This window comes from Magnetospirillum moscoviense (assembly GCF_001650635.1).
Classification (GTDB): Bacteria; Pseudomonadota; Alphaproteobacteria; order Rhodospirillales; family Magnetospirillaceae; genus Magnetospirillum; species Magnetospirillum moscoviense.
In genome coordinates, this window is the sequence record NZ_LWQU01000104.1 from 1 (window position 1) to 57,671 (window position 57,671).

Annotated in this window: 51 protein-coding genes (1 of these 51 running past the window's edge); 45 read left to right on the forward strand and 6 right to left on the reverse strand. The window is 66.0% G+C overall.

Going from position 1 to position 57,671, the window contains the following annotated elements; translation table 11 throughout:
* Nucleotides 1–135: 135 nt before the first annotated feature.
* Nucleotides 136–1,086 (reverse strand): glycosyltransferase family 2 protein, encoded by a 951-nt coding sequence (locus A6A05_RS04715; protein WP_172822191.1) that lies wholly within the window; start codon nt 1,084–1,086, stop codon nt 136–138.
* A gap of 174 nt (nt 1,087–1,260) precedes the next feature.
* Between A6A05_RS04715 and A6A05_RS04720 the strand changes: the two genes are divergently transcribed.
* The 6 genes from A6A05_RS04720 to A6A05_RS04745 all read left to right on the forward strand — a co-directional run bounded on the left by A6A05_RS04720 (nt 1,261) and on the right by A6A05_RS04745 (nt 7,476).
* A complete protein-coding gene (locus tag A6A05_RS04720; protein ID WP_068497973.1) occupies nt 1,261–2,433 on the forward strand; it encodes a DegT/DnrJ/EryC1/StrS family aminotransferase in 1,173 nt (390 codons plus the stop codon).
* Between the two features lie 119 nt (nt 2,434–2,552).
* Nucleotides 2,553–3,491 (forward strand): NAD-dependent epimerase/dehydratase family protein, encoded by a 939-nt coding sequence (locus A6A05_RS04725; protein WP_068497974.1) that lies wholly within the window; start codon nt 2,553–2,555, stop codon nt 3,489–3,491.
* Nucleotides 3,492–3,501: 10 nt separating this feature from the next.
* On the forward strand, nt 3,502–4,434 hold the full coding sequence (locus tag A6A05_RS04730; RefSeq protein WP_068497977.1) for a GDP-L-fucose synthase family protein: 933 nt from the start codon (nt 3,502–3,504) through the stop codon (nt 4,432–4,434).
* A complete protein-coding gene (locus A6A05_RS04735; protein ID WP_068498306.1) occupies nt 4,431–5,915 on the forward strand; it encodes a B12-binding domain-containing radical SAM protein in 1,485 nt (494 codons plus the stop codon). Before A6A05_RS04730 ends, A6A05_RS04735 begins: the two co-directional genes overlap by 4 nt.
* Nucleotides 5,912–6,916: a GHMP family kinase ATP-binding protein gene (locus tag A6A05_RS04740; RefSeq protein WP_068497980.1), complete on the forward strand. Its 1,005-nt coding sequence runs from the start codon at nt 5,912–5,914 to the stop codon at nt 6,914–6,916. The genes A6A05_RS04735 and A6A05_RS04740 overlap by 4 nt, the downstream gene beginning before the upstream one ends.
* On the forward strand, nt 6,916–7,476 hold the full coding sequence (locus tag A6A05_RS04745) for an NUDIX hydrolase (RefSeq protein ID WP_068497982.1): 561 nt from the start codon (nt 6,916–6,918) through the stop codon (nt 7,474–7,476). Before A6A05_RS04740 ends, A6A05_RS04745 begins: the two co-directional genes overlap by 1 nt.
* Here the strand turns inward: A6A05_RS04745 and A6A05_RS04750 are convergent.
* Genes A6A05_RS04750 through A6A05_RS04765 form a run of 4 tightly spaced genes read right to left on the reverse strand, consistent with a single transcriptional unit; the run spans nt 7,455 to nt 12,914 of the window.
* Nucleotides 7,455–8,852, reverse strand: coding sequence for a mannose-1-phosphate guanylyltransferase/mannose-6-phosphate isomerase (locus tag A6A05_RS04750; RefSeq protein WP_068497984.1), 1,398 nt, complete (start codon nt 8,850–8,852; stop codon nt 7,455–7,457). The two genes, A6A05_RS04745 and A6A05_RS04750, sit on opposite strands and share 22 nt — an antisense overlap.
* Nucleotides 8,849–9,763, reverse strand: coding sequence for an NAD-dependent epimerase/dehydratase family protein (locus A6A05_RS04755; protein ID WP_068497986.1), 915 nt, complete (start codon nt 9,761–9,763; stop codon nt 8,849–8,851). Before A6A05_RS04755 ends, A6A05_RS04750 begins: the two co-directional genes overlap by 4 nt.
* Complete coding sequence (locus A6A05_RS04760; protein WP_068497988.1) at nt 9,760–10,749, reverse strand: MraY family glycosyltransferase; 990 nt, start codon at nt 10,747–10,749, stop codon at nt 9,760–9,762. Before A6A05_RS04760 ends, A6A05_RS04755 begins: the two co-directional genes overlap by 4 nt.
* 8 nt (nt 10,750–10,757) lie before the next feature.
* Nucleotides 10,758–12,914 carry a bi-domain-containing oxidoreductase gene (locus A6A05_RS04765; RefSeq protein WP_068497990.1) on the reverse strand — a complete coding sequence of 719 codons (2,157 nt, stop codon included), beginning with the start codon at nt 12,912–12,914 and terminating at the stop codon, nt 10,758–10,760.
* A gap of 68 nt (nt 12,915–12,982) precedes the next feature.
* Here A6A05_RS04765 and asnB point away from each other — a divergent pair, with 68 nt between their 5' ends.
* The 7 genes from asnB to A6A05_RS04800 all read left to right on the forward strand — a co-directional run bounded on the left by asnB (nt 12,983) and on the right by A6A05_RS04800 (nt 22,176).
* On the forward strand, nt 12,983–14,734 hold the full coding sequence (asnB, locus tag A6A05_RS04770; RefSeq protein WP_068498308.1) for an asparagine synthase (glutamine-hydrolyzing): 1,752 nt from the start codon (nt 12,983–12,985) through the stop codon (nt 14,732–14,734).
* Between the two features lie 112 nt (nt 14,735–14,846).
* Complete coding sequence (locus A6A05_RS04775; protein WP_068497992.1) at nt 14,847–15,821, forward strand: glycosyltransferase family 2 protein; 975 nt, start codon at nt 14,847–14,849, stop codon at nt 15,819–15,821.
* A 21-nt stretch (nt 15,822–15,842) separates the two neighbouring features.
* Nucleotides 15,843–17,387, forward strand: a complete 1,545-nt coding sequence (locus tag A6A05_RS04780) for an MBOAT family O-acyltransferase (protein ID WP_068497995.1) — start codon at nt 15,843–15,845, stop codon at nt 17,385–17,387.
* A gap of 13 nt (nt 17,388–17,400) precedes the next feature.
* A complete protein-coding gene (locus tag A6A05_RS04785; protein WP_068498002.1) occupies nt 17,401–18,327 on the forward strand; it encodes a hypothetical protein in 927 nt (308 codons plus the stop codon).
* A complete protein-coding gene (locus A6A05_RS04790) occupies nt 18,324–19,307 on the forward strand; it encodes a lysylphosphatidylglycerol synthase transmembrane domain-containing protein (RefSeq protein WP_068498004.1) in 984 nt (327 codons plus the stop codon). Before A6A05_RS04785 ends, A6A05_RS04790 begins: the two co-directional genes overlap by 4 nt.
* 101 nt (nt 19,308–19,408) lie before the next feature.
* Nucleotides 19,409–20,578: an SGNH/GDSL hydrolase family protein gene (locus A6A05_RS04795; protein WP_068498006.1), complete on the forward strand. Its 1,170-nt coding sequence runs from the start codon at nt 19,409–19,411 to the stop codon at nt 20,576–20,578.
* A gap of 80 nt (nt 20,579–20,658) precedes the next feature.
* On the forward strand, nt 20,659–22,176 hold the full coding sequence (locus tag A6A05_RS04800; protein WP_068498008.1) for a B12-binding domain-containing radical SAM protein: 1,518 nt from the start codon (nt 20,659–20,661) through the stop codon (nt 22,174–22,176).
* 28 nt (nt 22,177–22,204) lie between these two features.
* On the opposite strand, the gene A6A05_RS04805 is transcribed toward A6A05_RS04800, so the two are convergent.
* Nucleotides 22,205–24,358, reverse strand: a complete 2,154-nt coding sequence (locus A6A05_RS04805) for a YfhO family protein (RefSeq protein WP_156520905.1) — start codon at nt 24,356–24,358, stop codon at nt 22,205–22,207.
* Nucleotides 24,359–24,524: 166 nt separating this feature from the next.
* On the opposite strand from A6A05_RS04805, the gene A6A05_RS04810 reads away from it, so the two are divergent.
* The 32 genes from A6A05_RS04810 to A6A05_RS04960 all read left to right on the forward strand — a co-directional run.
* Nucleotides 24,525–25,118: a winged helix-turn-helix transcriptional regulator gene (locus A6A05_RS04810; protein WP_172822192.1), complete on the forward strand. Its 594-nt coding sequence runs from the start codon at nt 24,525–24,527 to the stop codon at nt 25,116–25,118.
* Complete coding sequence (locus A6A05_RS04815) at nt 25,115–26,320, forward strand: polysaccharide biosynthesis protein (protein WP_172822193.1); 1,206 nt, start codon at nt 25,115–25,117, stop codon at nt 26,318–26,320. Before A6A05_RS04810 ends, A6A05_RS04815 begins: the two co-directional genes overlap by 4 nt.
* Nucleotides 26,321–26,327: 7 nt before the next feature.
* The gene (locus A6A05_RS04820; RefSeq protein ID WP_068498013.1) at nt 26,328–27,461 is read left to right on the forward strand and encodes a DegT/DnrJ/EryC1/StrS family aminotransferase; all 1,134 of its coding nucleotides are present in this window, start codon (nt 26,328–26,330) and stop codon (nt 27,459–27,461) included.
* A complete protein-coding gene (gene neuC, locus A6A05_RS04825; RefSeq protein WP_068498015.1) occupies nt 27,458–28,642 on the forward strand; it encodes a UDP-N-acetylglucosamine 2-epimerase in 1,185 nt (394 codons plus the stop codon). Before A6A05_RS04820 ends, neuC begins: the two co-directional genes overlap by 4 nt.
* The gene (gene neuB / locus A6A05_RS04830; protein WP_068498017.1) at nt 28,633–29,703 is read left to right on the forward strand and encodes an N-acetylneuraminate synthase; all 1,071 of its coding nucleotides are present in this window, start codon (nt 28,633–28,635) and stop codon (nt 29,701–29,703) included. The genes neuC and neuB overlap by 10 nt, the downstream gene beginning before the upstream one ends.
* A gap of 2 nt (nt 29,704–29,705) precedes the next feature.
* On the forward strand, nt 29,706–30,350 hold the full coding sequence (locus A6A05_RS04835; RefSeq protein WP_082910707.1) for an acetyltransferase: 645 nt from the start codon (nt 29,706–29,708) through the stop codon (nt 30,348–30,350).
* Nucleotides 30,347–31,396 (forward strand): nucleotidyltransferase family protein, encoded by a 1,050-nt coding sequence (locus tag A6A05_RS04840; RefSeq protein ID WP_068498020.1) that lies wholly within the window; start codon nt 30,347–30,349, stop codon nt 31,394–31,396. The genes A6A05_RS04835 and A6A05_RS04840 overlap by 4 nt, the downstream gene beginning before the upstream one ends.
* 17 nt (nt 31,397–31,413) lie before the next feature.
* Entirely contained in the window at nt 31,414–32,727 is a 1,314-nt protein-coding gene (locus A6A05_RS04845; RefSeq protein ID WP_068498022.1) for an N-acetyl sugar amidotransferase, read from the forward strand.
* A gap of 6 nt (nt 32,728–32,733) precedes the next feature.
* Nucleotides 32,734–33,495 carry an imidazole glycerol phosphate synthase subunit HisF gene (gene hisF, locus A6A05_RS04850; RefSeq protein ID WP_068498024.1) on the forward strand — a complete coding sequence of 254 codons (762 nt, stop codon included), beginning with the start codon at nt 32,734–32,736 and terminating at the stop codon, nt 33,493–33,495.
* Complete coding sequence (gene hisH, locus A6A05_RS04855; protein WP_068498025.1) at nt 33,492–34,124, forward strand: imidazole glycerol phosphate synthase subunit HisH; 633 nt, start codon at nt 33,492–33,494, stop codon at nt 34,122–34,124. The genes hisF and hisH overlap by 4 nt, the downstream gene beginning before the upstream one ends.
* Before the next feature lie 5 nt (nt 34,125–34,129).
* Nucleotides 34,130–36,031, forward strand: coding sequence for a hypothetical protein (locus tag A6A05_RS04860; protein ID WP_068498027.1), 1,902 nt, complete (start codon nt 34,130–34,132; stop codon nt 36,029–36,031).
* Nucleotides 36,032–36,044: 13 nt separating this feature from the next.
* On the forward strand, nt 36,045–37,031 hold the full coding sequence (locus A6A05_RS04865) for a radical SAM/SPASM domain-containing protein (RefSeq protein ID WP_068498029.1): 987 nt from the start codon (nt 36,045–36,047) through the stop codon (nt 37,029–37,031).
* A 2-nt stretch (nt 37,032–37,033) separates the two neighbouring features.
* Nucleotides 37,034–37,720 (forward strand): acylneuraminate cytidylyltransferase family protein, encoded by a 687-nt coding sequence (locus tag A6A05_RS04870; RefSeq protein WP_068498031.1) that lies wholly within the window; start codon nt 37,034–37,036, stop codon nt 37,718–37,720.
* On the forward strand, nt 37,717–38,655 hold the full coding sequence (locus tag A6A05_RS04875) for a polysaccharide deacetylase family protein (RefSeq protein WP_068498033.1): 939 nt from the start codon (nt 37,717–37,719) through the stop codon (nt 38,653–38,655). The genes A6A05_RS04870 and A6A05_RS04875 overlap by 4 nt, the downstream gene beginning before the upstream one ends.
* Nucleotides 38,652–39,446: a formyl transferase gene (locus tag A6A05_RS04880; protein ID WP_068498034.1), complete on the forward strand. Its 795-nt coding sequence runs from the start codon at nt 38,652–38,654 to the stop codon at nt 39,444–39,446. The genes A6A05_RS04875 and A6A05_RS04880 overlap by 4 nt, the downstream gene beginning before the upstream one ends.
* Nucleotides 39,443–41,506 (forward strand): hypothetical protein, encoded by a 2,064-nt coding sequence (locus tag A6A05_RS04885; RefSeq protein WP_068498037.1) that lies wholly within the window; start codon nt 39,443–39,445, stop codon nt 41,504–41,506. The genes A6A05_RS04880 and A6A05_RS04885 overlap by 4 nt, the downstream gene beginning before the upstream one ends.
* 53 nt (nt 41,507–41,559) lie before the next feature.
* Complete coding sequence (locus tag A6A05_RS04890; protein ID WP_216635749.1) at nt 41,560–42,558, forward strand: N-acetylneuraminate synthase family protein; 999 nt, start codon at nt 41,560–41,562, stop codon at nt 42,556–42,558.
* On the forward strand, nt 42,558–43,607 hold the full coding sequence (locus A6A05_RS04895; RefSeq protein WP_068498039.1) for a phosphotransferase: 1,050 nt from the start codon (nt 42,558–42,560) through the stop codon (nt 43,605–43,607). Before A6A05_RS04890 ends, A6A05_RS04895 begins: the two co-directional genes overlap by 1 nt.
* 52 nt (nt 43,608–43,659) lie before the next feature.
* Complete coding sequence (locus tag A6A05_RS21230; protein WP_068498042.1) at nt 43,660–44,694, forward strand: hypothetical protein; 1,035 nt, start codon at nt 43,660–43,662, stop codon at nt 44,692–44,694.
* Nucleotides 44,691–46,499: an ABC transporter ATP-binding protein gene (locus tag A6A05_RS04905; RefSeq protein WP_068498043.1), complete on the forward strand. Its 1,809-nt coding sequence runs from the start codon at nt 44,691–44,693 to the stop codon at nt 46,497–46,499. The genes A6A05_RS21230 and A6A05_RS04905 overlap by 4 nt, the downstream gene beginning before the upstream one ends.
* An 87-nt stretch (nt 46,500–46,586) precedes the next feature.
* Nucleotides 46,587–47,678 carry a pyridoxal phosphate-dependent aminotransferase gene (locus A6A05_RS04910; RefSeq protein ID WP_082910728.1) on the forward strand — a complete coding sequence of 364 codons (1,092 nt, stop codon included), beginning with the start codon at nt 46,587–46,589 and terminating at the stop codon, nt 47,676–47,678.
* A complete protein-coding gene (locus A6A05_RS04915) occupies nt 47,675–48,766 on the forward strand; it encodes a Gfo/Idh/MocA family protein (protein ID WP_068498047.1) in 1,092 nt (363 codons plus the stop codon). The genes A6A05_RS04910 and A6A05_RS04915 overlap by 4 nt, the downstream gene beginning before the upstream one ends.
* Nucleotides 48,763–49,806, forward strand: coding sequence for a Gfo/Idh/MocA family protein (locus A6A05_RS04920; RefSeq protein ID WP_068498049.1), 1,044 nt, complete (start codon nt 48,763–48,765; stop codon nt 49,804–49,806). Before A6A05_RS04915 ends, A6A05_RS04920 begins: the two co-directional genes overlap by 4 nt.
* Nucleotides 49,803–50,573: a 3-deoxy-manno-octulosonate cytidylyltransferase gene (locus tag A6A05_RS04925; RefSeq protein ID WP_068498051.1), complete on the forward strand. Its 771-nt coding sequence runs from the start codon at nt 49,803–49,805 to the stop codon at nt 50,571–50,573. The genes A6A05_RS04920 and A6A05_RS04925 overlap by 4 nt, the downstream gene beginning before the upstream one ends.
* The gene (locus A6A05_RS04930; protein ID WP_156520908.1) at nt 50,570–51,646 is read left to right on the forward strand and encodes a class I SAM-dependent methyltransferase; all 1,077 of its coding nucleotides are present in this window, start codon (nt 50,570–50,572) and stop codon (nt 51,644–51,646) included. The genes A6A05_RS04925 and A6A05_RS04930 overlap by 4 nt, the downstream gene beginning before the upstream one ends.
* The gene (locus tag A6A05_RS04935) at nt 51,643–52,362 is read left to right on the forward strand and encodes an SDR family NAD(P)-dependent oxidoreductase (RefSeq protein WP_068498054.1); all 720 of its coding nucleotides are present in this window, start codon (nt 51,643–51,645) and stop codon (nt 52,360–52,362) included. The genes A6A05_RS04930 and A6A05_RS04935 overlap by 4 nt, the downstream gene beginning before the upstream one ends.
* Nucleotides 52,355–53,434: an AroB-related putative sugar phosphate phospholyase (cyclizing) gene (locus A6A05_RS04940; protein WP_245644195.1), complete on the forward strand. Its 1,080-nt coding sequence runs from the start codon at nt 52,355–52,357 to the stop codon at nt 53,432–53,434. Before A6A05_RS04935 ends, A6A05_RS04940 begins: the two co-directional genes overlap by 8 nt.
* Entirely contained in the window at nt 53,424–54,386 is a 963-nt protein-coding gene (locus tag A6A05_RS04945; RefSeq protein WP_068498058.1) for a phosphoglycerate dehydrogenase, read from the forward strand. The genes A6A05_RS04940 and A6A05_RS04945 overlap by 11 nt, the downstream gene beginning before the upstream one ends.
* Nucleotides 54,383–55,060, forward strand: a complete 678-nt coding sequence (locus A6A05_RS04950; protein ID WP_068498060.1) for a class I SAM-dependent methyltransferase — start codon at nt 54,383–54,385, stop codon at nt 55,058–55,060. Before A6A05_RS04945 ends, A6A05_RS04950 begins: the two co-directional genes overlap by 4 nt.
* Nucleotides 55,057–55,926, forward strand: a complete 870-nt coding sequence (locus A6A05_RS04955) for a methyltransferase domain-containing protein (RefSeq protein WP_068498062.1) — start codon at nt 55,057–55,059, stop codon at nt 55,924–55,926. Before A6A05_RS04950 ends, A6A05_RS04955 begins: the two co-directional genes overlap by 4 nt.
* Nucleotides 55,927–55,933: 7 nt before the next feature.
* Entirely contained in the window at nt 55,934–56,071 is a 138-nt protein-coding gene (locus tag A6A05_RS20680; protein ID WP_156520909.1) for a hypothetical protein, read from the forward strand.
* 2 nt (nt 56,072–56,073) lie between these two features.
* Nucleotides 56,074–57,671, forward strand: partial view of a glycosyltransferase family 39 protein gene (locus A6A05_RS04960; protein ID WP_068498063.1) — the 5' portion only. 310 nt of this gene lie beyond the right edge of the window; 1,598 of the gene's 1,908 nt are visible here — the first part of the coding sequence; the start codon lies at nt 56,074–56,076; its stop codon lies off the right edge, out of view.

A 57,671-nucleotide genomic window follows, 5' to 3' on the forward strand; every position in this document is an offset into this window, starting at 1 on the left:
TACAAAACCGGGCGCGCCGGGCGATCTCCCCAGCATCCACCCGGCCAGACGGTCACGCCCCAGTCCCAGGCGATCCAGCGGAACTACCGCCCCACGTACTCCGCCGAAAGCTCGAGTCCGACAGGCTGCTAGCCGTCAGCCTTTCGGCGCCGGCTGGCCGTCGATGCCTAGGGTCGAGCGGACGACATAACGCGGGCGTCCACGCACATCCTTGTAGATGCGCACGATGTAAAGGCCGACCAGGCCGATCGCCGCCATCAGCGAGGCCCACGCCAGCAGGGCCAAGGCCCCCACGGCCAGACCGCCCGAGCCGCCGAACACCAAGCCCATCAGCCCGGCCAGCAGCAGCGGCACCCCGATGGCCAAGCCGGTCAGCCCGGTGGCGAGAATGGCGTAAAGCGGCGTGAACGAGAACGAGATGAAGCCGTTGACGGCGGTCTTCCACGGGTTGCGCGAAAAGATCGGGAAATGGGTCTCGCCGGCGTGGCGGGCTTGCCGCTCGTAGGTCACGAAGGCCTGGGGAAAGCCGATCCAGCTGACCAGACCGCGCAGATAGGGATCCGATTCCGGAAGCGCCAGCAACTGATCGACGGCGCGGCGCGACAACAGTTTGAAGTCGCCGGCATTGATCGGCAGGTTGATGGTCGAGGCCCACTGGATCAGCCGATAGGCCTGGCGGGTCAGCCACATCTTGGCCGGATGCTCGCCCAGGCGGTGGCTGCGCACGGTGTGGACGATATCGGCGCCGTCGCGCCAGCGGGCGATCATCTCCGAGATCAGCTCGGGCGGGTCCTGGAGATCGGTATCCAGATAGACCACGGCGTCGCCGCGGGCGACGGCCATTCCGGCCAGCACGCACTCGGACACCCCGAAGCGCCGCGACATGGTGACCACCTTGATCCGCGGGTCGGCGGCATGGAAACCGGCCAGAACGGTGGCCGAGGAATCGGATGAATCGTCATCGACGAAGATCAGCTCGTAATCGCAGCCGGCGGCCTGGATTGCGTCGCGCGTGCGGGTCACCGCCACCGGGATGTTGCTCTCCTCGTTGCGAAACGAGAAGACCACGGAAATCAAGGTATCCAAGACGATTATCCTTCGAACGTGCCCGCCATGGTTCGCTTGCGGCGGAGTATAACGGTTGGCGAGGCATGTGCAACGAGACGGTTCAGGCGGCAGAGCGGACTTTGCCGGTCTGGCCCTATATGCTATAGGGCAGCCTGAATCCCGAACTGTCGCGCGACGGGGAGTATTTTCACGATGTTCTACGAGCTTGCCGCCCCGACCTGGGGCCCCGAGGAAATCGAGGCCGCCAAGGCGGTGATCGATTCGACCTTCACCACCATGGGCGCTCAGGTCAAGGCTTTCGAGGCGGAATTCGCCGCCTATCACGGCCAGAAGCACGGCATCATGGTCAATTCCGGCTCGTCGGCCAACCTGATCGCGGTGGCGGCATTCTGCTTCAAGCAGGACCGGCCCCTGGCCCGCGGCGACGAAGTGATCGTGCCGGTGATCTCGTGGGCCACCACCTATCATCCGCTGCAGCAATACGGCCTGAAACTGCGCTTCGTCGACGTCGATCTGCAGACCCTGAACATCGACGTCGCCCAGTTGGAAAAGGCCCTGACGCCCAAGACCCGCGCCATCGTGGCGGTCTCGATCCTGGGCAACCCGGCGGCGCTGGACACCATCCGCGCCTTCGCCGACGCTCACGGCCTGATGATGCTGGAAGACAATTGCGAAAGCATGGATGCCGAGCTGAACGGCAAGAAGTGCGGCACCTTCGGGCATCTCAACACCTTCAGCTTCTTCTTCTCGCACCACATCTCGACCATGGAAGGCGGCATCGTCCTGACCGATGACGACGAGCTGGCGCATCTGTGCCGGTCGCTGCGCGCCCATGGCTGGACCCGTGACCTGCCGGCCGATTCCACCCTTTACCAGAAGAAGTCCAACGACCATTACGAGGCCTATCGCTTCATCCTGCCGGGCTACAACGTGCGCCCGCTGGAGATCGAGGCCGCCATCGGCCGCGAGCAGTTGAAGAAGCTGCCGGGCTTCACCGCCCAGCGCCGCAAGAATCTCAAGCTGTTCCAGGATCTGTTCGCTGGCGACGAGCGCTTCATCATCCAGCGCGAGAACGGCAAAAGCTCGGCCTTCTCGTTCACCATCATCCTCAACCCGGCGCTGAAGCCCAACCGGGGCAAGGTGTTCGAGGCGCTGGCCGCCGCCGATATCGGCTATCGCATCATCACCGGCGGCAATTTCCTGCGCCACGACGTGCTGCGCTTCTACGATTACGACGTGGTCGGCGGCGCGGTTCCCAACGCCGATCTTGCCCATGATTACGGGTTCTTCGTCGGCAACCACGCCTTCGACCTGACCCCCCAGATCACCCGCCTGCGCGAGGTTCTGGACCCGGTGTGCCGCTAACTGTTTCCGCCGGCGCGAAAAACATGTCAAAAACCTGAATTACCCTGGGCTCGGCCGCTGCGGCGCCGCCCGGATATCGGCGCCACGGCGCCCAGACCACAAGAAAGAGGACCCAAGGGATGAGCTACAACGTTCTGGTCACCGGTGGTGCGGGTTATCTCGGTTCGATCATGGTGCCCGAGCTGCTGAAGGCCGGCCACAAGGTCACCGTGCTGGACAATTTCATGTTCAAGCAGAACTCGCTGGCCCATTGCGTCGCCGACCCCAATTTCGACGTGGTCAAGGGCGACGCCCGCGAGGAATCGGTTCTGAAGCCGCTGTTGGCCAAGGCCGATGTGGTGGTGCCGCTGGCCGCCCTGGTCGGCGCGCCCTTGTGCAAGCAGGACCCGATCGGCGCCACCACCACCAACCTGGACGGCCAGCTGATGCTGATCAAGGCGCTGTCGAAGCAGCAGCGCGTGCTGATGCCGATCACCAATTCCGGCTATGGCGTCGGCGAATCGGGCAAGTTCTGCACCGAGGAGACGCCCTTGCGTCCGATCTCGCTGTATGGCGTGCATAAGGTGGAAGTGGAAAAGGCGGTGCTGGACCACGGCAACGCCGTCAGCTTCCGTCTGGCCACGGTGTTCGGCATGGCGCCGCGCATGCGCCTCGACCTGCTGGTCAACGACTTCACCTACCGCGCCGTCTATGACCGCTTCGTGGTGCTGTTCGAAAGCCACTTCAAGCGCAATTACATCCATGTGCGCGACGTGTCGCGCGCCTTCTTGCACGCGCTCGACAATTTCGAGGCGATGAAGGGCCAGCCCTACAATGTCGGCCTGTCCGACGCCAACCTGTCGAAGTTCGAGCTGTGCCAGCGCATTCAGAACCAGATCAAGGATTTCGTCTTCCTGGAAGCGCCGGTGGGTGAAGACCCCGACAAGCGTGACTATATCGTCTCGAACGAGAAGATCGAGAAGACCGGCTGGAAGCCCGCCCACTCGCTCGACATGGGTATCGCCGAGCTGATCAAGGGCTACCGCATGATCAAGAACACCATCTACACCAACGTCTAGGACCAAGCCCTTGACCTTCGAGCTTGCCGGGAAGCGGGTTTGGGTGGCCGGCCATAAGGGAATGGTCGGCCAGGCCCTGGTGCGGCGTCTGGCCGCCGTCGATTGCGAAATCCTGACGGTGGACAAGGCCCGGCTGGACCTGCGCCGGCAGGCCGAGGTCGAGGCGTGGATGGCCGAGCACAAGCCCGACGCGGTGTTCATCGCCGCCGCCCGGGTCGGGGGCATCCAGGCCAATTCCGCCCGGCCCGGCGAGTTCTTCTTCGACAACAGTGCCATCGCCACCAACATCATCCATGGCGCCCACCTGAGCGGGGTGGCCAAGCTGATGTTCCTGGGCTCGGCCTGCGTCTATCCGCGCATTTGCGAGCAGCCGATCCCCGAGACCGCGATGATGACCGGCCCGCTGGAGCCCACCAACGAGGGCTATGCCATGGCCAAGCTGGGCGCCATCGCCATGGCCAAGGGCTATCGTCGCCAGTACGGCCGCGATTTCATCTCGGTGGTGCCGACTAACCTGTACGGTCCCGGCGATAATCTCGACCCGGCGGCCAGCCATGTGGTGCCGGCGACATTGCGCAAGGTGCTGGAGGCCCAGGCGGCCCGCGCCCCGGTGGTGGTGTGGGGTACCGGCAGCCCGCGGCGCGAATTCCTGCATGTCGATGATGCCGCCGACGCCATGGTGTTCCTGATGGAGCGCTATTCCGACGACGACATCATCAATATCGGCGCCGGCGAGGATGTGTCGATCCGCGAGCTGACCGAAAAGGTGTGCGCCATCGCCGGCTATGACACCGAACTGCAATTCGACCTGACCAAGCCCGATGGCATGCCCAGGAAGCAGCTCGATGCCGGCCGTCTGCTGGCCATGGGCTGGCGCCCCCGCATCGCTTTGTCCGACGGCTTGCAAGAAACATTGGAATGGGTCCGCGGGGTGCTGCCATGACCATTGATGTCGTGTTGATCAACCCGGGCGGGCGTGAACTCGTCTATCAGCAGCTGGGCAACGAGCTGACCGCCATCGAGCCGCCCTTGTGGTGCCGCCTGATCGCCGGTTACGTCCGCGACCGTGGCCTAAGCGTGGCGATCATCGATTCGGAAGCCGAGGGCTGGGGGCCGCAGCACGTGGCCGAACGGGTCGCCGAGCTTGCCCCGACCCTGGTCGGCATGGTGGTGTTCGGCCATCAGCCGTCGGCTTCGACCCAGATGATGGTCGGCGCCGCCGAGGGCTGCCGGGCCATCAAGGAGGTGTTGCCCGACACCCCGATCCTGATCGTCGGCGGCCATGTCTCGGCCCTGCCCGAGCGGACGCTGCGCGAGGAGCCGGTGGATTTCGCCTGCAAGGGCGAGGGGCCGGTGACATTGGTGCAGCTGGTGGCCCAATTGCAGGCGGGCGAACCCGACCTGGCGGCGGTCGAGGGCCTGGTGTGGTGGGACGAGGACGAGGTCCGCATCAATCCCAGCGCCACCTTGATCAGCGACCTGGATGCCGATTTGCACGGCAATGTCTGGGACATGCTGCCGATGGAGCGTTACCGCGCCCATAATTGGCAATGTTTCGGCGATCTGGGCGCGCGCCAGCCCTATGCCTCGATCTACACCTCGCTGGGCTGCCCCTACAAGTGCAGCTTCTGCTGCATCAACGCCCCCTTCGACGCCAACCGTTACCGCATGCGCAAGCCGGAAGCGGTGGTGGCCGAGATCGATCATCTGTACCGCACCTATGGAATCAAGACCTTCAAGATCATCGACGAGATGTTCGTGCTGAACGAACGCCACGTCTTCGCCATCTGCGACGGGCTGATCGCCCTGGGCTATTCCGACCAGCTGAATTTCTGGGCCTATTCCCGCGTCGATACCGTCAAGCCGCACATGCTGGAAAAGTTGCGCAAGGCCGGCATCCGCTGGCTGGCGCTGGGCATCGAATCGGGGTCGAAACATGTTCGCGACGGCTCGGACAAGCGGCTGAAATACGAAGATATCGTCGCCGTGGTGCGCGACATCCAGAAGGCCGGCATCAACGTCATCGGCAATTATATCTTCGGCCTGCCCGACGACACGGTGGAAACCATGCGCGAGACGCTGGAGCTGGCCAAGGAAGTCAATTGCGAGTTCGCCAATTTCTATTCGGCCATGGCCTATCCCGGCTCGCAGCTCTATGCCATGGCGGTGGCGCAGGGGTGGGCGCTGCCCCAGGAATGGTCGGGCTTCTCGCAGCATTCCTTTGATTGCCAGCCCTTGCCGACCGAGCATGCCTCGGCCGCCCAGGTCCTGAAGTTCCGCGACGACGGCTTTCACGAATATTTTGCCAATCCGCGCTATCTGGACATGGTGACCCAGCGCTTCGGCTGGGACACCCGCCGTCACATCGAGGAGATGGCGGTCCATCGCCTGCGGCGTAAGCTGTTGGAAGAGGAAGGCGCATGATCATCAGCCGCACCCCCTTTCGTATTTCCCTGTTCGGCGGCGGTTCGGACTATCCGCAATGGTACTTGAACCATGGCGGCTCGGTCTTGGGCTTCGCCATCGACAAATATTGCTATATCTCGCTTCGGGCCTTGCCGCAATTCTTCGAACATCGCCATCGGGTGGTCTATTCCAAGGTCGAAACGGTCAAGGACATCAGCGAGATTCAGCATCCGGCGGTGCGCGCCGTGCTGGCCGAGACCGGGGTCGATTACGGCGTCGAGATCCATCATGACGGCGATCTGCCGGCCCGATCCGGCCTGGGCTCGTCGTCGTCCTTCACCGTCGGGCTGTTGAAGGCGCTTTATGCGCAGAAGGGCCGGATGGTGTCGCAGAATTTCCTGGCCCGCGAGGCGATCCGCATCGAGCAGCAGGTGATCGGCGAGAATGTCGGCTCGCAGGATCAGATCTGGGCGGCCTATGGCGGCATGAACCGTGTCGATTTCTTCACCGACGGCAATTTTTCGGTGGTGCCGCTGGTGATGGCCCCCGAACGCCGTCGCGATCTGCTGGGCCATTTCATGCTGTTCTTCACCGGCCTGTCGCGCTTCGCGACGGAAGTGGCCGGCAAGAAGATCGCCAATCTGGAAAAGCGCGCCGCCGACATCACCCAGATGGTGGCGATGGTCGATCAGGCCCAGACCATCCTGGGCGATCCCGACCGCGACCTGTCCGACATCGGCCGCCTGCTGCATGAAAGCTGGTGTCTGAAGCGCGGTCTGGCCGATTCGGTCAGTTCCGACGACATCGATCGAATTTACAAGGCCGGCCGCGATGCCGGCGCCATCGGCGGCAAGCTGCTGGGCGCCGGCGGCGGCGGCTTCGTCTTGTTCTATGTCGAGCCCGAGCGCCAGCAGGCGGTGCGCGAGGCGTTGCACCCGCTGATCGAGGTTCGTTTCGATATCGATTATGCCGGCAGCAAGATCGTGGTCTACGAACCTGCCGGGTTGGAACACCGCTGATGGCGCCGCCGGTCCGGCTGCTGGGCCGCAGGCCTGCCTGTGAGAACCGGGTGTGGCGTGTCGATTTCGACCATATCGCCGCCGACGGTGTCGAGGTTCCCAATTACCTGACCATGGTTCCCAAAGGCCTGAGACCCGACGGGATCGGCGGCGTGTCGGTGTTGCCGGTGACCGCCGACGGGTTCGTATTGCTGCGCAACTATCGCCATGCCGTCGATGCCTGGCTGTGGGAATTGCCGCGCGGCTTCGTCGATGCCGGCGAGAGCGCCGAGAGCGCTGCGCGGCGCGAACTGGAAGAAGAAGCCGGCCTGACTTGCGACCCGGCCGATCTGGTGCCGCTGGGCTTCTTCTATCCCGAGGCCAGCACCATCCGCGCCAAGGGGGCGCTGTTCGCCGCCACCCGCTGCCGCCCGGCAGCCACGCCCCGCGATTCCGAGCCGGGGCTGGGCCAGCCGGTCACGGTTTCCCATGACGAATTGGCGCGGATGCTGAACGACGGCGAGATCGAGGATGCCTCGACCGCCATCGCCTGCCATCGCTATTTCTCGGTGCGACCGTAGGCGTCTTCCAGGCGGACGATATCGTCCTCGCCGACATATTCCCCCGACTGGACCTCGATCATCCGCAGCGGCAGCCGGCCGGGATTTTCCAGCCGGTGCGGGGTTCCGGCCGGGATGAAGGTCGATTCGTTCTCGCGCAGCGTGAACGTCTGCTCGCCGCAGGTCACCAGGGCGGTGCCGGTCACCACCACCCAATGCTCGGACCGGTGCCAGTGCTTCTGCAGGGACAGCTTCGCTCCGGGATTGACCTGGATGTGCTTGACCCGGAAGCGGTGGCCGTCATCGAGATTCTGGAACCAGCCCCAGGGGCGCCAGGCGCGGCTGCCATGGGTGGCCTCGGACCGGTTCTTGGCCTTCAGGGCCTCGACGATCTTCTTGACGTCCTGGTCATGCGCCTTGCCGGCGACCAGAACGGCGTCGTCGGTGGCGACCACCACCAGATCCTTGACCCCGATGGTGGTCAGCAGGCGGTCGTCGCTGCGCAGATAGCAGCCTTCGGTACCGGTGGTGATGACGTCGCCGATGGTGACGTTGCCGTTGTCGTCGGGCTGGCTTTCCTGCCACAGCGACGACCACGAGCCGATGTCCGACCAGCCCATCTCGACCGGCACCATGGCGGCGCGGGCGGTCTGTTCCATCACCGCGTAATCGATGCTTTCGCCGGAAAGGGTGGCGAACGGTCCTTCGGCCAGGCGGAAGAAGAACAGGTCGGTCGCGCCTTGTTCCAGCGCGTCGCGGCAGCCCTGGATCATGCCGGGGCGCAGGCGGGCCAGTTCCTCAAGGTACAGGCGGGCGGGGAACAGGAAGATGCCGCTGTTCCAGGCATAGGTGCCCTCGGCCAGATAGGTTTCGGCGGTGGCGCGGTCGGGCTTCTCGACGAAGCGCCGCACGGTGAAGCCGTCCATCACCGCCTCGCCCCGCTGGATATAGCCGTAACCTGTATTGGGCTCGGTCGGCTCGATTCCGAAGGTCACCAGATGGCCGGCCTTCGCCAGCGGCATGGCCTTGGCGATGGCAGCCTGAAAGGCGGCGACGTCGCGCACCAGATGGTCCGACGGCATCACCAGCAGCAGCGCGTCCGGTTGATCGGCGGCCAGCAGGGCGGCGACGGCGACGGCGGGCGCGGTATTGCGGCCGCACGGCTCGATGACGATGGCTTTGGGCTCGATGCCGATCTCGCGCAATTGCTCGGCGACGATGAAGCGGTGTTCCTGATTGCACACCACGATGGGGGCGGCGTTGGCCCTGAGCGCGGTCTCCTGCAGCAGCGTGCGCTCGGACAGCAGTTTCAGCATCTGCTTGGGCATCATCTCGCGCGACAGCGGCCACAGGCGGGTGCCGGCACCACCGGACAGGATCACGGGAATCAAGGTCATCGGGTGTTTCTCCAAGCCGACGTCATGCGGGCCAAGCCGTCCTTCAGGGACAAAGGCGGGGTCCATCCCAACGCCCTGAGAGGCGAATCATCGACCACCAGCGATCCGGTCAGGCGCCTGATGGTGCCAGATCGGCCGAGCAGTCGGAAGAGGATCGCGGGCAGCGGGATCAACCGGGCCGGCCGGCCCAGGCCGGCGCCCAGCAGGCGCAGTAATTGCGATGTCGAAACGTCTTCGCCGTCGCGGATCAGGAAGGTGCCCGCGGCCCGGCGTTCCAGCAGGAATCCCAGCGCATCGGCCAGATTGTCGATGCCGACCAGCGAGCGGCGGTTGGCCAGCCCACCCAGCGGCAAGGGCAGGCCGGTGTTCAACACCTTCAGCAGTGTCGCCAGGTTGCCCTTGGCGCCGGGGCCGTGGATCAGCGGCGGGCGCAGGATGGTCAGGGCCATCGGCCCGGCGACGGCGCGCAAGCCTTGCTCGGCCTCGGCCTTGGCTATGCCGTAGGGATCGCACGGGGCCGGCGGGTCGTCGGCGGTGAACGGCCGGTCGGGAAGAGTGGCCTCGCCATTGACCTTGATGGAGCTGGCGAACAGAAAATGCTTCACCCCGGCGCCGGCGGCCTGTTCGGCCAGGTGCAAGGTGGCGTCGCGATTGATCCGGCGAAACAGCGCCAGCGGATCGGTCTCGGCTTCCTGCATGACATGGGCGCGGGCGGCCAGATGCACCACCGCCTCGACACCATCAAGCGCCGGGCGCCAGTCGGTGTCGGGGCCTAGCTCGCCGATGCGGATCACCACCAGCCCCGGCAGATCGCGGCGGCTGGCGGCCACCACCCGATGGCCGCGCGCCATCAAGGCGCGGCAGACCGGACCGCCGACGAAGCCGCTGGCGCCGGTGACCAGGATCTTCATGCCGGGGCTCCCTTCGACCAGCGACTCAGCACAGCCAGCAGGGCGGCGACCACCGCGATGGCGGCGCCAAGCCCGACCCAGGTCAGGCCCATGGCGGCCAGGGCGGCGGCGCCGATCAGCACGATATTGGCGGCGCCGATGATTGCGGCCACCTGATCGTGGCGTTTGCCGCCCTGGACGGCGCGCTGATAGAAATGCAGGCGGTGGGCCTGCCACACCTTCTCGCCCCTGAGGGCCCGGCGGGTCAGGGTGATGGTGGCGTCGGCGACATAATAGGCCGGCAGGATCAGCGCGGCGGCCAGCTGGCCCTCGGCGGCCAGGGCGGCCAACAATCCGCCCAGCACGAAGCCGAACGGCACGCTGCCGGAATCGCCCAGGAACATCCGGGCCGGGTGCCAGTTGAAATGCAGGAAGGTTCCGCCGATCACCGCGACGGTCAGGGCGGCGGACGCCACCACCGGGTCGGCGCCGGCCAGACCGGCGACGATGGCGATGCCGCCGCCCAGCGACATCGTTTCGATCCCGGTGATTCCGTCGATGCCGTCCATGAAATTATAAAGGTTGACGAACCACAGCCAGCCCAGGCCGGCCAGCAGTGCGTCGAGCCACCAGGGCAGGGCCGGGCTGATGACCCAGCCTGCCAGCATCGTCACACCCAAGGCGACCATGGCCGCCTGGACCAGGAAACGTGGGCCGGGGGCCAAGCCGCGCCGATCGTCGATCCACGAGACCGCCAGCAGAACCACCGTTCCCGCCCCCAAGGCCAGGGCCAAGGGGTGCCGAGCCTGCCATCCCATCAGCAGCATCAGCGCCGCCATCACCGGGCTGGTGGCCAGGCCGCCGCCGCGCGGGGTTGGCAGGGTGTGGCTGGACCGTTCGTTGGGAAAATCGAGGATCTGGCGCCGCTTCAGCCAGGACAGCACGGCCCGGCCGGCAACCAGGGTGGCGGCGCCTGCGACCACTAGCCATGGCCAAGCCTGCGGCATCACCGTCCTTACTCCGCCAGGGCGACGCGCTGACCCCGGGCCAGCGAATCGAGCACGGCGATGGTGGCCAGGCTGGTCTCGATCAGCTCGGCCTCATCGACCGGAGCCGGGCCGCCGGCCGCTACCGCCGCGGCGAAGGCCTCCAGTTCCGCCCGGTGGCCCTTGTCCTGGCCCAATCCGGACTTTTCCGTGCGGGTCTTGCCGTTCTCGGTCACCGTCAGAGTCAGGAAATTGTCGATCACCAGAACAGTTCCGCCAGCGAAACACTCGAAGCGTTCTTTGGAATAGGACGAATCGCCCTGGGCGGTGTAGATGATGGTGGCTAGCGAGCCGTCCTTGAAGGCCAAGGTGACGGTCAGGTCGTCGCAACCGCCATGGGTGACGCGGGCGGCATCGGCCTGGACGGTGGAGATCGGGCTGCCGACCAGGGTGCGGGCCAGATCGACGAAGTGGCAGACCTCGCCCAGAATGCGACCGCCCCCTTCCTCGGCGGCGTTGACCCAGCTTTCCGCCGGCAGTGCGCCGGCATTGACCCGGAGCACCAGGATCTTCGGCCCGTGGTGGCGGGCCAGCAGGGCGCGGGCCTTGACGGTCAGCGGTGCGAAGCGGCGGTTGAAGCCGACCAGGAAGAAACCGGCCGAGCCCCGGCGGGCGGCGATCACCTGGTTCAATTGCAGGCGATCCAGCGCCAGCGGCTTTTCGACGATCACCGACTTGCCGGCGGCCAGGCAGCGCGCCGTCAGCTCGGCATGGTTGGAATGGCGGGTGGCCACCAGCACGCCGTTGATGGAGGGGTCGCCCAGTAATTGGTCGAGATCGGTGGTGGCGGTGGTGAAGCCGAAGGCGGTGCGGGCATGTTCGGCAGTCTGTCCGCGGGTGGTGCAGATGGTGCGGAAGTTGACGCCGGGCAGGCGCTTGAATTCCGGCAGCAGCACGGTGCGGGCGAAATTGCCGGCGCCGACCACGCCCAGCACGCAGCCGCCATCGGCGACAAGAGGCGCCGGGAAGATTGGTGTGGCGGCTTTTGTTGCCTCGTCGTAATGAAGGATGACGCCCAGGTGGGGCTCGGCCCCGCGGGTGACCAGGTCATAGGCGCTTTCGGCGCGATCGAAGGGAAAGCGATGGGTGATCAGGGCGCCGACATCCAGGCGCCGGGCCAGGGTCGGGCTCATCAGACGCACGCATTCCTTCAGGTTTTCCGCCTCGGTCCAGCGCACCCAGCCGGCCGGATATTTCAGGCCCCGGCCTTCGAAATCCTCGTCATAGCGGCCTGGGCCATAGGACCGCGACACCATCAGCTGCAGTTCCTTCTTCATGAAGGCCGCATAGGGGAATTCGGTGCCGGTCTTGCCGACCATCACTACCCGGGCGCGGTCGCGGGCCAGCTCGGCGGCCAGTTCCAGCGGTTCCGCCGAATCGGTGGCGGCGCAGACCAGGATACCGTCGCATCCCAGGCCACCGGTCAGGGTGGCGACCGCCTCGGCCAGGCCGGGCTCGCCCAGTTTCCAGGACAGCTCGGCCCCGGTGCGCCGCGCCAGCTCCAGGCGCGCGGGATTGACGTCGATGGCGATTACCCGCACCCCGGCCAGGGTGGCCAATTGCTGGGCGATCTGGCCGACCAGGCCGACGCCCAGCACCGCGACGACGTCGCCCAGCTGCGGCGCCAGATTGCGCAGGCCGGCCATGGCGATGGCGGCGACGGTGCCGAAGCAGGCCTCCTCGTCCGAGAGACCGTCGGGGATGGGGGCGACCAGATTGCGCGGCACCACGTTCAGTTCGGCATGGTTGGCCAGGCCGGCCCCGGCCATGGCGACGCGCTGGCCGACCTGGAACAGGCCTTCGCAGCCGGCGCCGACGGCCACCACCTCGCCGGCGGCGGAATAGCCCAGCGGCAGCGGCTCGTCCAGGCGGGCCATCACCGCCTTGAACGTGGCCAGCACGCCGTCGCGCTTGGCCTTGTCCACCACCTTGCGCACAAGGTCGGGCCGTTCCTTGGCCTTGCCGGCCAGGCTTTTCTTGGCGAAGTCGATGACCATCCGCTCGGTGCCGGCGGAAATCAGCGACGCCCGCGTACGCACCAGCACCGTCCCCGACCGGACCCGAGGCTCGGGGACCTCGGTCAAGGCCAGCTTGCCGGACCGCGCACTTTGGATGACCTGCTTCATAGGATTGCCCCTGGCCTGAACCCAGGGCTATATACGGCGATCCTTGGCCTTTGGGAAAGACCGAATCCATGTGTGGCCTAGCCGCGATTCTCGCCGGAGCCGGCGCTTCCCGTCCGGTGGATGCCGACGAGTTGGTGCGGATTCGCGATGCCATGACGGCGCGCGGTCCCGACGGCCGGGGTCTGTGGCTGTCGCCAGATGGCCGGGTCGGGCTGGCGCATCGCCGTCTGGCCATCATCGACCTGTCGCCGGCCGGGGCTCAGCCGATGGCCAGCACCTGCGGCGGCTATCGCATCGTTTTCAACGGCGAGATCTACAATTACCGGGCCTTGCGGGCCGAATTGGAGGCCGAGGGCGTCACCTTCCGCTCGCATACCGATACCGAGGTGATCCTGGAGCTGTATCGCCGCGACGGCATGGCCATGCTGGAGCGTCTGCGTGGCATGTTCGCCCTTGCCCTGTGGGACCAGGCCCGGCAGGGGATGCTGCTGGCCCGCGATCCCTTCGGGATCAAGCCGCTTTACGTCGCCGATGACGGAAGTACCCTGCGGGCGGCGTCCCAGGTCAAGGCGCTGCTGGCCGGCGGCGCCATCGACACCCGCCCGGATCCGGCCGGCCATGTCGGCTTCTTTCTGTGGGGCCATGTCCCCGAACCCCATACGCTGTACGACCGCATCAAGCCGGTGGCGGCGGGATCGTGGATCTGGGCCGGGTCCGACGGCACACGCCGGTACGGGCAATTCTTCGATCTGCGCGCGGAATTCGGACGCCCGGCCGGGCCAGCCGGGGCCAGCCTGCGCGAGGCCTTGCTGGACAGCGTCCGCCACCACCTGGAGGCCGATGTTCCGGTCGGGGTTTTCCTGTCGTCGGGGCTGGACTCGGCGACCCTGACCGCCTGTACCCGCGAGCTGACGGAAACCTTGCCCCATACCGTGACGCTGGGTTTTCGGGAGTTCGCCGGCGGACCCAGGGACGAGACGCCGCTGGCCGAGCGCATCGCCGCCCATTACGGCACCCACCATCGCACCATCCATATCACCGCCGCCGATTTTGCCGCCCATCGCGAGCGCATCATCGCCGACATGGATCAGCCGTCGGTCGATGGGGTGAACACATGGTTCGTGGCCAGGGCGGCGCGGGAATGCGGTTTGAAGGTCGCGTTGTCGGGGCTGGGCGGCGACGAGCTGTTCGGGGGGTATGATTCCTTTCGCCAGCTTCCCCGGCTGGTCGCCGCGATGGCGCCCCTGCGCCACGTGTCCGGACTGGGCCGAATGGTGCGACGGATGACCGCACCGTGGATCGGGCGGTTTGCCTCGCCCAAGGCCGCCGGCCTGCTGGAATACGGGACCAGCTTCGGCGACGCCTATTTGTTGCGGCGCGGCCTGCACATGCCGTGGGAACTGGCCGGGGTCATGGATCCCGAGATGGCCAGGATCGGCTGGCGCGACCTGCAGGCCCGTGCCGCCCTGGCGGCGGCGGCGGCGGACATCGCGGGTGATCGCCGGAAGGTGTCCGCCCTGGAAATGGGCTTTTACATGCGCAACCAGCTTTTGCGCGACGCCGATTGGGCCGGCATGGCCCATTCGCTGGAAATCCGCGTGCCGCTGGTCGATGTCGAGCTGTTCCGGACGGTGGTCGCCCTGGCGGGCGACGGCCAAGGACCCGGCAAGCAGGACATGGCGGCCTGTTCGGTCCCGGCGCTGCCCCACGAGGTCCTCAACCGTCCCAAGAGCGGCTTCTTCGTGCCGGTCGCGCAATGGCTGGGCGAGCGGACGCTGAAGGGATGGGCGGCCAGGGTCTATGACGCGTTTGCCGCGTGATGGTCCCCGATCCGGTCGCGGTTTTTGCTTGCCAGCACCCCCTTCATCGTAGCACTTGTGTCTCGGGTGGCCATCCTGCGGTGGCTCGCTTTTCTCAGGGTATGGAGGTGGCGTGACCGACTGCAGTGACACTCTGGACATCAGTATCGTCGTTCCCGCTTTCAACGAGCGCGAGACGCTGGCCGCGCTGGTGGCGGGGGTGCGTGCGAGTCTGCAGCCGGTGCCCGGCCGAACCTGGGAAATCCTGTTTATCGACGATGGCAGCCAGGACGGCAGCTGGGACGAGATGACCCGCCTGGCCGCCGAGGATGGCTCGGTGCACGCCATCCGGATGCGGCGCAATTTCGGCAAGGCGATGGCGCTGTCGGTCGGGTTCCGGGCGGCGCGTGGCCGGACGATCGTGACCATGGACGCCGATCTGCAAGACGACCCGCAAGAGATTCCGCGTTTTCTCGACAAGCTCGAAGAGGGCTACGACCTGGTGTCCGGCTGGAAGGAACGCCGCCAGGACCCGCTGGACAAGACCTTGCCGTCGCGCTTGTTCAACGCGGTGACGTCGAAGGTGTCGGGCGTGAAGCTGCGAGACTTCAATTGCGGCTTCAAGGCCTATCGGGCCGGCGTGGTGCGCAACATTCGCCTGTATGGCGAGCTGCACCGTTATATTCCGGTCCTGGCCCACGCCCAGGGTTTCCGGATCGGCGAGATTCCCGTCCAGCACCATCCCCGTCGCTTTGGCGTTTCCAAATACGGGCTCGAGCGCTATGTCCGCGGTCTCTTGGATTTGCTGACCGTGGTGGCCCTGACCCGCTACTCGACCCGACCGGGCCATCTGTTTGGCGGCATCGGCGTGGCGCTGGGCCTGGTCAGCGCCGCGGTTCTGGCGTGGTTGACCGGCGTTTGGCTGTTCACCGACAACGCCATCGGCCACCGCCCGCTGCTGTCCTTCGGGGTCATGACCGGGGTGATCGCCGTCCAGTTGGTCTGTTTCGGCATGCTGGCCGAGTTGATCGTCGCCAAGGGCGAACTTGTCGATCCCGCCTGTCTGGTGGCCGAGACCAGCCGAAACGAACCACCCGGCGACAGCTGAGACGGCACGGCGGACGGCGCGATGCTGTTCAACTCATTCGAGTTTCTTTTCCTGTTCCTGCCGGTGACGCTGGCGGTGTTCTTCGCCCTGGGGCGGACCGGCCGTACCGTCGCTGCCGAAACCTGGCTTCTGGTCGTCTCGGTGCTGTTCTATGCGTGGTGGGACTGGCGCAATCTGCCGATCCTGACGCTGTCCATCGCCGTCAATTTCCTGATCGGCCGCCGTCTGGCCCTGTTCGCCGCCATCGATTCACCGGCCTTGCGGCGAACGTGGCTGATCGCGGGAATCGGCGCCAACCTGACGGCGCTGGGCTATTTCAAGTATGCCGCCTTTCTGGCCGACGGTTTGGTTCCGTTGGTCGATATGCGCGCCGCCGCCGCCGGCATCGAGCTGCCGCTGGGCATATCGTTCTTCACCTTCACCCAGACCGCCTTCCTGATCGATGCCTACCGTCGTCAGGTCTGCGAGGCCAATCCCCTGCATTACGGCCTGTTCGTCACCTATTTCCCCCATCTGATCGCCGGCCCGATCCTGCACCACAAAGACATGATGCCGCAGTTCGCCGAGCCGGAAACCTACCGGATCCGGCCCCACGACCTGGCGGTTGGCCTGACGGTCTTCGCCATCGGCCTGTTCAAGAAGGTGGGACTAGCCGACCACGTGGCGCCCACCGCCAGCGCGGTGTTCGAGGCCGCACGGGATGGGACGGCGCTGACTCTGGGCGACGCCTGGCTGGGGGCGCTGTGCTACACCTTGCAGATCTATTTCGACTTTTCCGGCTATTCGGACATGGCGCTGGGGCTGGCCCGGGTGATCGGCGTCCGCTTCCCGTTGAACTTCAATTCGCCGTACCAGGCCCTGTCGATCGTCGATTTCTGGCGGCGCTGGCATATGACCCTATCGCGCTTCCTGCGCGACTATCTGTATTTCCCGCTGGGCGGCAACCGCCGGGGCAGCGCCCGGCGCCACGTCAACCTGATGCTGACCATGCTGCTGGGCGGATTGTGGCACGGGGCCAATTGGACCTTCGTGATTTGGGGCGGGCTGCACGGACTTTATCTGATGGTCAATCATGCCTGGCATGGGCTGCAGGACCGGATGGGCCGCCGCCTGCTGACCGGTGCCGGCGGGCGGCTGGTTGCCGGGACGCTGACCTTCGTGGCGGTGATGGTGGCCTGGGTGTTCTTCCGGGCCGACTCGGTGGTCTCGGCCGGGCGCGTCCTGACGGCGATGGCCGGTCTGGATCAGCTGCGCCTGCCGCGCCGGGTGGCCGATCTGCCTGGGGCTGGCTGGCTGGAGGCGCACGGTGTACAATTCGGCGCGGTGTTCAGCGAGCAGGTCGTGACCACGCCGCTGGAGACGTCCGCTCTTGCCGCGCTGCTGCTGCTAATCTGCTGGCTGATGCCCAACACCCAACGGATCGTGCCCGAGATCGCCCTGGACCCGCGTGATGAATCCTGGCGGTGGCGCCCGGTTCCGTCGTGGGCGGCGGTGGTCGGCTTGATGCTGGCGGCGGGAATCCTGGGAATGTCGCAGGTCAGCGAATTCATCTACTTCAATTTCTGAGCAGGTCGCGGTAATGCAGATTTCCTCCCCCGCCGGTTACCTGCGGATCGCCCTGTCGGTCGCCGCCGCGGCATGCGCGGCGGCTGCGGCGCTGACGGCGACGGTCGATCCGTTCGGTCGGCTGGGCCGCGCGCCGTGGGGGCTTTACGCGTCCAGCGAGCGCGACGCCAAGCCGCATCTGGCCCGATTGGGTGGTCACGACGCCCTGATCATCGGTTCCAGCAAGACCGCCATCATCGACCCGGCGATGCTGCCGCCGCCCTGGCGCTTTCTCAACGCGTCGTTTGCCTCGGCGGTGCCCGAGGAGATCGCCGAATTTCTCGACGGCTACGTCGGCCAGACACGGCTGGTTCTGATCGGGCTGGATTTCTACATGATGAACGAACGGGGCTTTCCGGCCAGCCGGGGCGCCTTCGCGGCGCGCGAGGGCCAGGCGGTCGCCAGCTACCTGCTCAGCGGTCCGGCCGCCGTCGCCAGCCTGGACACGCTGTGGCGGGCCGCGGTCAAAGGCGAACCTCCGGGCGTGGCCGTCCCCGCCGGCAACCGGGTGAAGGCCGCCGATGCGCCGGGGGCGCGGATCGACGACCAGGCGACCTTGGCCATGTTACGGGCCCGCCATTACCATGATGTCCGTTATGCTGAGTGGCGGCTGGCCCACTTGGCAGAGACCGTCCAGCGCCTGCAAGCGCGCGGTGTGACCGTCAAGGTGTTCATCAATCCGCTGGCACCGGTGATCCTCGAGCTGCTGAGATCCCTGCCGGCCTGGCCGGATTTCCTGCGGTTCCGTGCCGACGTGGCGCGATACTTTCCGGGGTCGAAGGATCTGTCGTGGTCGGATCTGTCCGACCGGAGCGGCTTCTATGCCGCCGATCCGTTCCATTACAAACCCGAGATCGGCCGTCGGTTGGTTGCCGCGATCCTGGACGAGGCGGCGCCGTGACCGCCCCGGAATCGTCGCGCCGGAAGGTTTGGCTGCGGCTGATCGCAGCATTGGTCATCACCGCCGCCATGACCGCCGTGATCGCCGCCAAGGTCGATATCGGCGCCATCGGCGGGCATCTGACCGCCGCCCGGCCGGGCTGGTTGGTGGCGGCGGCATTGTTGGTGCCGGTGATCAGCCTGCTGCGCGGAATCCGCCTGGCCATCGTCGTCCGGCGGCCGCCGACACCGCCCTTGCTGGCCATTTCGGTGCTGCACAATTTCGTTGCCTCGGTGGCGCCGATGCGGTCGGGCGAGCTGGCCTTGCCGTTGCTCCTGCGGCGGTTGGGCATCGATGCCTGGCATTCGGCCGGGCTGTTGCTGGCTCTGCGCGGCTACGATCTGCTGGCGGTGTTGTTCTTCGGCGGTCTCGCCACGGTCTGGCTGGGGCCGGACATCCCGGCCTTGCGCCCGTTGGCGCCGGCCGCTTTGGTGTTGGCCATCGGCGCCACCTTGACGGCGCTGCTGCTGCCGCGGGTGGTGGCCGCCCTGCACCGCCTGGTGGCGTCATTCGCCGAGCGTCCCTGGATGGCCCGCCTGGACCGACCGCTGTGCGGCATCCTCAGCGGATTCGATCGGCGTCGCGGTTTGTGGGTCCTTTATCTGGTCAGCCTGCTGACCTTTGCGGTCAACTTCACCTTCTTCCATTGGTGCGCCATCGCGCTTGGCGCCGACCAGCAGCCGATGGTGACGATGTTCTGCGGTTGCGCTGCGGTTCTGGCCTTCGTTCTGCCCATTAACGGACTGGCCAGTTTCGGTCCGATCCAGGGGGCGTGGACGGCGACGGCGGCGCTGGCCGGCGTGCCGGCGGACCTGGCCTTCGCCACCAGCGTCTTGATGCATGCCTTGTTTTTGGCGGTCTCGGGGGGGCTGGCTCTGATTTCCCTAATGTTCTTGCCTCGCCCAGACTTATATAATAAGTCTAGCACTGGTGCCATTTGATATAGGCTATATGATAGCGTGTTCGCACACCTTTGCGTGAACACGGATGCGCCACGTCACAATGGACTGCCTTGGGTTGTCAATCGTGGCGTTCGATAGAGATGGCAAGACTTAAAGCCTTTTTGCGCCTGTGTATCGCCAATGGGGTGGTGCTGGCCGTTTTGTTGGCGGTCCTTAACGGGTTCTGCTGGGTTCTGATTTCCGGCTACAACACCGTCCGCTACGACATTCTGGAAGTAGCGTCGGACTCCCGGGCAGAATTGCCCGTTTATGACGATCGAGCCTTGGCCCGGCAAATCTACCAGGAACATCGTGCCATCCCGGTCCGCTTCCGCTCGTATGTCGATTGGCGCAGAGAGCCTTATCAAGGCCGCCATACGACGGTCGATGCCGGCGGCAGCCGTCGCCATTTCGAGCCATCTGTACCCTTATCCGGCAAGACCATAGGCGTCTTCGGCGGGTCAACCGTTTGGGGGACGGGGGTCGCCGATGCCGATACCATCCCAGCTCAGTTGCAGGCCGCTTTGCCGGGTGTCGTCGTGTTCAACGAGGGAGAATCCGGCTATATGAGCCGGAATAGCCTGGACCGTCTGATCAACCTTGCTAACCAGAACCAGATGCCAGACGTCGTAATCTTCTATGATGGCGTCAACGACATCGAGCATCAGTGCGAGCCGGGCTCAAGAATCAACGCCCATCATTTCGAGGACCAGATCAACCGGGGCCTGGAATGGCAGGCGCAGGGCAAAGGGCAGAGTCTTGCCGTGATGCTTGGACGAATTGGTGACATGGTGTTTCTCGAACATACCCGAGACATGGCCCAACGCATCGTCAAGCGAAGCCGGATGATGGCTGGCAAAGAGGGTGTCCAAGCCATCGAAGTTCACTGGATGTGTGCGGGCGATTCCCGGCGTACCCGCCAAGTCGTGTCCACCTTGATCGAAAACTGGCGCATTGCCCACGCCATCGTAACCGCCCGGGGAGGGCATTTTCTGGCGGTCTTGCAGCCCAACGCCTATATCGGCCGTCACCGGACCGACTACTTGACCCTGGATGATCGGCAGCGAGCCGAGTATCTGGCCGTTTACGCCGAGCTGCGCCGCCAGTTGGCGGAGCGGCCAATGTCCTGGGTGGTCGATTTCACTGATAGCCTCGATGTTCTGGCGGAAAATCCGGTCTTTACCGACTTCTGCCATTTAGGGGTGGCGGGCAATCGCCAGGTGGCACAGCGTCTGCTGGCGCAGGTCAAACCACTTCTTGGTGGTGGCTGAATCCGGTCGGTCGCCCCGGCGATGTCCCCACACAGGATGTGGTGGATTTGCGGTTCGCTGCCATGCAATACTCCGCCCCCATGAAAATACTCTTCGTCACATCCCACCTGTTCTATTCCGAGCCCTTGGGCGTCATGCTGTTGTCGGCGATCGCCAAGCGAAAGGGCCACCAGACGCGGCTATGCGTCCTGACCCGCCAGTCGATGGAAGAAGCGTTGCGCGAGTTCGAACCCGACGTGATCGGCTATTCGACGATTACCGCCAACGAACAGTTCTTCATCGATGGCGACAATGAGGTGAAGGACTATATGCGCCAAACCGGGCGCAAGGTCTGGCGCGTCATGGGGGGGCCGCATCCGACCTACTTCCCGGAAGTCCTCGACAAGATGGGCCTTGATGCCATCGTCGTCGGGCACGGCGACAACGCCTTGCCGGCGATCTTGGACCGGATCGAAGCCGGGCAGGATTTCTCCGGCATCCCCAACGTGCTGCAATCCTCGGGCGACACCTTGATCAAGGAAGTGATCGAGGATCTGGACTCGCTGCCGTTCCTCGACCGCTCGCTGATCTATGACTTCGATCCCAACCTGCAGCGTGTCGGCATCCGGTCGTTCCAGACCCAGCGGGGCTGCCCCTACAAGTGCACCTATTGCTTCAATCACGCCTTCAACCGAATGTTCAAGGGCGATGGCCGCAAGCTGTTCGTCCGCCGGTCGGTGGATCACCTGCTGGCCGAAATCAAGCATGTCCGCGAGACCTATCCGCAATTGCGGTTCATCCGCTTCTCGGACGATGTGTTCGCGATTCGCGCCGATGCTTGGCTGGAAGAATTCGCCGAGCGCTATTCGGCGGAAATCGGTCTGCCGTTCTATTGCCTGATCCGCGCGGATGGGTTGACCGACGATGTTGGCCGGCTGCTGAAGAAGGCCGGCTGCTGTTCGGTGTCGATGTCCATCGAGACCGGCGTGCTCGAGGCCCGGATGACCGTGCTCAAGCGCAACATGCCGGACAAGGTGATGCTGGACGCCTATGAGGTGTCGCGCAAATACGGCATCTATACCCATTCCAACACCATGCTGGGGCTGCCCGGGACGACGTTGGAAGACGATTTCACCTCGATCAACTTCGCCCGCAAGGCGTCGCCGACGGCGACGACCTTCAGCGTGTTCTGCCCGTTCCCCAAAACGGAACTGACCGAATATGCCAAGCTGAAGAATGTTCTTCCGGATGATTTCGACTACAACAATACGTATAGAAACGAATCCGTCCTGACGAACTACACCCCGATCGAGCGCCGGATCCAGGTCAATCTGGTCTATCTTGGCCCGATCTTCTGCAATCTTCCCGATTTCATGCAGCCGATGCTGAAGCCATTGGCCAGCCTGCCGATCACCAGCGTCTATAATTTCATCGGGTCCATCTTCAACACGTACCTGCTGAGCTTCCGGATCTTCCGGGGCGCGCAGCCGTCCGACCCGGTCAGCTGGATCAAGGCCGCCTGGCGGGCCGTCTATTACTACTTCTTCAGCGGCCAGAAGCAGAAGCGGCGCAACAAGACCGCTTCGGTGGCGACCGCCGCGACGGACGCCGCGTCGTAATCACGGGATCGGATCGAAAGCTGGGGCTTCAGCGAAGCCCCAGCTTTTCCCGTAGCCTGGGTCGATGATAGCGAAGTTCGACCGCACGGGTGCCGGCCGGAATGGCCATCGCCATCTGGGCGCCGTTGACCGGCTGAAGAACCACCGGATTCCCGTCGATCTTGGCGCTCCAATACGGCGAGAACGGGATCGACACGACAACCACGCCGCCATCGGGGGCATCGACCCGGGCGTCGATTCCGTCGGTCACCAGATCGAAGCCCACCACAGACAGACTGTTGGTCGGCCGCAGGCTGGCCAGGGTGTCCTCGGCGGCGACGATGCCGCCGTCCGGTCCATGCCGGCGGACCAGTTCATAGAATCCGGGATGACGGTCGTTGTCGGAACTGGCGACGGCGTAGCGCGCGGGATACAGCCGGGGCGCCGGACTGCCGATGGCATAGACCCTGATCGCCGGAGCCGACACCATCTCGCGCAGATAGCCCAGGACGCGCTGACCGACAGGATCGGTGCGGCGGCTGGGCAGGTCCTGGTCGGGCGGCGGTCCCCAGACCTGGCGGACATCGGCCCCGGTCAGGGGGAGCGCGCTCAGGACATAGCCGACATTGACCAGGCGCAACATCGCCAGGTCGGCATGCCCGGTCAGGTCGATGCTGGCGCAGCATTTCATGTCCAAAGCCGCGGTTTCCAGCGTGATATAGCTGGATTCGGCGTCGCCGGGATGCTTGAGGACGGCATGCAGCCAGAAATACGAATAATTGGTCAGGTTCAGATTGAACATTCCGTCGAAGCTGCTTAATCCGGCGGCGGCGGCCAGGTTGTTCGGCAGGCGATAGGGCACGGTCACCACCCGCACCGGTTCGGTGGTGGGCAACCGGATGGCGGCCACGTTTTCCAGCCCGGCGACGTCGTTGGCCAGACCGCCCAGGCTGACCCAGGTGCTGAGATTGTAGGCCTTGCACCAAACGAGATTGGCGACGGCCAATCCGCCGACGGCCGCGAACACGGCATGGCGGGCGCGCCGCTGGCCGGCAGCCGCCAGCGCGCCGGTGCCAAGGCAGACTGCCATCAGGGCCAGGATGTCCAGGGACAGCCGGACCCGATCCCAATTCAGGCTGGCCAGCGGCTTCAGCTTGCCCATGGCGGCCCACGGCAGGTTCTGGATGACCAGCCCGCCGACGGCGCTGACCAGCAGGACCACCGCCATCCGTTTCCATTGGGGCGACCGCGCCAGCCACAGCGCGGCCAGGCCCAGCCACAGGCAGGCGATGCGGTGATCGGCAAGGTCGGTGATCTGGATCAGCGCGTGAACCACGGTATCGACCGGGGCGAGCGTCAGCACGGTTTCCGCCGAGCGGAAGGCATAGGGCGACAATTGCGCCTTGGCCCACAAGGATTCGTGCCAGTTCAGGACCAGCAGGCCGCCCAGGGCGGCGATCCCCATCATGCTTTTCAGCGGCCGGCAGCGCGGCACCATTGCCAGCGACAGGGCCAAGGCGCCAACGGCCGCCATGCCGCTATGGGTGGGCGTGCTGGAGATGGTGTGCAGCAGGCCGATCCCGATCAGCGGCGGCCAATAATTCCGGCGCGCCGAGCGTCCCACCGCCAGGTGGATCAACAGCGGGATCAGGGCAAAACCCAGGCCGTGAACCCAGGTCAGCTTGACGAAATACTGGTTGCTCAGGGTGTAGACCGCCGCCACCGCCAGCGCCAGCAGCCGGTCGGCGCCCAACGACCTGCGCGCGAGCAGGTACATGCCGACCAGGGCCACCCCTTCCTGGGCGATGCGCAAGATCGCGCTGGTCGCCCACAGGGGCAGGACCGACAGCAGAAGGCGGTCGAGCGCCACATATTGTCCGGTGAACAATCCCAGGGCGGCGACGTCGTTTCCGCCGGCGAAGGCATGCGCGAACTGTCCGCCCGGATGCCGATCGACCAGATAGGTCTGCACCAGGGGGGTGAAATCCAGATCGGCATAGGTGGCGAGATAGGAGGCCGGCCCCAGAATCCAGAATTCCAGGCTCGCCAGGGCGGTCCAGCCGATCATCAGGACCCGGGCGCCGTGGCGGGACGGCTCGGCCGGCGGGCGGCTGAGCAGTCCGGCGACGGTCAGCGCCAGAGCGGCCAGAGCGACAGTCGCAAGCGTCAGACCGTACGAGGTCGTGGGAAGGGTGGGGAACATACCGGCTTTCATGCCGCATCGGCGGCCAGGGCAGCAAGACCAAAATGCGGCCGGGCGACGGATTGACGTTCATGGGATGAACATGGTATGGCTGGGCCTCCTTGCCGGGGTACCCATGTCAGAATCCATCGACAAAGCGCTTACCAGGGACGAGCCTGGGCTTCTGTTGAAGCTGCTGTCCGCCATCGACGGCAACAGCCGGGTCACCCAAAGGACCATCGCCCGCGATCTCGGGATCGCCTTGGGTCTGGCCAATGCCTATCTCAAAAGGTGCGTCAAGACCGGCCTGATCAAGGTGGCAATGGCGCCGGCCAATCGCTACGCCTATTACCTGACGCCGACCGGGCTGGCCGAGAAGGGGCGTCTGACCGCCGAATTCCTGCGGCAATCCTTCTATCTTGTCCGGGCCGCTCGCCAGGAATACGGCGATATCTTTGCCGCCTGCAGCGACCGTGGCTGGAAGCGGGTCGTCTTGTGGGGGGCATCCGAGATCGGCGAGATGGCGGTGCTGGCGGCCTTGGATCACCCCGTCGAGATTTTGGGATTCGTCGATGACGCTGCCGAGCGGGACAGGTGTGCCGCCCTGGCCGTCCTGCCGACGCCCAAGACGTTTTCCACGGCCGAGGCGGCGATCGTTACCGATCTCAAGGCCCCGCAGGCCACTTTCGACCGCGCCAGGGCCTTTATGGGACCCGACCGCGTGTTCGCCCCCCGCTTTCTTGGCATTTCCGTCCGCTCTGGCGTCGAGGATCGTCCGTGACCCATTTTCATACCGCCGACCCGTTGCTGTCTCGCATTCTTCGGCGCACCCGCGCCCTGTTCGCCGACGACATCGACGCCCATTCTCCGGCGCTGCGGGCCGCCATTGACGGCAAGCGCCTGCTGGTGGTCGGTGCCGCCGGCTCGATCGGCGGGGCGTTCGTCAAGCAGGTGGTCCGGTTCCGGCCGGCCAGCCTGCATCTGGTGGACGTCAACGAAAATACCCTGGTGGAAATCGTCCGCGACCTGCGCTCGTCCTCGGACCTGGCCCTGCCCGAGGACTTCAAGACCGTCAGTGTCGATTTCGGCACCGACGAGTTCCTGCGCTTCGCCGCCGATCACTGCCCTTACGACGCCTTCGTCAATTTCTCGGCCGTCAAGCATGTGCGGTCCGAACGCGACGTCTACAGCCTGTTGCGCATGGTCGATGTCAATGTCGGGGCGCTGTCGCGTTTCCTGGATCACCCGTCGGCCCGGGGGCTGTCGCGGATATTCTCGGTCTCGACCGACAAGTCGGTGCGCCCGGTCAACCTGATGGGGGCCACCAAGAACCTGATGGAAAAGGTGCTGTTCGAGCAGGCCGGCCAGGCCGTGGCCAGCTCGGCCCGTTTCGCCAATGTCGCTTTTTCCGCCGGCAGCCTGCTCGAGGGTTTCGAAAGCCGCCTGGCCAAGGGACAGCCGCTGGCGGCGCCGTCCGATGTGCGCCGCTATTTCATCTCGCACGAGGAATCCGGCCAGCTGTGCCTGCTGGCGGCCTTCCTGGGGCGGGCCAACGAAGTGTTCTTTCCGCGCTTCGACCCCGACAGCGACCTGATGACCTTTTCCGACATCGCCGTCGCCTTCCTGCGCCATCATGGTCTCGAGCCGATTCTGTGCTCCAGCGAGGACGAGGCCCGGGCGATGACCGCCATTCCCAAGGGGGGGTGGCCGTGCTGGTTCGCGCCGTCCGACACGACCGGCGAGAAGCCGTTCGAGGAATTCCACCGCACCGGTGACCGCATCGACACCGCACGGTTCACCGCCCTGGGCGTGGTGGTCGAGACGCCGCCGCCGGCCGGGACCGTGGAGGCCTTCCTACAGGATGTCGCGGCGATCCGGGGCTCGGAGCGCTGGGTCAAGGACGAGGTGGTGGCCGCGGTGCGCCGCGCCGTCCCCGAGCTGGTCCACGAGGAACGGCATAAAAGCCTGGAACAGAAGATGTGAGGGGCCAATGATTCCGTTGTGCGTACCGAATCTGGGCGGGAACGAGGCGGCCTATCTGCAGGAATGCATCACCTCGACCTTCGTGTCGTCGGTGGGGCCGTTCGTCGATCGCCTGGCCAGCCTGACCGCCGAAGCGGCCGGTGCCGCCCATGCCGTTCCCACCTCCAGCGGCACGACCGGGCTGCAACTGGCCCTGGTGGCGGCGGGGGTTGGCCTTGGCGATCTGGTGGTGCTGCCCAGCTTCACCTTCATCGCCAGCGCGAACGCCATCAGCCATTGCGGCGCGCGGCCCTGGCTGATGGATGTCGATGCCGGGTCCTGGACCCTGGACCCGGTCCTGCTGCGCCGGATGTTGGAAACCCAGGCCGAGCGGCGCGGCGGCGCCCTGCGCCACAAGGCCACCGGGGCGCGGGTCGCGGCGATCATGCCGGTCTACACCCTGGGCCAGCCGGCGGACATGGATGCCATCGGCGCCATCGCCCGCGACTTCGGCCTGCCGGTGGTGGCCGATGCCGCCGCCGCCTTGGGTGCCCGCTACAAGGGACGGCCGGTGGGGGCGATGGGGGCCGATCTGTCGGTGTTTTCCTTCAATGGCAACAAGACGGTGACCTCGGGCGGCGGCGGCGCGGTGCTGGGCAACGATCCGGTCCAGATGGCGCTGGTCGCCCATCTCAGCACCACTGCCCGGGTCGGGCCGGCCTATGACCACGACCGGGTCGGCTTCAATTTCCGGATGACCAACATTCAGGCCGCGGTCGGGGTGGCGCAGTTGGAGCGGGCCGACGCCCTGGTCGCCGCCAAGCGGCGGATTTCGGCGACCTACGACCAGGCCTTCGCCGGTCTGGCCGGGGTCGGGCGCTTTCCGGTCCCCGAGTGGGCCGAAAGCGCCTGCTGGTTCTCGGGCCTGGTGCTGTCGTCAAGCGTCGCCGATTTGTGCCAGAAGCTGAAGATCCAGGGCATCGAGGCCCGGCCGTTCTGGAAGCCGATCCACCGGCAAGAGCCCTACCGGGTCGCGCCGGCCACCGATATGGCGGTCGCCGACGGGGTGTGGGATCGCGTGGTGACGCTGCCCTGCTCGACGCATCTGACCGACGCCGAACAGTCGCGCGTCATCGATGCCGTGCGGGAGGCGCTGTCGTGACATCGACCCGGCATGTGGCGGTGGTGACCGGCGCCCGTGCCGATTACGGGCTGTTGCGCCCGGTGATGGATGCCGTGCGCGCCCATCCGGGCCTCGACCTGTCGGTGATCGCCACCGGTGCGCATCTGGACCATCGTTTCGGCCGCACCGTCGACCAGATCAAGGCCGACGGTTTCAGCGTGACCTCGGTGCCGACCTTGGAACCCGACGATAGCTTGCTGGCTATGGCCCGCGCGGTCGGACGCGGCACCATCGGCATGGCCGAGGCGCTGGCGGCGCTGCGGCCCGATCTGGTGGTGGTTCTGGGCGACCGCTTCGAGATCCTCGCGGCCGCCCAGGCGGCACTGCTGCTGGCGATACCACTGGCTCACCTGCATGGCGGCGAGGTGACCGAGGGAGCGGTGGACGAATCCATCCGCCACGCCATCACCAAGATGGCGTCGCTGCATTTCGCCGCCGCCCCGCCCTATGCCCGCCGCATCCGGCAGATGGGGGAAAATCCGGCCTTCATCTTCACCGTCGGCGCCCCCGGGGTCGATAGCGCGCTGGCCCTGGACCCCCTGCCCGATCCGGTCCTGGATCAGGATCTCGGCCTGCCGCTCCGTTCTCCGACCTTTCTGGTCACCTACCATCCGGTGACCCGCCGCGACGGCGACGAGGGCGCGGCCATCGACCATCTGCTGGCGGCATTGGATGGCTTTCCCCAGGCCCGGATCGTCATCACCGGGGTCAATGCCGATGCCGGTCACCAGGTGGTCTCGCGGCGTCTGGCGGCTTTCGCCGCCGCCCGGCCCGAGCGGGTCAGCCTGCACGACACTCTGGGGCAGCGACGCTATCTTTCGGTGATGCGCCGCGCATCGCTGGTGATCGGCAATTCCTCCAGCGGCCTGATCGAGGCGCCGGCCCTGAAGGTGCCCACCATCGATATCGGCGATCGCCAGGCCGGCCGGCTGCGGGCGCAATCGGTGATCCATTGCGGCGATCTGGACGCCGCCGCCATCGCCGCCGCCATCGAACAGGGCCTGGACCCGGCCTTTCGCGCCACCCTGGACGCCACGCAGCCCCCTTACGGCGGCGGCAATGTCGGCCCGACGGTGGCGGACATCCTGGCCGGCATCGATATCGCCCAGCTCAGGCGCAAGCCCTTCTTCGACCTGCCGGAGACATCGTCATGGCCGTGACCATCATCGCCGAGGCCGGCGTCAATCACGACGGCAAGCTGGAACAGGCGCTGGCGCTGGTGGATGCCGCCGCCGAAGCCGGTGCCGACATCGTCAAGTTCCAGACCTTCCGCGCCACCGAGATCGCCGCCATCGACGCGCCCAAGGCCGATTACCAGAAGCGTACTACCGGAACCGTCGAAAGCCAGTTCGAGATGCTGCGCCGGCTGGAATTGTCGGACGAGGCGCATCACGTCCTGCGGCGCCGCTGCGCCGCACGGGGCATCGAGTTCCTGTCGACGCCGTTCGATCTGCCGTCCTTGCGCTTCCTGACCCGCGAGCTGGGATTGCCGCGCCTGAAGCTGCCATCGGGCGAGATCACCAACGCGCCCTTGCTGCACGCCGCCGCCGCGACCGGGGTTCCGGTCATCTTGTCCACCGGCATGTGCACCCTGGCCGATGTCGAGGACGCCCTGGGCGTTCTGGCGCACGGCTATCTGGGGCTGGGCGATCCGTCGTCGTCGGCCTTCGCGGCGGCCTTCGCCTCGGCAGCCGGGCGGGCCGCCCTGGCGGCCAACGTCACCTTGCTCCATTGCACCACGGAATATCCCGCCCCGCCGGCCGAGGTCAATCTGCGGGCGATGGGCACATTGTCGCGGGCCTTCGGGTTGCCGGTGGGGTTCTCGGACCACACCGAGGGTCTCGAGGCGGCGGTGGCCGCGACCGCCCTGGGGGCGGTGGTCATCGAGAAGCACATGACCCTGGACCGTTCGCTGCCAGGGCCGGATCACAAGGCATCGCTGGAGCCGGCCGCCTTGGCCCAGATGGTGCGCAGCATCCGGGCCGTCGAGACCATGCTGGGCGAGGCCGACAAGCGCCCGACCGCGGCGGAAAGCCGCAACATGATGGTGGCGCGCAAAAGTCTGGTGGCGACTGGCGACATCGCCGCCGGCGATCCGTTCACCGTGGCCAATCTGGGGGTCAAGCGACCGGGCGACGGATTGTCGCCGGCCCGCTACTGGGAGCTGCTGGGGCGGCCGGCCGGCCGGGCCTATCGGGCGGGCGAAAGGATCGAGCCGTGACCATGCAGGTTTTCGTCATCGGGGCCGGCGGTCATGCCAAGGTGGTCATCGACGCCCTGCGCCGCGCCGGAACGACGGTCGATGGTCTGGTCGATGCCGATCCCGGTCGGGTCGGCTCGACGGTTCTGGGGGTGCCGGTTCTGGGCGGCGACGAGGCGCTGGAGCGCTGCGACCGTCAGCGGACCCGGGTGGTCAACGGAATCGGGGCCGTCGGACCGGCCGATTTGCGCGCCAAGGTCTTCGCCGCCTATCGGGCGCGGGGCTTCGTTTTCGCCACGCTGGTCGATCCTTCGGCGGTGGTCGGCGGCGGCGTGGTGCTGGACGAGGGCGCCCAGATCCTGGCTGGCGCGGTGGTGCAAACCGGCTGTCGCGTCGGGTGCGACGCCATCGTCAACACCCGCGCCGCCATCGATCATGATTGTCATGTCGGCGCCCATGCGCATATAGCTCCGGGTGCGGTTCTGTCCGGCGACGTCAGGATCGGCGAACGGACGCTGGTCGGGACCGGTGCGACGGTGATACAGGGAATAAGAATCGGCTCGGGCGCTTTGGTCGCGGCCGGTGCCGTGGTGATTTGCGATGTCGCGGATGGCGCAAGGGTAGCGGGAAATCCCGCCCGACCGATCGGAGACGAGGATTGCCGATGAGCTGGCATAAAACACTGATCGGGCCGGACACCCCCATCGGGTCGGCCATCGCCGTCCTGGACGAAGCCGGGCTTCAAATCTGCCTAGTGGTGGACGACGAACGCCATCTGCTGGGAACGGTGACCGACGGCGACGTCCGACGCGGCATCCTGCGCGGCATCGGGCTCGAGGCGCCGGTTCAGGCCATCATGAACACCCACTTCCGGTTCGGCCGGCCCAGTGACAGTCCGGCGCATCTGCTGGACATCCTCAGCAGCGCGGTGATCCACCAATTGCCGATCGTCGCCCCCGATGGCCGCGTCGTCGATTTGGTTCTCGACACCGAACTGCATCGTCGTCACGAAGCCCGGCCCAATTGGGTGGTGCTGATGGCCGGCGGGTTGGGCAATCGCCTGCGTCCGCTGACCGACGACACACCCAAGCCGCTGCTGAAGGTCGGTCGCAAGCCGCTGCTGGAAACCATCGTCGATAATTTCGTGGCGATGGATTTCCGGCGTTTCTACATCTCGGTCAATTACCGGGCCGACCAGGTCAAGGATCATTTCGGCGACGGCTCGGCCTTCGGCTGCGAGATCCGCTATCTCGAAGAGAAGGATCGCCTGGGCACGGCTGGGGCGCTGTCGCTGATGCCGGAACGGCCCGAGGCCCCGTTCGTGGTCATGAACGGCGACGTGCTGACCAAGGTCAATTTCGCCAGCCTGCTCAAGTTTCACGACGAACAGGGCGCCGAGGCGACCATGTGCGTGCGTGAATACGACTTCCAGGTTCCCTATGGCGTGGTCAACCTGGATGGCGACCGCATCGCCAGCGTGGTCGAAAAGCCGGTGCAATCGTTTTTCGTCAATGCGGGCATTTACACGATTTCGCCCTCGGCACTGGACCTTGTGCCGAAAGGGCGCTATTTCGACATGCCAGAGCTGTTTTCCACCCTGATCGCCGGGCAAAGATTGACGTCGGCTTTTCCGGTGCGGGAATACTGGATCGACATCGGTCGTCTAGACGACTTCGAACGTGCGAACGGCGAGTTCGCATCCATCTTCGGCTGATTTGCAAGGGCACCCCCATGTTCAGATTTCCTCGTCATGTTGAGATCGATTTCGCTCCCTTCCAGCGCGACGGGGATCTGCCGACCAAGTACGGCCTGCCCGCCGACGTGCGCTTCTGCCGGTCTTGCGTGATCTCGAATCAGCGGCCCAATTCGACCGCCGAGTACAAGCACACCAAGGAAAGCGTCAAGCAGACCATCAATTTCGACGAGCATGGCGTTTGCGACGCCTGCCGGACCGCCCAGACCAAGGCGGCGATCGACTGGGACGAGCGCGACCGCCAGCTGCGCGACCTGTGCGACCGCTTCCGCCGCACCGACGGGCGCTATGATTGCGTGGTCCCGGGCTCGGGCGGCAAGGACAGCTTCTACGCCGCCCACCTGCTCAAGCACAAATACGGCATGCATCCGCTGACGGTGACCTGGGCGCCGCACATCTACACCGACTGGGGTTGGAAGAACTTCCAGGCATGGATTCATGCCGGGTTCGACAACAATCTGGTCACCCCCAACGGCCGGGTCCACCGCCTGCTGACCCGCCTGTCGGTCGAGACCATCTACCACCCGTTCCAGGCCTTCATCATCGGCCAGAAGGCCCTGGCCCCGAAGATGAGCGTGATTTACGACATCCCGCTGGTGTTCTACGGCGAGAACGAGGCCGAGTACGGCAATCCCATCGCCGACAACGACAAGGCCCTGCGCGACTGGCGCTATTTCACCGCGCCCGACAAGTCGCAGATTTATCTGGGCGGCGTTTCGGTGGCCGACCTGATCGGCGATTTCGGCGTGGACGAGAGCGATTTGCAGCCCTATCTGCCGGCCAATCCGGCCGATCTGCAGCGGGTCGGCACCGAGGTCCATTATCTGGGCTATTACACCAAGTGGCACCCGCAGAGCTGCTATTACTATTCGGTCGAGCATGGCGGCTTCCAGGCCTCGCCCGAGCGGACGCCCGGAACCTATTCGAAGTACAACAGCATCGACGACCGGATCGACGATCTGCATTACTTCACCACCAACATCAAGTTCGGCATCGGCCGGGCCACCTATGACGCCGCGCAGGAAATCCGGTCTGGCGACATCACCCGCGACGAGGGCGTCGCCCTGGTCAAGCGCTATGACGGCGAATTCCCCGAACGCTTCATCGACGAGCTGCTGGGCTATCTGTCGCTGCCCGAGACGGAATTCCCCGAGGCGGCGCGCCTGTTCGAGCAGCCGATCATGGACCGCGACTACTTCCTGCACCTCGCCGACCGTTTCCGCTCGCCCCACATCTGGCGCAAGGACAACGGCGAGTGGAAGCTGCGCAACACGGTTTGGCAGGGTAACTAAGCGGTCATGGCCAATCTTCGTCTGATCGCCCGGCTGGACATCAAGGGTCCGAACCTGATCAAGGGAATCCAGCTCGAGGGCGTGCGGGTGGTCGGCGATCCGCAGACCTTCGCCCGCCGCTATTACCAGCAGGGCGCCGACGAGATATTGTACATGGACGCGGTGGCCAGCCTGTACAACCGCGACACCTTGACCAACATCGTGCGGCGCACGGCGGAAGAGGTGTTCGTGCCGATCACCGTCGGCGGCGGGCTGCGTTCGGTCGATGATGTGCGTGACATGTTGCGGGCCGGCGCCGACAAGGTGGCGATCAATTCCGCCGCCACCTTGCGCCCCGAGCTGATCTCCGAGGTCGCCGAGCGGTTCGGTTCGCAATGCATGGTGTTGCAGATCGACGCCAAGCGCAGCGGCCCCGGCCGGTGGGAGGTCTATCGCGATTGCGGCCGCGAGCATACCGACCTGGACGTGGTCGAATGGGCGCGGCGCGGCCAGGAATTGGGGGCGGGGGAAATCCTGCTGACCTCGGTCGACCGCGAGGGAACCCGCAAGGGCTTCGACTGGGAACTGGTCAAGGCGGTCAACGACGCCGTCACCATTCCGGTCATCGCCTCGGGCGGCATGGGGACTTTCGACCATCTGCCCGAGGTGGTCGAGAAGGGCGGCGCCGACGCCGTCGCCATCGCCTACATGCTGCATTACGACAAACTGACCTTGCCGGCCATCCGCGAGAAGTCGCTGGCCCGCAACCTGCCGGTGCGCAAGCTATGACCACCAAGGTAACCATCGTCGATTTCGGGGCGGGGAATCTTTTGTCCGTCGCCCGGGCCTTCCGTCATTGCGGAGCCACCGTCGAACTGGCCGAAACCGCCGAGCAGGTGACCCGGGCCGACCGCCTGGTCCTGCCCGGGGTCGGCGCCTTCGCCGATTCCATGACTGGGGTGCAATCGCGGGGCCTGATCGAGCCGCTGAAGGCCTATGCGGCCACCGGCCGCCCGTTCCTGGGGGTTTGCGTCGGCATGCAGATGCTGTTCGACGGCAGCGAGGAATTCGGCCATCACCCCGGGCTGGGTCTGGTTCCCGGCATGGTGCGGCGCATTCCCGCCACCGGGACCGACGGCCGCCCGGTCAAGGTTCCGCATATCGGCTGGAACCAGCTGATCACCGACCATTGGGGGCAGGGGCTGCTGGCCGGATTGTCCGACCCGGCCAGCGTCTATTTCGTCCATTCCTTCGCCGGTCAGCCCGACGACCGCGCCGATATCTTGGCCGAATGCGCCTATGGCGGCCACCGGGTCCTGGCGGCGGTGCGGCGCGGCAACCTGATCGGGTGCCAGTTCCACCCGGAAAAGAGCGGTGAAACCGGTCTGACGATGATCAGGAACTTCCTGGTCCTGTGACGGCAGTGTCGGCTCCCCCCCGCGATCTTTCGGTCGCCATCGTCGATTCCCGACTGGATCGGGTGTTTCCACGGCTGATGCTGGTCTCGCATCGTCGTCACGTCGCCGGCTTGGCCGTCGATCCCGAAACCCTGGTTGTCAGCACCGACTGGCTGGCCTGGCGCGACTGCCTGGATCGCGGTCAGCCGGCCATCCATTTCGAAGGCATGCTGACGGATTGGCCGGCCGAACGGGGCGCGCCCCATCTGTGCCACCAGCGCCATTGCCAGTGGGTGTTCGTCGATGGACACGACGCGTCGCGGTTCGGCGGGGTGTCGCTGGGCAAGCTGTTCGTCCGCGATGTCAGCCTGGCCGGCAACGCCTTCGAGCGCCTGGCTTGCGCGCTGGATCGCGCCTGCGCCCGCTTTCGCCCGGGCGAGATGGTCTTGCTGGACATGCGGGCCGAGCTGGATTTGGTCGATGCGATCCAGAAGCGCCAGATCGCCGCCGAAGCCTGCGCGCGGCACGGTATCGTGCTGATCGACCGGCTGGATGCCCCCGAACCCGGCGACAAGGGCTTTTCCGAACGCCTTGACGGCTATGGCGCGCCGCTGCCCGACCCGTGGTCGCGCCGCGTGATGCGCGGCCTTTACACCGAGGCCCTGGACCTGGCCGGGCGGGTCCTGGCGCTGGTCCGGCGGCGCAAGCCGGCGACGGTGCTGATCTTGTCCAACTGGGCCACGGTGCGCACCCTGACCCAGGATTTCCCGGCCGGGGTGGCTCCGGCCATCATGGCCGGCATCATGCCGAAGCGGCCGAAACTGTTGTGGCGCTGGCTGACCGACGGGGTCGTTCCGGTCAGCTTGCCCGCCGTCACCCTGACCGGGGCCGAAAAGGCGCAAATCCGCGCCATCATCGATGCCTACGAGCAGGCCTGGGCGGCCCGGCCGGCCACCGGGGTCGAACTGGGGCTGCGCAATTTCATCCGCCAGCGTATTTTCGCCACCGGCTGGATCGAGGACATGGCACGCCAGGTCAAGAGCCACCGCCGTCTGTTCCGCCGGCATCGCTTTTCCCGGGTCGTGCTGGGCGATTCCACCAACGCGGTGTGCCGGATCATCGCCGAGGTGGCGCGGGGCGAAGGGGTCGGCGTCGATGAATTGCTGAACGGAATGTTCCTGACCCGCCAGCGCTATGACAGCCGGTGCGGCGACGCCTCGGGCCCGCCGGCGGTGGACCGGCTGCTGTCGTGGGGCCGTCAGAACGAGGAATGGGCCGCCTCGACCGGCGGCCCGGCCCGCACGGTCCGAACCGGCTATCCCGCGCTGGAAATCCTGCGCCGTCCGGCGATGGCGCCGCTGGCCACCGGCCGGGCGCTGGTGCTGCCCATCTATGCCGATTGCGACGACACTCCGGCCTTCACCTCGAATATCTTCGCCAACATGGTGGAAACCGTCGCCGCCTTGCACCAAATGGGATGTGCGTCCATTCGGGTCAAACTTCATCCGGGGCCGCAGAACCTGGACTATTATGCCGAGGCGTTGCGGCGCTTCGGGTTAGAGGCGGAGATCGTCAAGGACAGCGGTCTGGACCGGCATCTGGCTTGGGCCGACTTCGTGGTCGGGCCGATCAATTCCGGCGCCTTCGTCGAGACCCTGGCGGCCGGCAAGCCCTATTATCCGGTCTGTCCGGTGCCGTCGCTGATCGATCGCGCGCTGTTGGGTCCGACCCCGGTCATCAGCGGCGCCACCGATCTGGTGGCGATGCTGCAAGCCGGCAAGGTCATAGATCGCGATGCCGTTCTGGAGTATTTTTGCAGCTTCGGCAGCATCGGCAACGCTGCCCGACGTTTCTGGGAGGTGATGCTCCTCGATTCCCGCGGTTACGACGTCGATCCTGCGGGTGCGTCGTCTGATCGCCTTTCGTGAGTGCTTGGCGGACATGGACGTGACACGAGAAAATCCCTATCAGCCGATCTACGATTCCTGCAATCAGGGCAACTCGAAGCAGAAGCTGGCCGACTTGCCGGCCTTTCCCCGGCTGATCGATGTCGAGCTGACCAACACCTGCAATTTCCGCTGCCTGATGTGTCCGACCGGGAACTTCTCGCAAAAGCGCGACAAGGGCTTCATGGCCGACGAGATCTTCCACAAGATCATCGCCGAGTGCCGCGAGCACCGGACCCCGTTGCGGTTCATCCGCTGGGGCGAACCGCTGTCCCATCCCAAGGTGGTCGAATACATCGCCATGGCCCATGACGCCGGCATGCTGACCCATGTCAACACCAACGGCAGCAAGCTGGACGAGGCGATGATGGACGCCTTGCTGGCGATTCCGCTGGATTCCCTGAAGTTCTCGTTCCAGGGCGTCGATCGGAAAAGCTATGCCGAGATGCGCAACATCGATTTCTTCGACGGTCTGCTGGAAACGGTCAGAAAGCTGCACGCCAAGCGCGGCGATGCCGACAAGCCATTCTTGCACCTGTCGACCACCATCACCTATGAAAGCCGCGAGTTGGTCCAGGCCTTCAAGGCGCTGGCCGCCGAATGCGCCGACCACGTCAATGTCGGACGCACCGTGCTGGAATATGTCGATGTCAACGCCGTCCGCCTGCGCCCGCACGAACTGGACGAGTTGAAGCGCCTGAAGGAAATGGAATCGGTCATCAAGGTCCATCCGGAATGCCCCGAGGTGTTCGACAAGCTGTCGATCAACTGGGACGGCAAGGTCACCGCCTGCTGCATGGATTCCGATAACATGATGCTGATCGGCGACCTGGCCACCCAGACCATCGCCGAAATCTGGCATTCCGACATCCTCAACCATTACCGCGCCATGCTGGCGGATATGCGCCACGACGAACTGGCCCTGTGCAAGAGCTGCTACGACACGCATGGTCTGGTGGTCCCAGGGCTGCAGGACACTTAAGGATGATCGACGGAAAATCGGTCCTGGCGGTGATCGCGGCGCGCGGCGGCTCGAAGGGGCTGCCGCGAAAACATCTGCTTGATCTGGGCGGCCGTCCGGTGGTGGCGTGGAGCGTCGAGGCGGCCAAGGGGGCGGCCCTGCTCGACCGGGTGGTGTTGTCCACCGACGACCAGGAAATCGCTGACGCCGCCGCCTTGGCCGGCTGCGAGGTGCCGTTCCTGCGTCCTGCCGAATTGTCCACCGACACCGTGCCGCTGGGGCCGGTCCTGCTGCATGCCCTCGACAGCCTGGGGGCCTATGATTATCTGGTGTTGCTGCAGGCGACCTCGCCGTTGCGGCTGGCATCGGACATCGACGCCTGTATCCGCCTGTGTCACGACAGCGGCGCGCCGGCGGTCATGTCGGTCTGCGTGGCGCCGAAATCGCCGTTCTGGATGTCCACCCTGGACGAGGACGGCCGCATGCGCCCGCTGCTGGCGGCGCCGACAGACGCCCAGCGCCAGCAATTGCCGACGGCCTATGTGCCCAACGGGGCGGTCTATGTGGCGCGGGTCGATGCCTTCCGCCAGCGGTTGGGCTTCAGCTTTCCCGACACCCGTGCCTATATCATGCCGGCCGAACGATCGATCGACATCGATTACCGCCTGGACCTGATGGTGGCCCGGGCTCTTGTGGCGGAGACATCATGAGCGTGGCCTCGGTTCCGCACGGCGTCATGTTCCATCACTTCTGGGACCAGCGCCACCCCGCCGGCCAGGGGGCCATCAACGCCGACGATCTGGCGCGCATGTTGCGTCATCTGGGGCCCGACCGCATCCTCAGCGCCGAGGCCTGGCTGGAGCGGGCGGTGGAGGAGCGGTTGGAACCGCACCATCTGTGCCTGACCTTCGACGACGCGCTGTTGTGCCAATACGAGGTCGCCGCACCGGTCCTGGCCGATTTCGGCCTGACCGCCTTCTGGTTCATCTATTCCTCGGTCTTCGAGGGGCATTTGCGCAAGATGGAGGTCTATCGCTATCTGCGGACGGTGGCCTATCCGACCGTCGATGATTTCTACGACAATTTCGAGCGGGCGCTGGCCCGGTCGCGCTATGCCGACATGGCGGCGAAGGCCACGGTCGATTTCGATCCGGGGCGGTATCTAGCCGAATTCCCTTTCTACACCGATGCCGACCGGCGTTTCCGATTCCTGCGCGATCGGGTGCTGGGGCACGACCCGTTCGAGGAAATCATGGACAGCCTGGTCGAGCGGGCCGGCCTGCAGGCCGAGGAGCTGCGCCACCTTTTGTGGATGGAGGATTCCCATCTCAGGGCGCTCGACGCGCACGGCCATATCCTGGGGCTGCATTCCTACACGCATTTCACCACCCTGGGGGAAATGAGCTATGACCAGCAGAAGCGGGAATATCTGGCCAACCGCCGTCACCTGATGGCGCTGACCGGCCATGCTCCGCTGGCGATGGCGCACCCCTGCAACAGCTACAACCAGGACACCGTCGCCATTCTCGAGGAGCTGGGGGTCAAGATCGGGTTCCGCTCGAACATGGAACGCCGACCGAGTTCGCGGTTCGAACTGCCACGCCAGGACCATGCCCTTATCATGGCGGAATTGGAGGATCGATGAGCGTTGCCGTCTTTACCAGCAACCAGCCGCGCCACCTTTCGCTGATCCGCTCTCTGGCCAGGGTGTTCGACACCGTCCATGCGGTGATGGAATGCAACACGGTGTTTCCCGGCCAGGTCGCCGACTTCTTCCGCAAGTCCGAGGTGATGCGGGACTATTTCGGCCGAGTCATGGCGGCCGAGGACCAAGTGTTCGGGTCGGTGGACTTCCTGCCGGGCAATGTGCGGGTTCTGGCCCTGAAGATGGGCGACGCCAGCCAGGTGGCGCCGTCCGTTTTCGCTCCGGTCCTCGCGGCCGACCATACGGTGGTCTTCGGGGCGAGCTATCTGAAGGGCGCCCTGTGCGACCGATTGGTCGAGCGTGAGGCGCTGAACATCCATATGGGGATCTCGCCCTATTATCGGGGCAGCTCGTGCAATTTCTGGGCGCTGGCCGACCGGCGGCCCGACATGGTCGGGGCGACCATCCACAAGCTCAGCAAGGGCCTGGATTCCGGCGCCATGTACTATCACGCTTTTCCCAAGCCGCAGGCCGCCGACCCGTTCCTGTGGGGCATGTTGTCGGTCAAGGCCGCCCATGATTCGCTGGTCGATGCGTTGGCGTCCGGCGCTCTTTGCGCCATGGAGCCGGTCGAGCAGGATCGGACCCGCGAGATGCGCTACACCCGCAACGCGGACTTCACCGATGAGGTGGCGGCGGCCTATCTCGCCGACATGCCCACCGCCGCCGACGTCATGTCCGCCGCGCAAGGTCGCGACATGTCCTTGTTTCTGAGGCCGATTTTCGCATGACCCGGCGCGGCGGCGGCGTTCATGTCTGGGCGCTGCGCCTGACGCCCGGATTGTTGGTCCTGGCCCTGTTGCGCCATGGCGCGGGCCTTGTCCTGCATGTCGGATCGGCGTCGCCTGGCGCGCGCAAATGCCTGGATATCCTGGCCCGGCTCGGGTTGATGCCGGGCCTGCGGATCCATGATATCGGCTTGCCGGTGACCGACGAACATGGCCGGGCGCTGAGTTTGCGGCTGGAATGGCGCCTGTTGACCCTGGCCGACGCATTGCCGATGGACGATGACGGCGGGATCTGGATCCCCGCGCGCTATGGCGATCAGGCCGACGGCATCCGGCGGGCGATGCGGTCCTATTACTGCGCCTACAATCGTGAAGCCCTGATCCTGCCGTTGTTCGCCGAGTGCGCCTATCGCACCGGGCGGGTCGATGGCGATGTCCGTCTGGTGGAATGCTTGGTCCGCTTTCCCTGTCTGGGGGACTGGACGGCGGCGCACCTGCCGTTCGATCCCGGTCCGGCCGCGCGGCTGGTCGCGCTGCCTTCGCTGCGGGCCGCCATCTCGTTGCTGCGGGTGCTGCCGGAAAGCCCGCGCCAGTGGATTCGGCGTCTGTTCCGCCGGGTGCCCCGGCCGGAAATCAAGGTCGATTCCCAGGCGCGCCAGCAAGGAACCATCCTGCAACAGAACATCGCCTGGATCTTCGAGCAATATCCGGCCGGCGGCCACCTTTACTGGCATGACGGCAGTGGGCTCGATCCCGCCCGCGTCGTTCTTTACTGCAACCGGCGCGACGCCCCGCTGGACGACGCCACCCGCGACCGGGCCGGCGCCATGGGCCTGGGCTGGGCCGACGCCGCGTTCCTGCCCGATCATCTGGCCCGCCCGCTGATCGACAGCGTCGGCTGCCTGGGACTGGCGGCATCGGCGTTTCCGCGACGCCTCGGCAAGGTCGCCCTGTGGCGTTGGACCACCTTGTGCCAGCTGACGGTGCTGATCGAATCCTACCGCGCCCTGATCCGGCAGGTGAACGCCAAGGCGGCCTATCAAAGCTGGGTGTTCCTGCCGCAGACGCTGGCCCTGGCCCTGGCCCTGCGGCTGGAAGGCGGCGCGTTCTTGTGGAACTTCTGGTCGATTCACCCCTTGCCGGTGGCTTTGCACCATTTCGGCATGGCCGATCTGGTCTTTTCCTGGGGGCCGTACCATCGCGGCTTCTACCATGTGCACCGGCTCGATTACCGCACCATGGTCGATGTCGGCATCGTGATGGGAGACGGGCATCTGGCCGGCGACGACCGGCGGGCTGCCGGCTATCGCGCCGCCTTGGCGCCGAACCTGCGGTTCGTGCTGACCGTCCTCGACACCTCGTATGGGCCGGAGGCCAGCAACTCGCTGGGTCATGTCGTGGATTTCTACCGCTCGGTGCTGGCATTGGTGCGGGCGCATCCCGACTGGGGCTGCATCATCAAGTCGAAAAGCATCTATGACAGCCTGCCGCGGACGACGGGACTGCAAGACGTGGTGGCGTCCCTGGAAGCCGAAGGGCGGTGCCTGCGGGTCCAGTTCGACGAACGGGTCAGCGTGGTGGCGAAAGCCGGCGACCTGGCGGTGTGTTCCTCGATCAATTCGGCCGGCTTCCTGGCGGCCGTCGCCGGTCGCCCGGCCCTGCATCTGGACCTTGCCGGGATCGACGTCCATCCCATCGCCCGGGATGGCGGATCGGGCCAAGTCATCTTCCGTGATGTCGCCGGCTTCGAGGCCGCCATCGAGGCGGTGGCCGATGGCGACACCCGCCTGGGCGATCATTCGCCGTGGCTCGACCTGATCGATCCCTTTCGCGATGGCGCCGGGCGCTCGCGGGTTGCCGCCATCATCGGGGCCTATATGCGGGGCCGGACCGAGGGCAAGAATGCCGAGGCTGCCCTCGCCCTTGCCGTCGAGCCCTGGCGGTCGCGCACGGTGGTCTGCGACAATGGCATCCCGGCATCCGACAAGGGTGATGTATTGTGGCGCCAGACATATGAATGGGGCCGCGAGGTCTCGATGGTGGAGCGGAGCCCAGGATCATGACGGCAGTGCGGATCGGAAATTTTACGGTTGGCGCGGGCTCTCCTCCGGTGTTCATGGCCGAGGTGGGGACCTTCTTCAACCAGTCGCTGGAGCAGGCGCGATCCTATGCGCACCGCATCGCCGCCGCCGGTCCGGTGGTGTTCAAGACCGAAATCCTGCACGATCCCGAGATCTGCATGGCCGGAACCGGCATTCAGGCGGCCTATGCCCACGCGCACGGCCGCCGTGTCGAGGATTACCGCCAGCTGATCGAGCGCAAATGCAATCCGCTGTCGTTCTATGCCGACCTGCTGGGTCTGTGCCGCGAGCTAGAGGTGCCGTTCGTCGCCAGCGTCTATGACACCGTGGCGGTGGATTTCATGGTCGCCCAGGGCGGCGCGGCCCTCAAGATCGCCCGCAACAACGTCGATCATCTGCCGCTGATCCGCCATTGTGCCCGCTCGGGCCTGCCGATCATCTTTGATGCCGGTGGCCTTTATGTGTGGGAAATCGTTCGGGCGGTGGAAGAGGCGCGACGCCACGGGGCCACGGGAATCATCGTCAACCATCATCCCGGCGCCAATCCGACCCCGGCCGAGCAGCATAATCTGGCGGCGATCCCCGCTTACAAGGCGGCGCTGGATTGCCCGGTCGGCCTGTCTTGTCATTATCGCGGCGAACAGATGATGTATGCGGCGGTGGCGCTGGGGGCCGACCTGATCGAAAAGGGCGTCTGCGACGATCCGGACGAGGCGGAGCAAGATGTCGTCACCGCTGCCCCGATCGGCCGGCTGCCCGACATGCTGCGGACCATGACCGAATGCTGGCAGGCGATCGGCCGCTTTCCCACGCTGCCGCGCGAGCCGCGTGACCTCGATACCCGCAGCGGCTTGGTGGCCCGCCGCCCCCTGCGCCCGGGCGACGTCATCGATTTGAAGAATGTGGGCTTTGCCTGGCCGGCCCTGGGTATTCCGGTCGGCAGCTGGGATCTGGCCGCCGGTCGCCGCGTCGGTCGCGCCATCGAGGCCGGCCAGCCGATCGACTGGCATGCGCTCGAGGGGCCAGCGGCGTGATGGTGCCGTTCCGGATCACCTATGCCTGGGAAACCAGCGATTGTCCCGGTCGGATCACCTTCGCCACCGAGCCGGCGGCCGATCTGGCGGCGGCGGTGATCAAGGCGGTTCGCCCGGTCCTGCCGGTCGCAGGGGCACGTTTGCGGGCCTTGTCGGCGGCGGCGGCGGCGGGAACCGCCATCGGCGGCTACGCCCTGACCGGTCCGGACGGCCAGTGGTTCCTGCGGATCACCTCGCATATCGGCACGGCCTCTTTGGAAAAGGCCCTGGTCGATGGCCTTGCGGCGGCCGGCGTTCCCGTCAACCCGATCCTGGCCGCCGGGATCGCCTTCGTGTGGCGCGGTCACCAATTGCGCCTCGATATCCGGCCTTTGGTCATGGCTCGCCATTTCGACGGTTCCGACGGCGATCTGGTGGCGCTGGGGCGGGTCATGGCGGCGGCGCACCGCGCGCTGGCCGAAACCACCGTCGCCCCAGAGGTCTGCCGTCTGGCGGCGACGCGCAACGACCGTCTGCGCGGGCACCGCGACCGGCTGGCCGAGGTGCTGCGCGGCGGCGGCGACCTCGCCGCGATGGGATTTCCGCCCGGTTGGGCCGAGCGCAATCGCGACTGGTTACAGCGTTGGTGCGCCGAGTACCGCCCCGACTGGCACCTGCAGCCGGGCGCCCAATGCCTGCATGGCGAAATTCATCAGGGGAACGTGCTCTATGACGGGGCGGGCACGGCCATATTAGTGGATTTCGAGGAAAGCACCGACGTGTTCGCACCGCCGGTATGGGATTTTGCCTATGCCGTACAGCGCTTCTGCCTGTTCGATCAGCCCGAGCGCGGCGTCTTTCTCGCGCGGCTTGGCCACCTGACCGCCGGATACGGCCGGACCATCGACGGATCGGGCGACGGCATGCGCCAGATCGCCTATCATTGCATGGCGACGCTGCTGGACCTTTTCATCGAGCGGGGCTTGTCGTCGCCCGAAAGCGAGTTCGACAAGTTCGTGCAACTCGAGGGCCGTGCGGCCCGACTGGTACGCGATGGCTCCCTCTCCTGATTCTCCCTTCCACCTGCTGGTTTCCGCCCGTGATACGGGCGGGGCGGCGCACTTGCTGCCGGTCTTGCGGGCGGCGTCCTGCCGTGCCGGTTGGCGGGTCACGGTCACCGCCGCCATGCCGGCCTTCGAGGTTCTGCGCGCCGCCGGCATCGAGGTGGTGGCGGCGCCATCGGAAGAGGGCGAGGTGCTGGCCTTTGCCGCCGAGCTGGTGCGGTCCTGCCGGCCCGATGCCATTCTGTCCGGCCTTTCCGGCCAGGGGCGCGGCATCGACGAGGCCTTGGCCGCCGCCGCCGGCGCGATTCCCACCTTCGCGCTGCAGGATTATCCGGGCGACGTCAATCCGGGATGGGGGCCGGTGGCCTCGACCTTCCTGGTCGGCGACGCCGAGAGCGCGCGTCTGACCCACAAGGAAGTGCCCGGCAGTCAAACCCGGATCGTCGGCAATGTCCGTTTCGGCGCCTTGGCGGCGGCGGCTGATCCCATGGCCATGCGGGCTGCCGCCCGGGCTCGTCTGGGCGTCGCCGACGATCGCCCGGTGGTCGGCTTCTATGGGCAGTTCCTGGAAATCGACGGATATTGGCGGACCTTGTCCACGCTGGGCGAAGCGTTGCGGGCCGTTCTTCCCGGTGCCCTGGTGGTTTTGCGGCCGCACCCGAAAGAAGAAGACGCCCGCAGGCTGCGGGCGATGGAATTGCTGGCCGGCGGGCTCGAGACCATCCTCGATCCCCTGGAGAGCGAGGAATCGGTCTGTGCCGCCGATGTCGCCACCACCTGCTTTTCGACCAGCCTCAACATCCTCAACTACTTCAACCGGGTTTCGCCCCGGCCGATGGGGGTGGGGCTCTACCTGCTTATGGATGCCGAGTTGGTGACATGGTATCACACCTACAATCGGCCCGACCGTCCGCCCCTGGCCGAACTGGCGCTTGAATGCCGCGAGGCCCGGACTTTGCCCGACCTTCTGACCAAGGCGGCCAGCGCCCTCGAGGCGACCCGGCTGTGGACCGAGACCAACCGGGTGCTGGCCGCGCCGGCCGACGTCGCCGACAGCGTCTTGGAAATCGTGTCGGCAGGGGGAAGGCCATGAAGGGGTTGATCCGCGCCGTTCGGGACTCCATCGGCTTGCTGCCGGCCGGCTGTGCCCGCCGGCTGTGGCTGCTGATCCCGCTGATGGGGGTATCGGCGGTGTTCGAAATGGTCGGGTTGGGCCTGATCCTGCCGCTGGTCAACGCCATCGCGGTGCCCGACCAGCCGCTGCACCTGCCGTTCGCGCACCGTCTGGGCGTTCTTGGCGAAGTGAACGGGGAAGAGATCGTGCTGCCCCTGGCCATCGCGGTCGCCCTTTTCTATCTGCTGAAGAACGGCCTGTTGCTGTTCGCGGCCTGGGTCGAAAACAGCATCATCATGGATGCGGTGGCCCGTGGCGCCAGCCAGCTGATGCGGACCTACATGACCGCGTCCTATGTGTTTCACCTCAAGCACAATTCCGCCGAGCTGATCCGCAACATCAACCTGGCCTGCGACGATGTCTTTCGCGGTGTGCTCAAGCCGTTCATGCGGCTTGTGGCCGAAGGGATGATCGTCGTGGGGATCTTCACCGTGCTGGTGCTGACCGATCCGGTGGTCACCGTGGCGATGGGGTTGTTCCTGGGGTCGGTGCTGGCGTTCTTCTATGTCGTGACCCATCGCCGCATCACCAGCGGTGGCCGGCGGTCGCAGGCGCTGCACGCGGTCATCTTGCAGGGACTCAATCAAAGCCTGGGCGGGTTCAAGGAAGTCCGGGTCCGGCGCTGCGAGCCGTTTTTCGTCGATGCCTTCGTCCGCCTGCGGCACGAGATGTCGCAGATCCAGGTCTTCAACCAGACCATCGTCGAGGTGCCCCGGCTGACCATCGAAACCCTGCTGGTGTTCGCGTTCGTGGTGGCGGTGGTCATGGTCCGGGCCCGGGGCGGCGTCACCGTCGAAGTGCTGCCGCTGCTGGCGCTGTACGCCCTGGCCGGGTTCCGGCTGATGCCGACCTTCAACAAGCTGGTGCTTTATCTCAACACCATCCGCTTCAACATCCCGGCGATGAACAACGTCTTGGCGCACCATCGCGGCCTGGAGGCCGCCGCCGCCGCCGCGCCGTCGCCTGCGGGTGAGGGTCGGCTGGCGATGCAACGCGAGGTGCGGGTGGATGCGCTCAGCTACACCTATCCCGGGGCCGAACGGCCCTCGCTGGACCATATCGACCTGACCATCGCGCGCGGCCAATCCATCGGTCTGGTCGGCGGCTCTGGCGCCGGCAAGACCACGCTGGCCGACATTATCCTGGGTCTGCTCGAGCCCCAGTCCGGCCGGCTTCTGGTGGATGGCGCACCGGTGGCCGACATCGCCGCGTGGCAGCGCTCCCTGGGCTATGTGCCGCAATTCATTTATCTGCTGGACGACAGCGTCCGCCGCAATGTCGCCATCGGGTTGGCCGACGACGCCATCGACGACGCCGCGGTGTGGCGCGCCCTGGAACAGTCGCGGCTGGCCGATTTCATCCGCAAATTGCCGCAAGGGCTGGACACGATGCTGGGCGAGAACGGCTCGCTGCTGTCGGGCGGGCAGCGGCAGCGGATCGGTATCGCGCGGGCGCTATACCACCAGCCGCAATTGCTGGTGCTCGACGAGGCGACCTCGGCCCTGGACAACGCCACCGAGCGCGAAGTGTCGGCCGCCATCGAGGAACTGACCGGCCAGGTGACCCTGGTCATCATCGCCCACCGCCTGAGCACCGTCCGCAAATGCGACCTCTTGTACCTGCTCGATCATGGGCGCGTGGTCGAGAGCGGCACGTTTTTGGAACTGTCAAGCCGCAGCCCGGCTTTCCGCGCCATGCTCGACCATGACCCGGCGGTCGTGTGAGCGCGGCGCACGGCTTGCCGTGGGCCGAGAAATAGCCGATAAGGTTTGGCGTCTCCGGTAAGAGCCTCCATGACCCGATCGCATTCGATGCCTGCGCCACGTACCGCCGTTGCCGACCCGACACTGACCCGTCCCGACTGGACCCGCGGAAGCCCGCGCGATCCCGCGCGGCTGTGGCTGGACAAGAACGAGAACTGGGACCCCGAGCTGAACCGGGTGGTGGCCGAGGTGATGCGCGCCCTGCCGGCCGAGGCCTATTGCACCTATCCGGAATCGGCCCAGCTTTACGCCAAGCTGGCCGCCTGGGCCGGGGTCGAGCCGGGCAACCTGATGCTGGCCGCCGGTTCCGACGGGGTGATCCGTTCGGTGTTCGAGGCCTATGTCGAGCCCGGCGACACCGTCATCCACACCGTGCCGACCTTCGCCATGTATTCGGTCTACAGCCGCATGTACGGCGCCCGTGTCGTCGGCATCGAGTACGAACGTGGCTCCGACGGCCCGGTCTTGGCCATCGACCGGCTGCTGACGGCCATCCGCACCGAAGGCCCCAAGCTGGTGTGCCTGCCCAATCCCGACAGCCCGACCGGTACGGTGGTCCCGCCCGAGCAGTTGGAGTCCATCATCGCGGCGGCCGGCGAGGCCGGCGCCTTGATGCTGGTGGACGAGGCCTATCACCCCTTTCATCCCGACAGCGTGGTGCCGGCGATCGCGCGCTACCCGCACCTGGTGGTGTGCCGTTCGACCGGCAAGGCCTGGGGCATGGCCGGCATCCGCATCGGCTATGGCGTGGCCTCGCCCGAGGTCGCCAAGATCCTGCACAAGGTCCGTCCGATGTACGAGGTCGGCGCCGTGGCGGTGCACGCCTTCGAAGCCATGCTGGACCACGCCGATGCCATGCGGGCCTCGGTCGCCCGCCTCGAGGCCGGCAAGGCCCTGTTCCTGGCCGAGATGGAGACCCTGGGCTTCAAGGTCCTGAAGGGCGCCGGCAATTTCTGTCACGTCGCCTTCGGCGCCCATGCCGCCGCCATCCATGCCCGCCTCGACGGTCGGGTGATGTATCGCAAGGATTTCGCCGAGCCGTGCCTGGCCGGCTATTCCCGTTTTTCCGCCGCCACGCCCGAATTGTTCGCCCCGGTCATCGCCCTGATCCGCGCCGCAATCCAAGGAAACCGTCCATGAGCGCCAATACCCTTGCCGTCGCCGTCATCGGCTGCGGCCGCATCGCCGGCCACCATTGCCGCTCGATCGCCGCCACCAGTGGCGTGCATCTGTCGGCGGTGTGCGATCTGGTGGCGGACAAGGCCCGCGCCTATGGCGAAGAATTCAACGTGCCGTATTACATCGACTACCGTGCCATGCTGCGCGCCCATCCGGAAATCTCGGTGGTGGCGGTGATCACGCCGTCGGGCATGCATGCCGAACACGCCACCGAGGTGATGGAACGCTGGGGCAAGCACGTCATCGTCGAGAAGCCGACCTTCATGACGCCATCGCAGCTGAATGCCGCCTACGATCTGGCAGATCGTGTCGGCGTGCGCATCTTCCCGGTGTTCCAGAATCGCTACAACCTGGCGGTCCAGCGGGTCAAGCAGGCCATCGTCAGCGGCGAACTGGGCGCCATCCGCATCATGTCGGTGCGCACCCGCTGGTGCCGGCCGCAACGTTATTACGACCTGGCCCCCTGGCGCGGCACCTTCGCCCAGGATGGCGGCTGCCTGACCAACCAGGGCATCCACCATGTCGATCTGCTGCGTTACCTGGGCGGCGAGGTCGATAAGGTCAACGCCACCATGCGCACCCTGGGTGCCGAGATCGAGGTGGAAGACGCCGTGGTCGCCACCCTGACCTATCCGACCGGCGCCGTCGGCAATCTGGAAGTGACCACGGCGGCCCGACCCGACGATTTCGAGGCATCCCTGTCCATCGTCGGCGAGAAGGGCCTGGCCCAGATCGGCGGCATCGCCGTCAACGAGCTGCAGATCTTCACCCCCGATCCCGCCGCCTGCACCCAGGCGTCTGAGGATTTCTCGCGCTGCGTCTACGGCTTCGGGCACGAGGCGATGTATCGCGACATCGCCGCCGATTTCCAGTCCGGCCGGCCCTATCCGGTGACCCGCGATGATTGCCTCTCCACCATCAAGCTGTTGAACGCCTTCTACCGCTCGGACGAGGCCGGCGGCTGGGTGGCGGTCGATGCCGATGGCGAATCCACGCGCCTGGGCCGGCCCGACGAGGCCCTGGCCGATCTGTATCGGACCCCGGCATGAGCACGCCCCTTCGCGTCGGAATCGCCGGCTTCGGCGTCGTCGGCAAGCGCCGCCGCCAGTTCATCGACCTTCGTTGCGATATGAAAACGGTCGCGGTGTGCGACCGCACCTTCGAGTCCGAGGGCCGGCTGGCCGACGGCGTGCGCCATTACCGCACCCCCGAGGCGTTGCTGGACAATGAAAGCCTGGACGTCTTGTTCGTCTGCCTGACCAACGAGGTGGCGGCCGACGTCACCATCGCCGGCCTGGACAAGGGGCTGCATGTCTTTTGCGAGAAGCCGCCGGGCCGCGACGTTTCCGACATCGAGCGGGTCATCGAAGCCGAGGCCCGTCACCCCGACCTTCGCCTGAAATACGGCTTCAACCACCGCTATCACGATTCGGTGCGCGACGCGCTGGCCATCGTCGCCTCGGGCGAGATGGGCGATGTGCTCAACATGCGCGGCGTCTACGGCAAGTCGCAATTCATCTCTTTCGGGGCGCATTCCGACTGGCGCACCCAGCGCGCCGTGGCCGGCGGCGGCATCCTGCTCGACCAGGGCATCCACATGGTCGATCTGATGCGGCTGTTCGGCGGTGAATTCCACGAGGTCAGCAGCATCGTCTCGAACGATTTCTGGGGCCACGACATCGAGGACAACGCCTACGCGCTGATGCGCTCGGAAACCGGCTGCGTCGCCATGCTGCATTCGACCGCCACTCAATGGCGGCATCGTTTCAATCTCGAAATTACCTGTCGCAAGGGGGCCTTGATCCTGTCGGGCATCCTGTCGGGGTCGAAATCCTATGGCGCCGAGACCCTGTCGGTGGTGTGGGCCGGCGAAGACGACCAGGGCGACCCCAAGGAACAGACCACCCGCTATAACCGGGATCCCAGCTGGGCCGACGAAATCGCCGAATTCGCCGACGCGGTGCTGCGCGGCGGGGCCATCAGTGCCGGCTCGTCGGCCGACGCCCTGGCCACCATGCAACTGGTCTATCGCATCTATTGCGCCGATCCCCAGTGGAAGGCGCGCTGGAATCTGGAGTGCCCGTCATGAGCAAGATCATCGGCCTGATCCCCGCCCGCATGGCGGCCAGCCGTTTCCCCGGCAAGCCGTTGTTTCCCATCTTCGGCCGCCCGATGATCGAGCATGTGTTCGAGCGCGCCCGGCTGTTCCCGCGCTGGGATGTCCTGGCCATCTGCACCTGCGACGAGGAAATCAAGGCGTTCGGCGAATCCAAGGGCTATCCGGTGATCATGACCGCCGACACCCACACCAGGGCGCTGGACCGGGTCGCCGAGGCTGCCACCAAGTGCGGCGTGGATGTGGCCGAAGACGACATCGTGCTGAATGTCCAGGGCGACGAGCCGATGATGCATCCCGATATGATCGCCGCCACCATCAAGCCGATGGAAGAGCGCGCAGGCGAGGTGCGCGGCACCATGCTGGCCATGGACATCATTGACGAGGCGCAGTTCAAGAACCCCGACGCCCTGAAGATCATCCACGATCTGTCGGGCCGGGTGCTCTATACCTCGCGCCAGCCCATTCCGCATTGTAAACAATTCTCGCCCGAGCTGGGGGCCAAGCGCATCTATGGCATCTTCGGCTTTCGCTGGGATTTCCTGAAACTGTTCACCAGCCTGGCGCCCAGCCCGCTGGAGATCAAGGAAGCCTGTGATTCCAACCGGCTTTATGATTACGGCCATCACCAGCACATCGCGCCCTATCCGTTCCAGCCCAGCTATTCGGTCGACAGCCCGCACGATATCGGCATCGTCGAGGCCGCGATGCAGGCTGATCCGCTGTGGGGCCGCTATTGACCGGCTGGACCGACCTGCTGGCGAGGGACGCCGCCACCACCTTGCGCTGCCCGGCCTGCCGGGCGGGGGCGCTGGCGGTGGATTCCGACGCCCTGGTCTGTTCGTCGTGCGGGGCGCGCCATCCGCTGGATCGCGAGCGTCAGGTGGCGGCCTTGTTCGCCGCCGCTTCCCATGGCGGGTTGAAGGACGATATCCGCGCCTGGTGGGGCGATTTGTACGAACAGCTTTACGGCCCGACCGACCGCTCGCTGAACCCTGAGCGGCTGGAAGCCATGCTGACCGACACCGAGGACCTGTTCCGTGTCCGCGAGATGCTGCCTGTGGTCGAGATGCCGCTGGCCGAGCTGGCCGGCAAGAGCGTCCTGGAGATCGGCCCCGGCGGCGGCGCCCATTCCTGCCTGTTCAAGCGCTATGGCGCCTCGGTGACGGCGGTGGACATCACGCCGGAACGGGCCATCTCGACCGCGCTGAAGTTGGGGCTGGTCACGGGCGGCGAGGGCCGCGCCTATAACGCCGACGCCGAGAACCTGCCGTTTAGGGATGCCAGCTTCGACATCGTCTATTCCAACGGCGTGCTGCACCATTCCCAAGACACCGACAAGACCATCGCCGAGGTGTTTCGGGTCCTGAAGCCGGGCGGAAGAGCGGTGCTGATGCTCTATGCCCGCCATTCGGCCATCTTCTGGGGGACCATCGTCCCTTTGGGCCTGGTGCGCGGCGAGATGTTCCGCTGGCCCGAGGCCCAATGGGTCGGCCGCGTCACCGAAGGCAAGCCCAAGCACGGCCAGACCAGGAACCCGTTCACCCGGATTTATTCCGCTGCAGAACTGGACCGCCTGCTGTCAGCGTTCCCGCTGCGGCGCTATCGCAAAAGCAGCTTTCAATGGGATAATTTCGCCATCCCGCGCCTGACCCAGATCCGGCGCAAGGTGCTGGGCTGGCTGGGCCGGGCCGCCCATCCCGGCGGCGTCTTGATCTATGGCGCCCCCTTCGTGTCGGAAACCAAGACCGAGCTGGCGCTGGGCCGCCATATCGGCTTTGCCTGGAACATCGTGGCGGAGAAACCGGCATGATTCTTCCTTTGACCGGCAAATTGGCGGTGGTCACCGGCGGCACGCGCGGCATCGGCGCCGCCATCGCCGCGCGTCTTCTGGCCGACGGCGCCCGCGTGCTGGTCACCGGCACCCGGCCAGGCGGGCAGGGGCCGCAGGGAGCCGATTATTTCGCCGCCGACTTCGCCGATCCGGACCAGTTGGAAGGCTTCGCCACCCAGTTGGCCGGCCTGGGGGCCGATATCCTGGTCAACAATGCCGGCATCAACAAGGTCCAGCCCTTCGCCGAGATCGATCCCGCCGATTTCGCCCGCATCCAGCAGGTCAACGTCACCGCTCCGCTTCGCCTGATGCAGGCGGTGCTGCCCGGCATGCGGGCCAAGGGCTGGGGCCGGGTGGTCAATGTCGGCTCGATCTGGGGAGTGGTCTCGAAGGCCGGGCGCGGCAGCTATTCGGCCGCCAAGTTCGCCCTGGATGGCCTGACGGCGGCGGCGGCGGCCGAAGTGGCGGCCGACGGCGTGCTGGTCAACGGCGTCGCACCCGGCTTCATCGACACCGAGCTGACCCGCAGCGTGCTGGGCGAGGCCGGCATCCAGGAATTGGTGGCGCAGGTCCCGGCCAGGCGCCTGGGCCGCCCGGACGAGATCGCCGCCTTCGTCGCCTGGCTGGCCGGGCCGGACAATTCCTTCATCTCGGGCCAGACCATCGCCATCGACGGAGGGTTCACCCGTGTCTGACGGCTTGACCATCCAGTCGCACAAGGGGCCTTACCGGGTTCATTTCGATGTCGATGCGTTGGCGCGACTGAACGCGTCGGTGCCCGAAGGCGCCCATTTCCTGGTGGATGCCCGGGTGGCCGAGCTTTACCGCGACCGGATGGGCCATGTGCTGGCGAGCCGAAGCGTCCTGCTGATCGAGGCGACCGAGGCGGCCAAGTCGCTGGAACGCTTTCCCGCCTATGTCGAGCATCTGGTGGCGAACGGTCTGCGCCGCGACCATGTGCTGGTGGCCATCGGCGGCGGCATCTTGCAAGACATCACCTGTTTCCTGTCGGCGACCATGCTGCGCGGCGTCGATTGGCGCTTCTACCCCACCACCTTGCTGGCCCAGTGCGATTCCTGCATCGGCTCGAAATCCTCGATCAATTGCGGCGACGCCAAGAACATCCTGGGCACCTTCACGCCGCCCCGGGACATCTTCCTGTCCACCCGCTTCCTCGCCACACTTGACCCGCGCGAGATCCGGTCCGGCATCGGCGAGATGCTGAAGGTCCACATGATCGCCGGCCCCGCCGATTTCGCCGCCATCGCCCAATCCTACGATTCCCTGTGGACCCAGCCCACGGTGATGGAAGCCACCATCCGCCGCGCACTGGAGATCAAGCAAGGCTATATCGAGAAGGACGAGTTCGATACCGGCCCGCGCCTGGTCTTCAACCTGGGCCATTCCTTCGGCCACGCCATCGAGGCGGCCACCGACTTCGCCGTGCCGCACGGCATCGCCGTCACCATCGGCCTGGACATGGCCGGCTGGATGAGCTGGCGCCTGGGATCGGGAGCCAAGGAATATTGGTGCCAGGCGCGGCCGGTCCTGGCCCGCAACTATGCCGGCTATCAATCGGTGCCGGTGCCGCTGGACCGCTTCCTGGCCGCACTCGCCAAGGACAAGAAGAATGTCGGCCAGGGCTCGGCCACCTTGATCCTGCCTGGACCCGATGGTCAGGTGGCGCGGGCCATCCACATCATCGACGAGCCCTTCCGCCGCTTGTGCGCCGAATTCCTGGACAAGGTGCGCCCGCATGACCCGTGACACCACCACCCGAGTTGCCGTCGCCTCGCGATCCTTCTCGCGCCACCCGATCCTGCGGGCCGAGCTGCTGGAACGTTACGAACACGTTACGTTCAACGATGCCGGTGTGTCGCTGGCTGGCGAGGCCCTGATCGAGTTTCTGGCTGAGCACGACAAGGCGATCACCGCCCTGGAAAAGCTGGATGAGGCGATTCTGGTCCGCCTGCCGGAATTGAAGGTTGTCGGCAAGTACGGCGTCGGGCTGGACATGATAGACCTGGCGGCACTCGGCCGAATGGGCAAGAAGCTGGGCTGGACCGGCGGTGTCAACAAGCGCTCGGTGTCGGAGCTGGTGATTTCGGCGGCCATCGCCCTGTTGCGCCATGTCCCCCAGGGCAACGCCCTGGTGCGTGACGGCGGCTGGCGGCAATTGATGGGACGGCAATTATCCCAGCGCAGTGTCGGCATCGTCGGCTGCGGCCATGTCGGCAAGGACCTGGCGGTGCTGCTGAAGGCGTTCGGCTGCCGGGTGCTGGCGCACGACATCCAGGATTTCGCCGATTTCTACGCCACCCATGGCATCGAGAAGATGGGGCTGGACGCCCTGCTGGCCGAAGCCGACATCGTGACGCTGCATCTGCCGCTGGACGGCTCGACCCGAAACATCCTGCCGGCCGACAAGCTGGGTCTGATGCGCCGGGGCTCGATCTTGATCAACATGGCCCGCGGCGGTCTGGTGGACGAGGCCGCGATCAAGGCGATGCTGGCCGACGGCCATCTGGCCGGGGCCGCCTTCGACGTCTTCGCCGAGGAACCGCCGGTGGACTTCGACCTTCTGCGTCACCCCAACATGCTGGCCCTGCCCCATATCGGCGGCTCGGCGGAAGAGGCGGTGCTGGCCATGGGCCGCGCCGCCATCGCCGGGCTGGACAATGCCCGCGACCCGCTGGATTTCGTGGGACAGGGCGGATGAGTGGCGGCGAACACAACGCCCGGGCCTGGGGACACGTAGTCGATTTTTTCGACCACGAGCGGGCCACCAGCGCCCAGGTCTATGCCTCGGAATGGTTCTTCCTGAAGGACCTGCTGAAAGACGGCATCAGCGTTCTGGATGTCGGCTGCGCGCAAGGCGGCTTCGCTGGCGTGATGGCCGAGAACCTGAAGGATTTCCGCTATACCGGCATCGACATCAGCGCCGAGATGATCGCCAAGGCCAAGACCCGCCACCCCCAGGCCGAGTTCCACCATGTGGGCGAGTCCGACTGGTCTGCCATCGCCGGGCGCCAGTTCGATCTGGTGCTGGTGCTGGGCATCTTGCATCTGCACGAAAGCTGGCGCGACACCATCGCCCAGGCTTGGGCGCACACTGCCGGCACCTTGCTGATGGATCTGCGCGAACATGAAGGCCCGACCATCGAGGACAAGGCGGTATCGTCGTTTCGGATGGATTTCGGCGGCGACGAGGCCGGTGCCGCCGTGCGGCTGCCTTATGTTATCGTCAATGCCGCCGAGGCGCTGGCGGTGGTCCGCCGGTCCTGCGACGGGGTCTCGCGTCTCAGCCATTACGGCTATTATCATCCGGTTTCGGGGGCGGCGGAGACGCCGGTGGACAAGGTCATGGCCAACGTGTGGTGTGCGCAGCGATGAATGTGATCGGACTGGCTAAAGCCGTCGGACTGGATACCCGGGCCCTCTATCAGCGGCTGTCGGCCGCCAGCGTTCGGGCCGCCGTGGCGGAACAGGGGCTTGCGGATGTCTATCAGCGGCTCGAGGCGGTTATCCCCGACATTGCCGATCAATATACCGGCGGCTTCGATCCCCAGGAATACCAGCGCTACTGGAAGATCAAGATGCGGGGCCTGCATGCCTGGCAGGTCAGCCTGATGCTGGATGCGGTCCGGCATCTGGGGCGGCCCGGCCTGGTCCTGGCCGACATCGGCGATTCGTCGGGCAACCATGCCCGCTATCTGCAGGCCTTGGCGCCGAAAGACGCGGTGGCGCGGGTGGTGTCGGTCAACCTGGACCCGGTGGCTGTGGACAAGGTTACCGCCAAGGGCGGCGACGCCATCTTGTGCCGGGCCGAGGAGATGGACCTGGCCGGAATCCGCCCGGATCTGTTCATGACCTTCGAGATGGTCGAGCACCTGACCGATCCCTTGCGCTTTCTGCATCGCCTGGCCGAAAGCGGCAGCGCCGACCATTTGCTGATGACGGTGCCGTGGCGGCGCGACAGTCGTTTCGGCGGCGCCGATTTGCGCATGTCCGACGACCGCATGGCCGCTCGCTGGACCGCCGAGGAACTGCATATCTTCGAGCTTCGCCCGGATGACTGGCTGCTGCTGGCGCGGTTGGCCGGCTGGCGGCCGGTGCTGACCCGGCTTTACCGGCAATATCCGGTGCGCTCGCCCTTGGTGGCGCTGCGGCCGATATGGCGGGCGCTGGATTTCGAGGGATTCTGGGGCGTCTTGTTATGCCGCGACCTGTCGGTCGCCAACCGCTATGACGCGTGGTGAGGACGCGATGAAGGTGCCGTCGCGATGGGTGGTGCCGCTGGCGGTGGTGTGGATCATCGCTGTCCAGGGGGCGTACTTTGCGTACAGCGTCGGCTATTACCGTGAAAAGATCGGCGTTTTCGGCCGTTTCCTGTTCGGGCCGTGACCATGATGGCGACCGTTCATATCCTGGCTTTTGCCCTGGTCTGCCTGGGATTGGGCTGGCCCCTGGTGATCGGGCTCGACCGCCGGGACGCCTTGACCGGCGCCGAGCGGCTGGGCGCGGCGTTTCTCTTGGGCGTGCTGCCGCTATATTTCGGCGTGTTCGCCCTGGCCTCGTGGCGCTATGACGCCGTGTCGATGTGGGGCCTGTCGGCCGCGGCTGCGGCACTGGCGCTGCCCGGCTGGCGGATGATGGGATGGGGCCTGGGCCTGAACGCGGTCCGGCGGGAAGTGGCGTTCGCTCGGCACGATCCGCTGTTGGCGGCCTTGTGGATAGCCCTCTTGGCGACCGCCCTGTCGGCGCTGCTGCAGGGGATGGCGCCCCCCAACGATTACGACAGCCTGATGTATCATCTGGCGGTTCCCCAGCTCGATCTCGAGCGCGGCCGCGTTCTGCCGGCATGGGATCGCGGCCTGCCGCATGTCTTCTTCCCGGAACTGACCGGAAACCTGATCCGCCTGACCCTGGCCACCGCTGGCGAGGCGTCGGTGCAGATGATCACCGCCCTGTTCGGCTTCGTCGCCGCCATCGGCGCGGCCGCCCTGACCCGGCGCATGGGCGGCGGCGGTCGCGCGGCCATCGGGGCTGCGCTGATGGTTCTGGCCTGCCGGGTCATGGTGTGGGAAATGGCCACGCCCGAGGTCGAGGTGGCGCTGACCGCCTATGCCGTCCTGGCGCTGGTGGCGTTTCTGGCGTGGCGCCAGGACTTCCGGCCGGGCTTGATGGTGCTGGCCGGGTTGATGCTGGGCGGCGGATTGCTGGTCAAGTTCCATGGCGGGGCGGTGGCCTTGGCGCTGGGCGTTCCGATGCTGCTGGCGATCCTTCGCCGCCCGTCCCTGGTGGGCCAGGTTGCGCTTGGGGCGGTGTGCGGGGTGGCGCTGTTCGTGCCGCATGCCCTGCACATGGCCGGTCTGACCGGCAATCCGCTGTTTCCGATGTTCAATCAGCTGTTCACGCCCGGGGGGGTGGATTATTTCGCCGATCTGCGAAACCAGTACGGCACCGGCCGGTCGCTGGTGGATCTGGTGCTGGCGCCCTGGTTCATGTCGGTCGCGCCGATGCAATATTTCGACGGGATGGTCCTGGGCGCGCCCTACCTGCTGGCCTTGGCCCCGCTGGCGGCCGTCGCGCGACCGCGCCAGGGCGCCGCCGTCGTTCTGATGTGCGCGGTCTATTTCGTCTTGTGGTTCTTCCTGCTGTCGCAGCAGGTCCGGTTCCTGATGCCGATCATTCCGATGCTGGCGGCGTTTTCGGCCATCGGTCTGGCGATGGTGGCGGGGGTGGCGCGCGGTTGGTGGCGAGGCGTGCTGGTGGCGGCGGTGTTGCCGCTGGTCGTGGCGCAAGGGGCGTTCGTCGCCATCTACGGCGCGCTGCGGCTGCCGCCGGCTGTGGGTGTGGTCAGCGCCGCCGACTATCACCTGAAGACGCCGACCTTGACCGGGGCCTTCTATGCGCCCTGTCGCTGGCTGCACGCCAACCTGAAGCCGGGGGAGCGCTATCTGTCGCTGATGACCCCGCACAGCTATTATTGCCCGCAAGCCTC

Excerpts from the sequence above, each read along its gene's own strand:
- A6A05_RS04955 (WP_068498062.1), top strand. The coding sequence starts at position 55,057 with ATGAATGTGATCGGACTGGCTAAAGCCGTCGGACTGGATACCCGGGCC.
- hisF (WP_068498024.1), top strand. The coding sequence starts at position 32,734 with ATGGCCAATCTTCGTCTGATCGCCCGGCTGGACATCAAGGGTCCGAAC.
- A6A05_RS04865 (WP_068498029.1), top strand. The coding sequence starts at position 36,045 with ATGGACGTGACACGAGAAAATCCCTATCAGCCGATCTACGATTCCTGC.
- A6A05_RS04925 (WP_068498051.1), top strand. The coding sequence starts at position 49,803 with ATGAGCAAGATCATCGGCCTGATCCCCGCCCGCATGGCGGCCAGCCGT.
- A6A05_RS04735 (WP_068498306.1), top strand. The coding sequence starts at position 4,431 with ATGACCATTGATGTCGTGTTGATCAACCCGGGCGGGCGTGAACTCGTC.
- A6A05_RS04725 (WP_068497974.1), top strand. The coding sequence starts at position 2,553 with ATGAGCTACAACGTTCTGGTCACCGGTGGTGCGGGTTATCTCGGTTCG.
- A6A05_RS04870 (WP_068498031.1), top strand. The coding sequence starts at position 37,034 with ATGATCGACGGAAAATCGGTCCTGGCGGTGATCGCGGCGCGCGGCGGC.
- A6A05_RS04740 (WP_068497980.1), top strand. The coding sequence starts at position 5,912 with ATGATCATCAGCCGCACCCCCTTTCGTATTTCCCTGTTCGGCGGCGGT.
- A6A05_RS04835 (WP_082910707.1), top strand. The coding sequence starts at position 29,706 with ATGCAGGTTTTCGTCATCGGGGCCGGCGGTCATGCCAAGGTGGTCATC.
- A6A05_RS04910 (WP_082910728.1), top strand. The coding sequence starts at position 46,587 with ATGCCTGCGCCACGTACCGCCGTTGCCGACCCGACACTGACCCGTCCC.
- A6A05_RS04890 (WP_216635749.1), top strand. The coding sequence starts at position 41,560 with ATGGCCGAGGTGGGGACCTTCTTCAACCAGTCGCTGGAGCAGGCGCGA.
- A6A05_RS04760 (WP_068497988.1), bottom strand. The coding sequence starts at position 10,749 with ATGCCGCAGGCTTGGCCATGGCTAGTGGTCGCAGGCGCCGCCACCCTG.
- A6A05_RS04905 (WP_068498043.1), top strand. The coding sequence starts at position 44,691 with ATGAAGGGGTTGATCCGCGCCGTTCGGGACTCCATCGGCTTGCTGCCG.
- A6A05_RS04895 (WP_068498039.1), top strand. The coding sequence starts at position 42,558 with ATGGTGCCGTTCCGGATCACCTATGCCTGGGAAACCAGCGATTGTCCC.
- A6A05_RS04840 (WP_068498020.1), top strand. The coding sequence starts at position 30,347 with ATGAGCTGGCATAAAACACTGATCGGGCCGGACACCCCCATCGGGTCG.
- A6A05_RS04720 (WP_068497973.1), top strand. The coding sequence starts at position 1,261 with ATGTTCTACGAGCTTGCCGCCCCGACCTGGGGCCCCGAGGAAATCGAG.
- A6A05_RS04755 (WP_068497986.1), bottom strand. The coding sequence starts at position 9,763 with ATGAAGATCCTGGTCACCGGCGCCAGCGGCTTCGTCGGCGGTCCGGTC.
- A6A05_RS04950 (WP_068498060.1), top strand. The coding sequence starts at position 54,383 with ATGAGTGGCGGCGAACACAACGCCCGGGCCTGGGGACACGTAGTCGAT.
- A6A05_RS04915 (WP_068498047.1), top strand. The coding sequence starts at position 47,675 with ATGAGCGCCAATACCCTTGCCGTCGCCGTCATCGGCTGCGGCCGCATC.
- asnB (WP_068498308.1), top strand. The coding sequence starts at position 12,983 with ATGTGTGGCCTAGCCGCGATTCTCGCCGGAGCCGGCGCTTCCCGTCCG.
- A6A05_RS04945 (WP_068498058.1), top strand. The coding sequence starts at position 53,424 with ATGACCCGTGACACCACCACCCGAGTTGCCGTCGCCTCGCGATCCTTC.
- A6A05_RS04745 (WP_068497982.1), top strand. The coding sequence starts at position 6,916 with ATGGCGCCGCCGGTCCGGCTGCTGGGCCGCAGGCCTGCCTGTGAGAAC.
- A6A05_RS04800 (WP_068498008.1), top strand. The coding sequence starts at position 20,659 with ATGAAAATACTCTTCGTCACATCCCACCTGTTCTATTCCGAGCCCTTG.
- A6A05_RS04880 (WP_068498034.1), top strand. The coding sequence starts at position 38,652 with ATGAGCGTTGCCGTCTTTACCAGCAACCAGCCGCGCCACCTTTCGCTG.
- A6A05_RS04920 (WP_068498049.1), top strand. The coding sequence starts at position 48,763 with ATGAGCACGCCCCTTCGCGTCGGAATCGCCGGCTTCGGCGTCGTCGGC.
- A6A05_RS04845 (WP_068498022.1), top strand. The coding sequence starts at position 31,414 with ATGTTCAGATTTCCTCGTCATGTTGAGATCGATTTCGCTCCCTTCCAG.
- A6A05_RS04935 (WP_068498054.1), top strand. The coding sequence starts at position 51,643 with ATGATTCTTCCTTTGACCGGCAAATTGGCGGTGGTCACCGGCGGCACG.
- A6A05_RS04795 (WP_068498006.1), top strand. The coding sequence starts at position 19,409 with ATGGCAAGACTTAAAGCCTTTTTGCGCCTGTGTATCGCCAATGGGGTG.
- A6A05_RS04785 (WP_068498002.1), top strand. The coding sequence starts at position 17,401 with ATGCAGATTTCCTCCCCCGCCGGTTACCTGCGGATCGCCCTGTCGGTC.
- A6A05_RS20680 (WP_156520909.1), top strand. The coding sequence starts at position 55,934 with ATGAAGGTGCCGTCGCGATGGGTGGTGCCGCTGGCGGTGGTGTGGATC.
- A6A05_RS04765 (WP_068497990.1), bottom strand. The coding sequence starts at position 12,914 with ATGAAGCAGGTCATCCAAAGTGCGCGGTCCGGCAAGCTGGCCTTGACC.
- neuB (WP_068498017.1), top strand. The coding sequence starts at position 28,633 with ATGGCCGTGACCATCATCGCCGAGGCCGGCGTCAATCACGACGGCAAG.
- A6A05_RS04885 (WP_068498037.1), top strand. The coding sequence starts at position 39,443 with ATGACCCGGCGCGGCGGCGGCGTTCATGTCTGGGCGCTGCGCCTGACG.
- A6A05_RS04820 (WP_068498013.1), top strand. The coding sequence starts at position 26,328 with ATGATTCCGTTGTGCGTACCGAATCTGGGCGGGAACGAGGCGGCCTAT.
- A6A05_RS04875 (WP_068498033.1), top strand. The coding sequence starts at position 37,717 with ATGAGCGTGGCCTCGGTTCCGCACGGCGTCATGTTCCATCACTTCTGG.
- hisH (WP_068498025.1), top strand. The coding sequence starts at position 33,492 with ATGACCACCAAGGTAACCATCGTCGATTTCGGGGCGGGGAATCTTTTG.
- A6A05_RS04750 (WP_068497984.1), bottom strand. The coding sequence starts at position 8,852 with ATGACCTTGATTCCCGTGATCCTGTCCGGTGGTGCCGGCACCCGCCTG.
- A6A05_RS04805 (WP_156520905.1), bottom strand. The coding sequence starts at position 24,358 with ATGTTCCCCACCCTTCCCACGACCTCGTACGGTCTGACGCTTGCGACT.
- A6A05_RS04780 (WP_068497995.1), top strand. The coding sequence starts at position 15,843 with ATGCTGTTCAACTCATTCGAGTTTCTTTTCCTGTTCCTGCCGGTGACG.